This window comes from uncultured Endozoicomonas sp., from assembly GCF_947495845.1.
Classification (GTDB): Bacteria; Pseudomonadota; Gammaproteobacteria; order Pseudomonadales; family Endozoicomonadaceae; genus Endozoicomonas.
In genome coordinates this window covers 1-57,289 of the sequence record NZ_CANMAO010000022.1, presented here as the reverse complement: position 1 = coordinate 57,289, position 57,289 = coordinate 1, and the positions used below count along the sequence as shown (strand labels likewise).

General features: G+C 48.8%; 61 protein-coding genes, 1 tRNA gene, 1 other RNA gene and 1 pseudogene (1 of these 64 cut by a window edge). 48 read left to right on the top strand and 16 right to left on the bottom strand.

Annotated features, from left to right (window positions below):
- From Q1B11_RS14390 to Q1B11_RS14220, 35 genes are all read left to right on the top strand, one after another.
- On the top strand, positions 1-125 hold the 3' portion of the coding sequence (locus Q1B11_RS14390) for a Cro/CI family transcriptional regulator (RefSeq protein ID WP_299733890.1). The gene continues 73 nt to the left of window position 1, outside the view; only the last 125 of its 198 coding nucleotides appear in the window; its start codon lies off the left edge, out of view; it ends in the stop codon at positions 123-125.
- A 61-nt stretch (positions 126-186) separates the two neighbouring features.
- Complete coding sequence (locus Q1B11_RS14385) at positions 187-972, top strand: phage antirepressor KilAC domain-containing protein (RefSeq protein ID WP_299733888.1); 786 nt, start codon at positions 187-189, stop codon at positions 970-972.
- A complete protein-coding gene (locus Q1B11_RS14380) occupies positions 969-1,979 on the top strand; it encodes a DnaT-like ssDNA-binding domain-containing protein (protein ID WP_299733886.1) in 1,011 nt (336 codons plus the stop codon). Before Q1B11_RS14385 ends, Q1B11_RS14380 begins: the two co-directional genes overlap by 4 nt.
- Complete coding sequence (locus tag Q1B11_RS14375) at positions 1,882-2,643, top strand: replication protein P (protein ID WP_299733885.1); 762 nt, start codon at positions 1,882-1,884, stop codon at positions 2,641-2,643. The genes Q1B11_RS14380 and Q1B11_RS14375 overlap by 98 nt, the downstream gene beginning before the upstream one ends.
- A complete protein-coding gene (locus tag Q1B11_RS14370) occupies positions 2,643-3,047 on the top strand; it encodes a helix-turn-helix domain-containing protein (RefSeq protein WP_299733883.1) in 405 nt (134 codons plus the stop codon). Before Q1B11_RS14375 ends, Q1B11_RS14370 begins: the two co-directional genes overlap by 1 nt.
- The gene (locus Q1B11_RS14365) at positions 3,044-3,463 is read left to right on the top strand and encodes a VRR-NUC domain-containing protein (protein ID WP_299733881.1); all 420 of its coding nucleotides are present in this window, start codon (positions 3,044-3,046) and stop codon (positions 3,461-3,463) included. Before Q1B11_RS14370 ends, Q1B11_RS14365 begins: the two co-directional genes overlap by 4 nt.
- Complete coding sequence (locus Q1B11_RS14360) at positions 3,460-3,777, top strand: hypothetical protein (protein ID WP_299733879.1); 318 nt, start codon at positions 3,460-3,462, stop codon at positions 3,775-3,777. Before Q1B11_RS14365 ends, Q1B11_RS14360 begins: the two co-directional genes overlap by 4 nt.
- A 17-nt stretch (positions 3,778-3,794) precedes the next feature.
- Complete coding sequence (locus tag Q1B11_RS14355; protein ID WP_299733878.1) at positions 3,795-4,712, top strand: hypothetical protein; 918 nt, start codon at positions 3,795-3,797, stop codon at positions 4,710-4,712.
- Positions 4,709-4,870, top strand: a complete 162-nt coding sequence (locus tag Q1B11_RS14350) for a hypothetical protein (protein ID WP_299733876.1) — start codon at positions 4,709-4,711, stop codon at positions 4,868-4,870. Before Q1B11_RS14355 ends, Q1B11_RS14350 begins: the two co-directional genes overlap by 4 nt.
- A gap of 100 nt (positions 4,871-4,970) precedes the next feature.
- A tRNA-Met gene (locus Q1B11_RS14345) sits at positions 4,971-5,046 on the top strand.
- Positions 5,047-5,247: 201 nt separating this feature from the next.
- Positions 5,248-5,649 (top strand): M15 family metallopeptidase, encoded by a 402-nt coding sequence (locus Q1B11_RS14340; protein ID WP_299733874.1) that lies wholly within the window; start codon positions 5,248-5,250, stop codon positions 5,647-5,649.
- Entirely contained in the window at positions 5,649-6,119 is a 471-nt protein-coding gene (locus tag Q1B11_RS14335) for a hypothetical protein (protein WP_299733872.1), read from the top strand. The genes Q1B11_RS14340 and Q1B11_RS14335 overlap by 1 nt, the downstream gene beginning before the upstream one ends.
- Entirely contained in the window at positions 6,119-6,361 is a 243-nt protein-coding gene (locus Q1B11_RS14330; RefSeq protein WP_299733870.1) for a hypothetical protein, read from the top strand. The genes Q1B11_RS14335 and Q1B11_RS14330 overlap by 1 nt, the downstream gene beginning before the upstream one ends.
- A 5-nt stretch (positions 6,362-6,366) precedes the next feature.
- The gene (locus Q1B11_RS14325) at positions 6,367-6,765 is read left to right on the top strand and encodes an HNH endonuclease (protein WP_299733868.1); all 399 of its coding nucleotides are present in this window, start codon (positions 6,367-6,369) and stop codon (positions 6,763-6,765) included.
- A gap of 62 nt (positions 6,766-6,827) precedes the next feature.
- A complete protein-coding gene (locus Q1B11_RS14320) occupies positions 6,828-7,325 on the top strand; it encodes a phage terminase small subunit P27 family (RefSeq protein ID WP_299733867.1) in 498 nt (165 codons plus the stop codon).
- A gap of 9 nt (positions 7,326-7,334) precedes the next feature.
- The gene (locus Q1B11_RS14315) at positions 7,335-9,029 is read left to right on the top strand and encodes a terminase TerL endonuclease subunit (RefSeq protein WP_299733866.1); all 1,695 of its coding nucleotides are present in this window, start codon (positions 7,335-7,337) and stop codon (positions 9,027-9,029) included.
- A gap of 2 nt (positions 9,030-9,031) precedes the next feature.
- Complete coding sequence (locus tag Q1B11_RS14310) at positions 9,032-10,249, top strand: phage portal protein (protein ID WP_299733864.1); 1,218 nt, start codon at positions 9,032-9,034, stop codon at positions 10,247-10,249.
- Positions 10,224-10,883 (top strand): HK97 family phage prohead protease, encoded by a 660-nt coding sequence (locus Q1B11_RS14305; RefSeq protein ID WP_299733862.1) that lies wholly within the window; start codon positions 10,224-10,226, stop codon positions 10,881-10,883. The genes Q1B11_RS14310 and Q1B11_RS14305 overlap by 26 nt, the downstream gene beginning before the upstream one ends.
- Before the next feature lie 2 nt (positions 10,884-10,885).
- Entirely contained in the window at positions 10,886-12,097 is a 1,212-nt protein-coding gene (locus Q1B11_RS14300; RefSeq protein ID WP_299733860.1) for a phage major capsid protein, read from the top strand.
- Between the two features lie 84 nt (positions 12,098-12,181).
- A complete protein-coding gene (locus Q1B11_RS14295) occupies positions 12,182-12,571 on the top strand; it encodes a hypothetical protein (protein WP_299733858.1) in 390 nt (129 codons plus the stop codon).
- Positions 12,571-12,891: a head-tail connector protein gene (locus Q1B11_RS14290; protein WP_299733856.1), complete on the top strand. Its 321-nt coding sequence runs from the start codon at positions 12,571-12,573 to the stop codon at positions 12,889-12,891. Before Q1B11_RS14295 ends, Q1B11_RS14290 begins: the two co-directional genes overlap by 1 nt.
- A 16-nt stretch (positions 12,892-12,907) precedes the next feature.
- The gene (locus Q1B11_RS14285; RefSeq protein ID WP_299733854.1) at positions 12,908-13,285 is read left to right on the top strand and encodes a hypothetical protein; all 378 of its coding nucleotides are present in this window, start codon (positions 12,908-12,910) and stop codon (positions 13,283-13,285) included.
- Positions 13,286-13,328: 43 nt separating this feature from the next.
- Entirely contained in the window at positions 13,329-13,646 is a 318-nt protein-coding gene (locus tag Q1B11_RS14280) for a phage head closure protein (RefSeq protein WP_299733852.1), read from the top strand.
- Entirely contained in the window at positions 13,646-14,182 is a 537-nt protein-coding gene (locus Q1B11_RS14275; RefSeq protein ID WP_299733850.1) for an HK97 gp10 family phage protein, read from the top strand. Before Q1B11_RS14280 ends, Q1B11_RS14275 begins: the two co-directional genes overlap by 1 nt.
- 3 nt (positions 14,183-14,185) lie before the next feature.
- Positions 14,186-14,560 (top strand): DUF3168 domain-containing protein, encoded by a 375-nt coding sequence (locus Q1B11_RS14270; protein ID WP_299733848.1) that lies wholly within the window; start codon positions 14,186-14,188, stop codon positions 14,558-14,560.
- Positions 14,561-14,573: 13 nt separating this feature from the next.
- The gene (locus Q1B11_RS14265) at positions 14,574-15,017 is read left to right on the top strand and encodes a hypothetical protein (protein WP_299733846.1); all 444 of its coding nucleotides are present in this window, start codon (positions 14,574-14,576) and stop codon (positions 15,015-15,017) included.
- Positions 15,014-15,409, top strand: a complete 396-nt coding sequence (locus Q1B11_RS14260; RefSeq protein WP_299733844.1) for a hypothetical protein — start codon at positions 15,014-15,016, stop codon at positions 15,407-15,409. The genes Q1B11_RS14265 and Q1B11_RS14260 overlap by 4 nt, the downstream gene beginning before the upstream one ends.
- A gap of 23 nt (positions 15,410-15,432) precedes the next feature.
- On the top strand, positions 15,433-15,636 hold the full coding sequence (locus Q1B11_RS14255; protein ID WP_299733842.1) for a hypothetical protein: 204 nt from the start codon (positions 15,433-15,435) through the stop codon (positions 15,634-15,636).
- Between the two features lie 20 nt (positions 15,637-15,656).
- Positions 15,657-17,699 (top strand): hypothetical protein, encoded by a 2,043-nt coding sequence (locus Q1B11_RS14250; RefSeq protein ID WP_299733840.1) that lies wholly within the window; start codon positions 15,657-15,659, stop codon positions 17,697-17,699.
- An 11-nt stretch (positions 17,700-17,710) separates the two neighbouring features.
- On the top strand, positions 17,711-18,313 hold the full coding sequence (locus Q1B11_RS14245; protein ID WP_299733838.1) for a hypothetical protein: 603 nt from the start codon (positions 17,711-17,713) through the stop codon (positions 18,311-18,313).
- On the top strand, positions 18,310-18,885 hold the full coding sequence (locus Q1B11_RS14240; RefSeq protein WP_299733837.1) for a hypothetical protein: 576 nt from the start codon (positions 18,310-18,312) through the stop codon (positions 18,883-18,885). The genes Q1B11_RS14245 and Q1B11_RS14240 overlap by 4 nt, the downstream gene beginning before the upstream one ends.
- Before the next feature lie 20 nt (positions 18,886-18,905).
- A complete protein-coding gene (locus Q1B11_RS14235; protein WP_299733835.1) occupies positions 18,906-19,310 on the top strand; it encodes a hypothetical protein in 405 nt (134 codons plus the stop codon).
- Positions 19,310-22,831: a hypothetical protein gene (locus Q1B11_RS14230; protein WP_299733833.1), complete on the top strand. Its 3,522-nt coding sequence runs from the start codon at positions 19,310-19,312 to the stop codon at positions 22,829-22,831. The genes Q1B11_RS14235 and Q1B11_RS14230 overlap by 1 nt, the downstream gene beginning before the upstream one ends.
- Positions 22,824-24,056 (top strand): phage tail protein, encoded by a 1,233-nt coding sequence (locus Q1B11_RS14225; RefSeq protein ID WP_299733831.1) that lies wholly within the window; start codon positions 22,824-22,826, stop codon positions 24,054-24,056. The genes Q1B11_RS14230 and Q1B11_RS14225 overlap by 8 nt, the downstream gene beginning before the upstream one ends.
- Complete coding sequence (locus tag Q1B11_RS14220; RefSeq protein ID WP_299733829.1) at positions 24,057-24,626, top strand: hypothetical protein; 570 nt, start codon at positions 24,057-24,059, stop codon at positions 24,624-24,626.
- Positions 24,627-24,632: 6 nt separating this feature from the next.
- Here Q1B11_RS14220 and Q1B11_RS14215 read toward each other — a convergent pair whose 3' ends face one another.
- Positions 24,633-24,947 (bottom strand): helix-turn-helix transcriptional regulator, encoded by a 315-nt coding sequence (locus Q1B11_RS14215; protein ID WP_299733827.1) that lies wholly within the window; start codon positions 24,945-24,947, stop codon positions 24,633-24,635.
- A gap of 635 nt (positions 24,948-25,582) precedes the next feature.
- On the opposite strand from Q1B11_RS14215, the gene Q1B11_RS14210 reads away from it, so the two are divergent.
- Positions 25,583-25,858, top strand: coding sequence for a hypothetical protein (locus Q1B11_RS14210; RefSeq protein ID WP_299733825.1), 276 nt, complete (start codon positions 25,583-25,585; stop codon positions 25,856-25,858).
- Between the two features lie 164 nt (positions 25,859-26,022).
- On the opposite strand, the gene ssrA is transcribed toward Q1B11_RS14210, so the two are convergent.
- Positions 26,023-26,411: a transfer-messenger RNA gene (gene ssrA, locus Q1B11_RS14205) on the bottom strand.
- 168 nt (positions 26,412-26,579) lie between these two features.
- Between ssrA and Q1B11_RS14200 the strand changes: the two genes are divergently transcribed.
- The 3 genes from Q1B11_RS14200 (at position 26,580) to Q1B11_RS14190 (ending at position 29,558) form a co-directional block, all read left to right on the top strand.
- The gene (locus Q1B11_RS14200) at positions 26,580-27,638 is read left to right on the top strand and encodes an aldose epimerase family protein (protein ID WP_299733823.1); all 1,059 of its coding nucleotides are present in this window, start codon (positions 26,580-26,582) and stop codon (positions 27,636-27,638) included.
- Between the two features lie 33 nt (positions 27,639-27,671).
- Positions 27,672-28,043: a PH domain-containing protein gene (locus tag Q1B11_RS14195; RefSeq protein ID WP_067514942.1), complete on the top strand. Its 372-nt coding sequence runs from the start codon at positions 27,672-27,674 to the stop codon at positions 28,041-28,043.
- 240 nt (positions 28,044-28,283) lie between these two features.
- Entirely contained in the window at positions 28,284-29,558 is a 1,275-nt protein-coding gene (locus Q1B11_RS14190; RefSeq protein WP_299733820.1) for a hypothetical protein, read from the top strand.
- A gap of 28 nt (positions 29,559-29,586) precedes the next feature.
- Here Q1B11_RS14190 and Q1B11_RS14185 read toward each other — a convergent pair whose 3' ends face one another.
- Both Q1B11_RS14185 and rep read right to left on the bottom strand, forming a co-directional pair.
- Positions 29,587-29,997 carry an acyl-CoA thioesterase gene (locus Q1B11_RS14185; protein WP_299733818.1) on the bottom strand — a complete coding sequence of 137 codons (411 nt, stop codon included), beginning with the start codon at positions 29,995-29,997 and terminating at the stop codon, positions 29,587-29,589.
- A 3-nt stretch (positions 29,998-30,000) separates the two neighbouring features.
- Positions 30,001-32,013, bottom strand: a complete 2,013-nt coding sequence (gene rep, locus Q1B11_RS14180; RefSeq protein WP_299733816.1) for a DNA helicase Rep — start codon at positions 32,011-32,013, stop codon at positions 30,001-30,003.
- A gap of 420 nt (positions 32,014-32,433) precedes the next feature.
- Here rep and Q1B11_RS14175 point away from each other — a divergent pair, with 420 nt between their 5' ends.
- Positions 32,434-33,984 carry a hypothetical protein gene (locus Q1B11_RS14175; protein ID WP_299733814.1) on the top strand — a complete coding sequence of 517 codons (1,551 nt, stop codon included), beginning with the start codon at positions 32,434-32,436 and terminating at the stop codon, positions 33,982-33,984.
- A gap of 66 nt (positions 33,985-34,050) precedes the next feature.
- Here Q1B11_RS14175 and Q1B11_RS14170 read toward each other — a convergent pair whose 3' ends face one another.
- Positions 34,051-34,809 carry an SDR family oxidoreductase gene (locus Q1B11_RS14170; protein WP_299733812.1) on the bottom strand — a complete coding sequence of 253 codons (759 nt, stop codon included), beginning with the start codon at positions 34,807-34,809 and terminating at the stop codon, positions 34,051-34,053.
- Between the two features lie 159 nt (positions 34,810-34,968).
- Between Q1B11_RS14170 and Q1B11_RS14165 the strand changes: the two genes are divergently transcribed.
- The 5 genes from Q1B11_RS14165 (at position 34,969) to Q1B11_RS14145 (ending at position 41,064) form a co-directional block, all read left to right on the top strand.
- Complete coding sequence (locus Q1B11_RS14165; protein WP_299733810.1) at positions 34,969-35,679, top strand: DUF2470 domain-containing protein; 711 nt, start codon at positions 34,969-34,971, stop codon at positions 35,677-35,679.
- 131 nt (positions 35,680-35,810) lie between these two features.
- Complete coding sequence (locus Q1B11_RS14160) at positions 35,811-36,296, top strand: FxsA family protein (RefSeq protein ID WP_299733808.1); 486 nt, start codon at positions 35,811-35,813, stop codon at positions 36,294-36,296.
- Positions 36,297-36,715: 419 nt separating this feature from the next.
- Positions 36,716-37,009: a co-chaperone GroES gene (locus tag Q1B11_RS14155; RefSeq protein WP_067514951.1), complete on the top strand. Its 294-nt coding sequence runs from the start codon at positions 36,716-36,718 to the stop codon at positions 37,007-37,009.
- Positions 37,010-37,066: 57 nt separating this feature from the next.
- Positions 37,067-38,710, top strand: a complete 1,644-nt coding sequence (gene groL, locus Q1B11_RS14150; RefSeq protein ID WP_067514952.1) for a chaperonin GroEL — start codon at positions 37,067-37,069, stop codon at positions 38,708-38,710.
- 338 nt (positions 38,711-39,048) lie between these two features.
- Positions 39,049-41,064, top strand: coding sequence for a hypothetical protein (locus tag Q1B11_RS14145; RefSeq protein ID WP_299733802.1), 2,016 nt, complete (start codon positions 39,049-39,051; stop codon positions 41,062-41,064).
- A gap of 14 nt (positions 41,065-41,078) precedes the next feature.
- On the opposite strand, the gene Q1B11_RS14140 is transcribed toward Q1B11_RS14145, so the two are convergent.
- A complete protein-coding gene (locus Q1B11_RS14140; protein ID WP_299733800.1) occupies positions 41,079-42,215 on the bottom strand; it encodes a cupin domain-containing protein in 1,137 nt (378 codons plus the stop codon).
- Between the two features lie 73 nt (positions 42,216-42,288).
- Here Q1B11_RS14140 and Q1B11_RS14135 point away from each other — a divergent pair, with 73 nt between their 5' ends.
- Positions 42,289-42,930, top strand: a complete 642-nt coding sequence (locus Q1B11_RS14135) for a glutathione S-transferase family protein (RefSeq protein WP_299733798.1) — start codon at positions 42,289-42,291, stop codon at positions 42,928-42,930.
- Positions 42,931-42,977: 47 nt separating this feature from the next.
- On the opposite strand, the gene astB is transcribed toward Q1B11_RS14135, so the two are convergent.
- From astB to Q1B11_RS14115, 4 genes are all read right to left on the bottom strand, one after another.
- Complete coding sequence (gene astB / locus Q1B11_RS14130) at positions 42,978-44,318, bottom strand: N-succinylarginine dihydrolase (protein WP_299733796.1); 1,341 nt, start codon at positions 44,316-44,318, stop codon at positions 42,978-42,980.
- A gap of 78 nt (positions 44,319-44,396) precedes the next feature.
- Positions 44,397-45,878, bottom strand: coding sequence for a succinylglutamate-semialdehyde dehydrogenase (gene astD / locus Q1B11_RS14125; RefSeq protein WP_299733794.1), 1,482 nt, complete (start codon positions 45,876-45,878; stop codon positions 44,397-44,399).
- A 50-nt stretch (positions 45,879-45,928) separates the two neighbouring features.
- Positions 45,929-46,984: an arginine N-succinyltransferase gene (gene astA, locus Q1B11_RS14120; protein WP_299733792.1), complete on the bottom strand. Its 1,056-nt coding sequence runs from the start codon at positions 46,982-46,984 to the stop codon at positions 45,929-45,931.
- Positions 46,985-47,575: 591 nt separating this feature from the next.
- A complete protein-coding gene (locus Q1B11_RS14115) occupies positions 47,576-48,787 on the bottom strand; it encodes a restriction endonuclease (protein ID WP_299733790.1) in 1,212 nt (403 codons plus the stop codon).
- 397 nt (positions 48,788-49,184) lie between these two features.
- On the opposite strand from Q1B11_RS14115, the gene yiaY reads away from it, so the two are divergent.
- Positions 49,185-50,336 (top strand): L-threonine dehydrogenase, encoded by a 1,152-nt coding sequence (gene yiaY, locus Q1B11_RS14110; protein ID WP_299733789.1) that lies wholly within the window; start codon positions 49,185-49,187, stop codon positions 50,334-50,336.
- 212 nt (positions 50,337-50,548) lie between these two features.
- Here the strand turns inward: yiaY and Q1B11_RS14105 are convergent, their stop codons facing one another.
- Positions 50,549-50,794, bottom strand: coding sequence for a DUF2164 domain-containing protein (locus Q1B11_RS14105; RefSeq protein ID WP_299733787.1), 246 nt, complete (start codon positions 50,792-50,794; stop codon positions 50,549-50,551).
- Positions 50,795-50,982: 188 nt separating this feature from the next.
- On the opposite strand from Q1B11_RS14105, the gene Q1B11_RS14100 reads away from it, so the two are divergent.
- Positions 50,983-51,204 (top strand): hypothetical protein, encoded by a 222-nt coding sequence (locus tag Q1B11_RS14100; RefSeq protein WP_299733785.1) that lies wholly within the window; start codon positions 50,983-50,985, stop codon positions 51,202-51,204.
- Positions 51,205-51,485: 281 nt separating this feature from the next.
- On the opposite strand, the gene Q1B11_RS14095 is transcribed toward Q1B11_RS14100, so the two are convergent.
- The 5 genes and pseudogenes from Q1B11_RS14095 to Q1B11_RS14075 form a co-directional block, all read right to left on the bottom strand.
- Positions 51,486-54,557: a ShET2/EspL2 family type III secretion system effector toxin gene (locus tag Q1B11_RS14095; RefSeq protein WP_299733783.1), complete on the bottom strand. Its 3,072-nt coding sequence runs from the start codon at positions 54,555-54,557 to the stop codon at positions 51,486-51,488.
- Between the two features lie 257 nt (positions 54,558-54,814).
- A pseudogene (locus Q1B11_RS14090) lies at positions 54,815-55,105 on the bottom strand (transposase domain-containing protein); the annotation flags it as partial.
- Positions 55,106-55,257: 152 nt separating this feature from the next.
- The gene (locus Q1B11_RS14085; RefSeq protein ID WP_299733781.1) at positions 55,258-56,511 is read right to left on the bottom strand and encodes an IS66 family transposase; all 1,254 of its coding nucleotides are present in this window, start codon (positions 56,509-56,511) and stop codon (positions 55,258-55,260) included.
- A 69-nt stretch (positions 56,512-56,580) separates the two neighbouring features.
- A complete protein-coding gene (tnpB, locus tag Q1B11_RS14080; protein WP_299733779.1) occupies positions 56,581-56,940 on the bottom strand; it encodes an IS66 family insertion sequence element accessory protein TnpB in 360 nt (119 codons plus the stop codon).
- Positions 56,937-57,289, bottom strand: a 353-nt coding sequence (locus Q1B11_RS14075; protein ID WP_299733777.1) for a hypothetical protein, incomplete at its 5' end; no start/stop codon positions are given. The genes Q1B11_RS14075 and tnpB, both read right to left, overlap by 4 nt.

The following is a 57,289-nucleotide window of genomic DNA, read 5'->3' as shown; positions in this document are numbered from 1 at the left end:
CCCAGGCGGTAAGCAAATGGGAACGGATTCCTTCTGATCGTGTTATTCAGATCGAGCGTTTACTTGAAAGAAAAATAAACCGGCAGGAACTCCGGCCTGATCTGTATCCACCAGAGCCGGAATAAAAATACATAAGTTAAGCAAAACCAGTTTGTAGAAGAACACCTACACAGAGGGGGAAACTGTATGAAGGTGTCGGACTCGTGCACCATGCCGGTGATCGCCGGTGTGGAAATCAATATGGACGATCAGGGTCGTTTTAATCTGAATGCCCTGCACCGTGCCAGTCAACAGGGGATGGCAAAACAACCATCAAATTGGTTACGCCTTGAATCAACTCAGGATTTAAAGAACGAACTGATTGATTCATTTAACTCATCAGATGTGATGAGTATACCCATTGTTCAGAAAGAAGGGCGTGCTGGTGGCACGTTTGCCCATGAGCTTTTGGCAATCTCATACGCGGGTTGGATCAGCCCTGCTTTTCAGCTACAGGTGAACCAGACCTTTCTGGATTACCGTCAGGGTAAACTGCAACCGGCGTTTAATCCGGCGCAGCTCTCCCGTATGGATATTCTGCAGATGGCCATGGATGCCGAGCAGGAGAACAGCCAGTTAAAGCAGCAGATTGAGGACAGTCGCCCGAAAGTGGCTTTTCATGATCTGGTGACGGCTTCCGATCAGGAGGTGCCCGTCAGTGAAGCGGCCAAGATTCTGGGTAGTGGTGAACAACGCCTGTTCTATTTCCTGCGTGAGTATGGGTACCTGATGAGCCATGGTCGTGAACGCAACCTGCCCTATCAGCGTTATATCGATCAGAAACTGTTTACCGTCAAGCTGAAGTCTTACCACCATCCTGAAGATGGGCAAACCCCTTATCGTCAAACACTGGTGACCGGTAAAGGGTTGGTGCAGCTGGCTAAACACCTGCGGGAAATCGAGGTACGTGAACGACTGGGGATGACTGCATGAATGCCAGGGAATATGAAGCCCTGTCCGATGAGTACCTGACCCATGAAGCACGGTCGCTTTATGTGTTGTGTCTGCGTCAGCACATGGATTTTTCCACAGGGCTGGTGGGTACTGCACGACGACGGGTGAGTTATCAACAGTTTAAAGAACATTTGTCGGTGAGTCGCCCACGGCGCTCAACCAAACCGCCATTTATCCCCAGTCTGCAACAGCTTAGGGGCTTTGTGGATGAGTTAGTCAGAGTCGGGCTGGTGGAGCGTTTACCCATTCAGCACCGGCAAGACCCAATGGTGTTTCGTCTGCCCTTGGCGACAGCTGATGCTAATCCGTTGTTATTCCGCCCAAATGAAGAGCAACACCTGAGCAACAAAGAACAGCAACAGAAAGAACAACACCAAGAGCAACAAAGCGAAACCCCATTAAATCAAGGAATTAACCCGCAAGAGCAACAGGAAGAACAACACCAAGAGCAACACCTGAGCAACAAAGAAGAGCAACATACATCCGTTACTTCCGTTAATACATCACACACTAACGCGAACGCGCACGAGGATTTTGCAGAGCCCATCTCTACGGCGGATGAATTTGACGCCCGATTTGCTGAACCCGCATCTGACGACTGCTGCCCACCAGCCACTGATAACCGTGGTCGTAAGTTTTCCATGTTTGCCCAGTGGCAACCGGATCACACGTTTACCGATCAGGCGTTCACTCTGGGGCTGGATCTTCGCTCGCTGGATATGGATCAGGGGGAGCACATTGAACAGGCGCTGGAAGAGTTCAAGACCTGGTGGATTGAATCACGCCCCAGTGCAGCGAACACCCAGCGACTGTGGCAGCAGAAGTTTATCCAGACCAGCCTGAAGCGAGAGTTTGAAAAACATAACAACAATTCCTACGGAGCGAACCATGGAAACGGCCATTCAAAAAATACAGGTAAGTATCAACCATCGGCAGTTACCAAGCCCTTCACCGCTGAAGACTTCGACCTCGACGCTACGTGGTGATCAGCTCTCCCGTGAACAGCGCAATGCGGTGAACCTGTTTTATGCACGTATCAAGACGGTGTACGGCTCCAAGTTCAAGGTGACGTTTCCCAGTGCAGAGGATGAGCAATTGTCCAAGGCGGAATGGGCAGGCCAAGTGATGAACCTGAGTCAGGAGGATATTGAACGGGGTGTTGAGAAGCTGAAAGCAAAGATCGTGGAAGGCCATAAGGATTACCAGTGGCCAAATGTGCCATTGATTGCTGCACTCTGCCAGCCACAGCCAGAAGACTATGGTCTGCCATTGCAGGAACAGGCATGGCACGAAGTGCAGGGCAACAGCTACCAGGTAGACCGTCATCAGTGGAGTCATCCGGCAGTTCGGGAAGCAGGCAAGCGCACTGGCTGGTTCGACATCATGAGCTGTGTGGATGACCGCCGTCGTCGAACCCTGAAGGAGCAGTTTGACCGGCACTATGGGTATCTGTCCCGTCGGGTGATGAATGGGGAGTCATTGACTGGTGCACCGCTGTTGCTGGAAAGCGATCAGGATCAGAAAAAAAGCCTGACGGAGCAGCTGATGGAGCAACAGGCCAAAGCATTGGAAGACCAGATGCGCTCCATGGGGATTAATCCCGCTGGTGGTCGTGCGGAGTTTTTGAAGCGAATGAAGGGGGTGCTGTGATGGCGAAGGTGAATTATCGCTGCTCCGGTGAAAACCGCGAAAGGGTGATGGGCTTGCATGACAAAGGGCTCTCTACTGCGGAAATTGCTTCTGTGCTGGATCTTTCTGAAAGCTGCGTGTGCAAACACAAAAGGGCGCTGGGGATTCCTCCGCAGAAGAAACCGGTGTCTGAATCGATGTTGGATGAAATGCGGTTTCTGTTGTCGTCTGGTGAATCCGTGGCAGAGGTCGCCCGTCGTGTAGGGGTGACTGAAAAGACGGTGTATCAGTATTTCCCCACCAGCAAGAAGCAGGACAGCTGCATCAGTGAGGCGCTTTCACGTCCAGTTACTCGGTTTATGGCATTGAGATGGAGAAAAGGCGATGCCACTGCATCGGTGTTTGATGGAGTGAACAGAAAATGATTCCCGTTAAAACAAGTGCTGCCAAAAAACCAAGAAAGCCGAACATTGATCGCGAAGGCATACAGCAGAGCCATTTTTTTAACTGGCTGAAGTTTGCCTATCCGGAGGTGTACGACCATGCGTTTCATGTTCCCAATGGTGGGCGCAGGGATGGCAAAACCGGCGCAAAGCTGAAACGTGAAGGGGTTAAGGCCGGTGTACCTGACATTGTGGTTGCCACTTCCAAAGGCCACTGGCACGGATTGTTTATCGAGTTCAAGGCAGCAAGGCCGCACTCAGCATCGGTCAGCACAGAACAGAAACAATGGATTGAACGGTTAAGCCGTGCCGGATACCTGGCTGTGGTGTGTCGTGGGCTCGAAGAGGCAAAGAAAGCCATTGAAGATTACCTGATGGCTGATGAGGTGCCCCATTGAGCAAGCCCAGACCAAAACAAAAAAGCAAAGGGGCCAGCGGTACCGAAAAGCGGATGCTCATCAAATGCCCTTACCAGGACTGCACGGACGGAATGGTTAAAGGCATGTTTGGCAGCCGCTCTGAATGCGCTACCTGCAATGGTTCCGGGCTGGTGGATGCTGAAACCGGTGAACCACTGCCCGATCAGGAGATTATCAGACAGTTGCTGATTCGATATCAGGAACAGAAGTGGCAAATCTATGAGCTGAAGAAATGCCTGACTGAGCAAAGCGCACGTTTAGCGCAATACGAACAAGATGAGCGCGGTCGGTAACAGGGGGATTTGGGGGAATGAAATTTTATACAGCCAGGCAGGCAATACACGACGCCTACGCCATACACATGCGCAGTAAAGGGTTTGAAGTCAATCTCACTGCCGCCGTTTCTGAGCTTGATGTATTGAAAGAGCTCTCGGCCATGCGGCGCAAGCTGGATAAGTGGCAGAATGATGAGCAGCTGACACCGGCACAAAAACGACAGAAAGCCGAGTTACTGACCAAAATTGATCAGTATGCCCCTGTTGCCTTTGCCCATGGTGACCGCTCTAGCAAAGTGGACGCCGACCGTTTGATATGGGATAGCAAAGATGCAGCTAAGGTTATTTCGGTTGTGGAAGGCCTGCCGGTTCATTTGAAAGCTTGGTGTTACTGGTGCTATTCACCTCTGGGCGATACCAATCAGAGTTGGTTGAAGCTGGTGGATCTTCAGAACACGGTCAAGCGATACCAAAGTGAAGCGGACGAGCTTTCCAATATGGCTGCAGGGTTGCCTGATCGCATTGCCAAATGCAAAACCGATGAGCGCCGAGCTGAATTAGAGGCGATTGATACTGATGAGCTGAACTGCCGGGCTATGAAACTGGAGGCCGAGGCCAGTCGGTTTGAACGCAGCCTCCGACAGCCTAACCATTGCGCTCCTTTCTGGAACTGGCTTGATGAGCGGATTGTTGAACAGGCTCCCGCCAAGATCAGAAAGAAAACGCTGTTGCATGTACGGGATGTGTGTCGTGCATCTGTTTATAACTATCGGCATCAGGTGGTGACGGGGATTCAAAAACCTTTGATGAGCAGGAAAGTGGTTTGTGAAAAGTTTGATGTGCCTTCTTCCAACTTTGAAGGCTCTTATCGCCCGTGGGTATCGTGGGCTTCCGTCATGTGTGATGAGCTGGACAAAACCGCACTTCCCCAGATAGCAAGGAAAATGCGATGAGAAAAGCTACTCGGGAATGGCTGGAGCATTTGGCCAGGGTTAAGAATAATTCAAAGGCTCAGGAGATTTTGAAATACATTCTTGAGTTGGAACAGAAAGCGGATGGTACTTCAGCGGCAAAGCATCAGATTGAAATGCCAATGAGGTTCAGTAAGTAACTTTTGCTTAAAACATCGGTTTTGGAACATAATTCCCACTATCGAAAACCTCACCCCGCTTATATAACAAAAGCAGAGTGGGGTTTTTTATTGCCTTTTTAGCGGGGTGGAGAAGTGGTCATCTCGTCGGTCTCATAAGCCGAAGAACGCTGGTTCGAATCCAGCCTCCGCTACCAATCATTTCTTAGCGATATAAAGACGACTTACCTCGTATCTAACCTGTGATGCTTTATAGCGGAGGTAGAGGGTAGTTTGGTGTGGCAAGCCATTAACGTGTCAGCAAGCCTTTCTATACGACGATTTAACGATTTCCCCCTGTGAAACGGTGTCACCCGGTGTTCCCCTGCACCGGGTTGTACCCTTACGGACACATTCCCATGCCTGCATTCTCCCAGCGATCAAAAGACCGGCTCGCTACCTGTCATCCTGACCTGCAGCGTCTGATGAATAAGGTGGTGGAGCGTTACGACATTTCCATTATCTGCGGTCATCGTGGAGAGGAAGAGCAGGAGAAGGCCTTTCGGGAAGGCAAAAGCAAAGCCCGTTTTGGTCAGAGCAAACACAACAGTTATCCATCCAGAGCAGTGGATGTTATTCCATGGCCGTTTAATCAGGACGACTGGAAAGACTGCGACTACTTCAATCATATGGCCGGTTACATCATGGCCGTGGCTGATGAGCTGGGTATTCGTATTCGCTGGGGTGGTGACTGGAATATGAACCGGCGCACGTCCGATGAGACGTTTCTGGATATGCCGCACTTTGAGTTGATGGACTAATGATTCAAGCAATCGCAGGACTGATTACCAACGGCATTACAGCGTATACCGAACGCTCAAAGCAGAAAGCCCACCTGAAGAACCTGGAACTCTCAGGCGAGTATCGCTTAAAGCAGGCACAGATCGACAGCCAGATCAAACGGGTTGAAGACGGTGACAATGCAGCGATCAGTCTGGATCAGCTCAGCTTTCAACATCGAGGCTGGAAAGATGAATACCTGTTGTTGTTTACCACAGCGCCGGTATTGATTCTGTTTCTTGCACCGCTGGTGGATCTCATTCTGTTAGGCGATAGCTATCAGGCTGGTGCACTCTCTGCTGCTGTGATTGCTGGCTTTACCGCATTAAATCAGACGCCTGACTGGTATTTGGTGGCGTTGGGGTTGGTGTTTGTGGACACCCTCGGATTCCGTAGGTTATTGCGGGGCTTTATTGAGAATAAATTAGGGCAGTTGTCAGGTAAAAAGTAGTGACTGAACCACACACATCAACAGCTGTCGCAGGTGGTGCCGTTGCAACCGGTATCTCATTGAAGAATTCCGCTGTCGCCAGGAGCTTCAGCGATGCGACATGGACTCAGGTAATGGATGGATCTTTCGAGTTGTACATGTCCGACATTCTTGCAGTCGTCGGTGTGGTGGGTTTGGTGTTCAATATCTGGCTGGGATTCCGCAGGGATAGACGCCAGGAGAAGCAGGACCACGATAAGTAACGGTTATGCCTGCCCGATTAAAGAGAGCCTGCCGTAAGCCTGGTTGCCCGGGCACTACCACTGATCGTTCCGGTTATTGTGAGAAGCACCAGCCCACAGAGAGCAGCTGGACACAGTGGCAACAGCGCAAAGGCAACACGACACAGCGCGGTTACGGTTCGGATTGGCGCAAGATTCGCCAACGAATCCTGCAAAGAGATAAGGGATTGTGCCAGCAACACCTGAAACAAGGGCTGGTTGTTCCTGGTAATCATGTGGACCACATCAAACCTAAGGCACAGGGAGGCGATGACAGCAACGCCAACCTGCAGACACTCTGCACCCAATGCCACCAGCACAAGACCGCCATAGAGCGTAGCATGCAGGGGGAGGGGGGGAGCGAATCTCTACAGCCTATTTCCTAATGACCGCCGCCCCAGGAACATTTTTACGTGTCCAAAATTAAAAATTCTGGATTGGTGATTTTATGACTGCACCTCGCCGTCCGGGTCAGGGTCGCAAGCCCAAACCCAACGCCCAGAAAAAAGCATCGGGCAGTCGTCATGTAAAGGCGAATGAACCCACCTTCACAAACATCAGCAGCGCAGACGCTCCCGAATGGCTGGATGATCTTGCTATTGGAATGTGGAACACCGTCTGCCCTGAGTTGTGTAGTCAGCGAATTCTTTCAACCACTGACCTGCACAATCTGGAAATGTTCTGTACTGCCTACTCCAACTGGCGACAGGCTCAGGATGAAATTGCAGAAATGGGTGTCACCCTCGTAGATGTGATGACAGACCAGATGGGCAACGTGAAAGAAAAACGCTACAAAAACCCCGCCTGCACCGTGGCCAATGAAACTATGAAGCAGGTCAGCAGCTTTGGTGCATTACTGGGGCTCGATCCTGCCAGCCGCCAACGGTTGATCGGTGCAGGCCCAGAGAAAAAGGAAAACCCATTCAGCAAATTGCTGGGGAAATAAGCACATGCAATGGCGTACCCACATGTTAATGCAGCCAATAAGTATGCGCGGGACGTGGTTTCAGGTCGCATCCCAGCGTGTAAATGGGTAAAGCTGGCGTGTCAGCGTCACCTTGACGACCTGAAGAAAGGCGGTAAGGACTGGCCGTACCGGTTTGATAAAGACAAAGCCGAAACGGTTTGCCAGTTCATTGGTCTGCTTCCCCATGTAAAAGACGACTGGGGGAAACGTCGGGAGCTCATCAAGTTAGAGCCCTGGCAGACCTTCAACTTTTGCAGCATTTTCGGATGGGTAAAAAAGAAAAACGGCAAACGTCGTTTCAGAGATATTTACAACGAGATACCCAGAAAGAACGGTAAATCGGTCATGGCTGCTGGTACCGGCCTGCTCTGTTTTGTGGCTGATGGTGAGTACGGCGCCGAAGTCTACAGCGGTGCCACCACCGAAAAGCAGGCGTGGGAAGTGTTCAGCCCTGCAAAAAAGATGGTGCAGAAAACACCAGAGCTGAAAGAAGCCGTAGGCATTGAGATCAACGCCAAAAATCTTGCCATTCTGGAGGACGGCTCCAAGTTTGAACCCGTGATCGGTGATCCCGGTGACGGTAGCTCACCAAGCTGTGCCATCGTTGACGAATACCACGAACACAAAACCTCCGCACTGTACGACACCATGCGTACCGGAATGGGGGCACGAAGTCAGCCGCTGTTGTATATCATCACCACCGCTGGCTTCAATATCTCCGGTCCCTGCTACGAAAAACGGCGGGAAGTGGAAGCGATGCTGGAAGGCACACTGCCTAATGAACACCTGTTCGGCATCATCTACACCATTGACCCGGAAGACGACTGGACCGATCCGGCGGCATTAAGAAAAGCCAACCCGAATATGGGTGTGTCGGTGGGTGAAGAGTTTCTGCTCAGTGAGCAGCAGAACGCCATCAACATCACCAGCCGTCAGAATAAATTCAAAACCAAGCATCTGAACATCTGGTGTAACGCCAAAGATGCCTGGCTTAACCTGCAACAGTGGGAAAAATGCAAACGCACCCTGAACATTGAAGACTTCAGGGGCGTGGATTGCTGGGACGGGCTTGATCTGGCATCACGGCTAGACATTTGCTCTCACGTCAAACTGTTCAAAAAATCCGTTGACGGCAAAGACCATTACTACTGCTTTGGTCGGCACTACCTGCCAGAAAACACCATCAGTGCCAGCGACAATAACAAAAACCGCGATGCCTACGAAAGTTGGGTAAAACTGGGCGCACTCACCGCCACCGATGGCGATGAAATCGATTTCAACCAGATTCGTGATGAAGTGCTGGAACAGGCAGCCGATTGCCCACCCCACGAAATTGCATACGACCAGTGGCGTGCAACCCATCTGGCACAGCAGCTGGAAGCCGAAGGCGCATCAACGGTAGAAGTAAAACAGGGTTATGCCTTATCACCCGCCATGCGGGAACTGGAAGCCGCCATTCAGGCCGGGCGATTCCATCACGATGGTAATCCGGTGATGACGTGGATGGCATCCAACGTCGTTACCCGTGAGTTGAAAGGCAACCTTTGCCCGATGAAAGATTCCAACGACCGCAAAATAGACGGCATGGTTGCACTGTTAATGGCGTTGGATCGGGCCATGAGTAACGACGTTAAAGAAGATCTTTCCAACCACCTCGAATCCGTAGGCATCAGGTCACTCTAATAATGGGCTTTATTTCAAAATTATTCGGCCGCAAGAGTGCCGAGGTCGCTTCGACTCCGGAAGAACTGGCAGCCATGATCGGCGGCTGGTCTTTCGACGGTTACAGTGGCAGGAAGATTAACAGTCGTGTTGCCATGCAGTTAACCGCCGTATTCGGCTGTGTTCGTGTACTGTCTGAATCCGTGGGAATGCTGCCCTGCAGTCTGTTTGAGCTTAAGGGTGACCAACGGGAAAAAGCTTACGACCATACGCTTCATCAACTGCTGAGCATTGCCCCCAATGATTACATGACGCCCCAAGAGTTCTGGGAGTTGCTGGTGGCCTGCCTTTGTCTGCGTGGAAATTTCTACGCCTACAAAAATCGGGTAATGGGTAAGGTCAGCGAGTTATTACCGTTGGATCCGGACTGTGTGGTTCCCAAACTCGATAGCAAGTGGAATCCGGTTTATGAAGTCACCTTTAAAGATGGCACTCGGGATGTGCTGACACAGGATGAAGTCTGGCATGTTCGCATTCTTACCCTGGATGGTTTGAACGGTCTTAACCCTATTGCCTACGCACGTCAGGCCATTAGTCTGGGGTTGGATACCGAACAGTTCGGCGGCCAGCTGTTCAAGAATGGTGCTGTGGGTTCCGGCTCTCTGGAAACCGAACAGCAACTGTCCGATACCGCATTCAAACGACTGAAGGCTGATTTTCAGGATCGGCATCAGGGCATGGAGAACATGCACAAGCCCTTCATTCTGGAAATGGGTTTGAAGTGGAAGCAGATCACCATGAAAGCGGAGGACACACAGTTTCTGGAAACCCGCAAATTCCAGAAAGATGAAATCTGCGCCATCTTCCGTGTACCTCCCCATATGATCGCCAATTTGGAAAAGGCCACCTTCAGCAATATCGAACACCAGGCGCAGAGCTTTGTTAATTACAGCCTGATGCCCTACCTGACCCGAATTGAACAACGGATTAATGCCGGGCTGCTCAACAAGGAAGACCGTGGACGTTTTTACGCCAAATTCAATGCCGGTGCGCTGCTTCGGGGTGACATGAAAAGCCGGTTTGAAGCTTACAGCCGCGCAATCCAGTGGGGCATTTATAGCCCGAATGATTGCCGGGATCTGGAAGACCTCAATCCAAGAGACGGCGGCAACCTCTATCTGACCCCTATGAATATGACGACCAACCCGGAGAGTAATGATGCTGACAAAACAACGGCTTGATACTCCGCTGAAAATTAAGTCGGTCAGCGAATCCGGCGAATTCAGCGGTTACGGTTCTGTCTTTGGTGTGAAAGACAGCTATTCCGACATTGTCTTACCGGGTGCTTTTAACGCATCCCTTGCCAGCTGGCGGGAGAAAAACAAACTGCCAGCCATGCTCTGGCAGCATCGCATGGATGAGCCCATCGGCATATATACAAAAATGGAAGAAGACGACGAAGGCTTGTATGTCGAAGGTCGTCTGCTAATTGATGCCGATCCACTGGCCAAACGAGCCCATGCTCATATGCAAGCCGGTTCCCTCTCCGGTCTTTCCATTGGTTATAGCCTGAAAGACTACGAGTGGGACAAAGACAAAGGTGCATGGATGCTGAAAGAGATTGATCTCTGGGAAGTCTCACTGGTCACCTTTCCCGCTAACGACGAAGCCCGCATTTCTGAAGTAAAGAATGCCCTGAAACGGGGTGAATCCGTTTCACCCAAACAAATTGAGAGAGTCCTGCGCGACGTAGGTCTGTCCCGCTCTCAGGCAAAAGCCTTTATGTCTGAGGGATACACCGCACTGAAACAGCGCGACGCTGACGACGAAGCGGCACTGGAAACCCTGAAATCCATTAAAAACATCTGGAGCTGATTATGGCCGTTGATATTAAGGACATTGAAAACGTCGCGACTGAACTCAAGAGTTCCTTCGACGAATTCAAACAGAAAAACGACAAACGCCTCGAAGCGGTTGAACAGGAAAAAGGCAAGCTGGCTGAACAGGTTGAAAGCCTGAACGGAAAGCTCTCTGCACTGGATGAATTGAAGTCCGGTCTGGAAGCCGAGCTGAAAGAAATCAAACGCCCTGGTACCACCGAAGGTGCCAAGTCCAAGGAAGCCAAGGAGCACAAAGAAGCGTTTAATCGTTTCCTCCGTAAAGGTGACGACAAAGGGCTGGCAGAGCTGGAGCGCAAAGCACTGAGCACCGGCTCTGAGGCTGACGGTGGTTATGCCGTGCCTGAAGAACTGGATCGCAGCCTGATTGAACTTCAGCGCGATGCCGTCGTTATGCGTCAGGAGTCCAACGTCATCAGCGTAGGTACCAGTGATTACAAAAAACTGGTTAACCTCCATGGTGCCTCCTCCGGATGGGTTGGCGAGGAAGATGAGCGGCTTGAAACCAATACGCCGAAACTCTCCCAGATCGTGCCGTTTATGGGCGAAATCTACGGCAACCCGCAAGCAACTCAGACCATGCTGGATGATGCTTTCTTCAATGTTGAGCAGTGGCTTAACAGTGAACTGCAGATCGAATTCGCAGAGAAAGAAGAATCTGCCTTTACTGCCGGGGACGGTAGCAAAAAGCCAAAAGGTTTTCTGGCTTACGCCATGACCGAAGAAGCAGACAAGATTCGGGCCTTTGGCAAACTGCAATACATCCGCTCTGGCAATGTGGGTGATATCACTGCTGATGCTGTACTTCAGCTGGTCTACACCCTGAGAAAAGTGCATCGTATGGGTGCCAAGTTCATGATGAACAACAGCAGCTTGTTCAAAGTGCGCACCCTGAAGAACTCCGAGGGAGATTACCTCTGGCGTCCGGGTCTTGATGCTGGCCAGCCTTCTACCCTGGCAGGTTATGGCATTGCCGAAAATGAAGAGATGCCAGACGTAGCGGCTGATGCTCTGCCTATCGCCTTCGGTAACTTCAAGCGCGGTTACACCATTGTTGACCGTATCGGAACCCGTGTTCTGCGTGATCCGTACACCAATAAGCCGTTTGTTGGCTTCTACACCACCAAGCGTGTGGGCGGTATGGTGTCTGATTCTCAGGCCATCAAACTGATGAAGATTCAGTCCAGCTGATTCTGAAACAGTAACGTCTGATGCAGTCTGAGTGGGCGGGATACTCTCCCGCTCATCCTTTCCACACCCGAAACGGAAACCGTTATGATCACGATCAGGAAAAAATTCAACTGGTCACCCAACGGCTATGAAGTAGAAACTGTGCCTGCCGGTGCGTATGAAACCTTACCCGAAAGAGCGGTAGCCATTGCCGAAGCCATGGGATTGGTAGAAGATACCGACGGCGAAGACGCCCGTCTCAAAGCTGAAGAAGAGGCAAAAGCCCAGGCTGAAGAAGAGGCACGTCTGAAAGCGGAAGCCGGGCAAAAGGCCGAAGAGGAAGCCAAGGCGCAAGCCGAAGCTGAACAGAAAGCCAAAGAAGAAGCTCAGGCAAAAGCTGAAGCTGAGCAGGCTGAGAAAGAAGCAAACAAGCCTGAAGACACTGCCACAGCCGAACCCAAAAAGAAAAGCAGCAAGAAAGCCCAGGATAAATAATGCAGTTCCTCACCACCGATCAGATCAAACAACAGTGTCGTCTTGATCTTGATGACAGCACCGACGATGCCTACCTTGAACTGATCGGTGAAGCGTCGGAGCAGGCGGTTGAAGCCCATCTTAACCGCAAACTCTATGCTGATGCCGTGCCCGATGAGGATTCTAACGGCCTGGTGATTAACAATCCGGTACGTATGGCCATGTTACTGATGGTTGGCCAACTCTACGAAAACCGTGAAGCCACCAGTGAGCTCACCATGAAAGAAGTACCGCTGGCCTATAGCTATCTGTTAGAGAGTTACCGCATAATTCCCGTATAAATAGAAAGGGGGAATTATGAAGCGCAAACTCAAACTGGTTTTCTGGCTGTTTGTGATCGGGTTTTCATTGAAGATCCTGTTAGAAAGCAGCGTCAACACATCACCACCCGTTAGCACAGCACCTGCTAAAGAGGTTAAAGCTGACCCGGTGAACACTGCCCGAGTCGTTTGTCGAATGCTGGTGAAAGATGCTGCTGAATATCGGGACACCGTTAAATTCCAGAACATCATTCCTGAGCAAACACCGGAAGGTGATGTGATTATCAAACTGAACTGGTCTGCTGAAAACCGGTTTGGTACATCGGTTCGCCATGAATCCCTCTGTATTTATGATGATGAGGTGACCTTCTTCACGGTGAATGACAAAGTGCTGATAGAAAAATCGAAAACCTAAGCACGACCCAACATCAAAATAACCCGCTCCGGCGGGTTTTTTATTGGCTGAAATTATGCGCGCTGGCTCTCTCCGAGAAAAAATCACCCTGATGACGCCTACCGAGAACGACTGGGGCGAGTCTACCGAATGGCAGGAAACCAACACCATCAGCGCCGAGATTGTTGATAAGTCGGGCGATTTATCCGACACCGCCGGAGCCGAAACCCATAAGCGCACCATTACCGCAAAGATTCGCTTTCGCCATGGGATAAAAGGCAATGAGCGTATTATCTGGCTGGGTAACTCTTATGCACTGGCCCATATTGAGCGCGACCCGAAACGGCGCTTTCTGATTCTAACCTGCCGGAGTGAACAGTAATGCAGTCCAGTATGGAGGTGGACGGGCTTGCCGAGTTGGAGAAGCAACTGAAACAGCTGGATCTGGTGGCACAAAAGAAGGTGCTGCGAAAAGCAACACGGGAATCTGCCAAACCGATTCAAAAGAAAATTGAACAGAACGTCTCTGCTATGGGTCATGTGGATACCGGCCTGTTAGCTGAATCCATAAAGACCCGAGTCAGTTTTCCAAAGCGCCGCACCTGGGCTGATGTGGTGGCAAGTGTCGGCGTGTTCAAACTGAATTCACTGATGCGCCAGTTCGGGCTGGATCCCAAAAAGGATATGCCACCCACGGTGTATGGCTGGTGGCTGGAACACGGTACCCAACCCCATAGAACCGGCAGCGGTGCCAAAGCGTCCACTGGAAAGAACCAGGATAAAGGCTTAATGCACCCGGGCATTCTTGCCAAACCCTTTATACGTCCAGCGTTCGACAGTCAGCTCACCAGCACCGTTGGTATTCAAAAGAATGTGCTGGCGAAAGAGATCGACAAAGCCCTGAAAAAAGGTCGGTAGTTTATGTTCCCCGTTATTAAAGCAATGCTCCTGAAATCATCGGTGCTGGTGGCTCTGGTGGGTAACCGTATCTATCCCGATGTGGTCCCGAACGACGAGAAGAAACCGGCGCTCTCGCTGTTTCTGGTCAGTACCGTTTACGACGATGCGGTGGACGGTACACGACTGATCACCGCCAGTAACTGGCAGATCAACTGCATGGCTAACAGTCGCATGAATGCCAGTGCGGTTGCCGATGCGGTGTTTAAAGCCCTGCATGGGCAATCACACGACACCATCAAATTAGCCAGAGTCACCAACCGCAACGACGAGTTGCCCGATAGCGGTGTTCCCCTGAGGCGCACCATCATTGATGTAGAACTCAAGCACTTCACGTAAAAGGAGCCACACCATGGCAGGCGATAATGTAGAAAGTGAACTGGCCAAAGGCATTAAGTTCTTTCTGGCCGACACTGACGGAACCACCTTTAACCAGATTCCGGGCATCCAGAGTCCTGGCACCGTGGGTGATAAAGGTGCATTTAAAGATGCGACCACCATCGATCTGGATGGTTATAAGTCCAAGGCAGCACTAGCTGAACCGGAAGACAAAGAACTTCCGTTCAAATACTTCAAAGACAACACTGCTCAGGACAGCCTGAGAACGGCTGCGAAAAACATGGAAACCCGCAAGGTGAAAGTGCAGTTTACCCCGCTGGGTAAAGAGTACATTTTTGAAATGGTGTTCGCTGGCTGGCACATCAACGAGCCTGAGTTTAACGAAGACATTGTGATGACCGTCTTCGCCCGTAAAAACACCAATGTTCCCACCGTTGAACAGGACATCAGCGCATGAGTAAGCCGTTAAGTGCTTCCGATATCCGCAAGGCGTTTATGAAGCCCACCCTGAAAACCGAAATCGTCAAATTACAGCGGCTGGGTATTGAGGTGACGGTGATGGAGATGGACGCCGGTCGTCTGGAAACCTATGAATCACTGCTGGTAAAAGTGGACGACGATGGAAAGGCAGAACGAGCCCTCGATAACATCAACGCCAAAATCGCGGTGATGAGCATTGTGGATGACAAAGGCCAGCTGGTCTTTACGCCGGACGATGTCGAGATGCTTGCCCATAGCTACGGTAAAGACGTAAAAGCCGTAGCCAATAAAGCCGCTGTACTCTCTGGCCTGTATGCAGCAGAGGACGTTGAAAAAAAATCCGAGCCCGACCGAACCTCAGATACCTGATTCGGTTGGGGCGTGAGCTGGGCATGCCGTTGTATATGGTGCGTGAGTTCCCGGCAGAAGAGATTCTTTATCAGCGCAGTTACGATCAGATTGAGCAGAAAGAGTTGGAAGACGCCCAGCTGATCGCCAAAGGCAAGCCCCCCAAACACTACCCGCTCCCCGAAGCCAATGCAGAGCATGAAGCCCGCAAGCAGTACGCAGCGTGGGCGAATGCTTTTGACATCTGACCACAGGCTAACAAAAGACGATGGCCGTATTACGATCACTGGTAACGACACTGGGCATGAACTCAGCCCAGTATCGAGCCGACCTGAAAAAAGCCCAGAAAAGCACCGGTGATTTCAGTGCACAGGTGAAAAAGGTTGCCGGGGTTTCCGCCACAGCCTTTGCCGCTGTTGCGACTGCTGCCGCTGCAGCGGCTACGGTGCTGGTGAAAGAGTCGCTGGCCAGTAACGATGCCCTGGCAAAGTTTGCCGACAAAATCGGCATTGCTACCGATGCGTTGGGCGGCCTGCAACATGCCGGTGAGCTGACTGGCGTTTCTACCCAGACCATGAACATGGGTTTACAGCGGATGACCCGCCGTGTTGCCGATGCCGCCAGTGGTACCGGTGAAGCGGTCAAAGCGCTGGAAGAGTTGGGTATCTCAGCGGTGGAACTGAATCGGCTGAGCCCTGATGAACAGTTCAAACAAATCGCTGAAGCCATGGGCGATGTGGACGGCCGAGCCAATCAGGTACGGCTGGCGTTTAAGTTGTTCGACTCCGAAGGGGTTGGCCTGCTGAATACGCTGGATGCCGGTGCAGAAGGCATTAACGCCATGATGCAGGAAGCTGATGCATTGGGCGCCACCATGAACCGTGTGGACGCAGCCAAACTGGAAGCGGCCAACGATGCCATGTACAAAGCCGGTCTGGGTAGCAAGGCATTGGGCAATACACTGGCCGTGGCGGTCTCTCCTTATATTGTCGCCATTTCTGACCAGTTCACTGCCGCCTCCAAAGCCAGCAACGGTTTTAAAGATGAAGTCACCAGTGGTATGGAGTTTGTTGCACAGGCCATTGGTTACACGGCCAATGTTGTGCATGGGCTCAATGTGGTCTGGGAGATTGTTGAACAGGGTGTGCGGGAATTTGTCGGCACTGCGGTGTATAACCTGGCAGAACTGGACAAAGCCGTTACCGATCTGTTGAACAAACTGCCCGGAGTACAGGCCGAAACCAACCAGGCACTTCAGCTGATGGCTGATGTGATGGTAGACGACATTCAGCGTGGACGTGATGAGCTCTCGGCGCTGTTGAATGAACCATTGCCTCATCAGGCGGTTCAGGAATGGTTTGCCAATGTTCGGGCAGAATCTGACAAAGCGGCTCAGGCAGTGGCAGAAAATCGCAAAGCCCTGTTTGCACCGCCAGCGGCGAATGACCCAGCCGGTGATGATTCTGGCGACACCGGCGGCAGTGGTTCGGACCGTTTAGGTAATAGCCTGGATCAGCTCCGGACAAAGTACGCTGACGAAAATCAGCTGTTGCTGGATAAGACACTGGCAGAACAGGAAATCCTGATAGCGTCCGAAGCGGCCCTGCTGCTCAGTGAGCAGGAATCACAACTGCTACGGCAACAGAGTTGGCAGGCGTATTACGATGTCGTTAATCAGGCTGCAACTGACTCTGCCCAGAAGCAGGTCGACGCCCAGCATCAAGCCAAAATTGCAGCCCTGAAGCAGCAAAGTGAAATGTACCAAAATAGCAGTCAGCTGTTTGGTAATATGGCTGACCTGAGTAAAACCTTTGCCGGTGAGCAATCCGGTATTTATAAAGCCATGTTTGCTGTGAGCAAAGCTTTTGCCATTGCTGATTCTATTGTCAGCATTCAAGCTGGTATTGCAGAGGCGGCAAGACTCCCTTTCCCTGCCAACCTTGGCGCTATGGCAACCGTTGCAGCTTCCACTGCCAATATTGTCAGCACCATTCAGGGCACCAATATGCAGGGCATGGCACACGACGGTATTGATTCAATCCCGAAAGAAGGTACCTGGTTACTGGATAAGGGCGAACGTGTTGTTGACTCTCGCACTAACGCCGACCTGAAAAGCTACCTTGCCAATAATCAGCAGTCAGCCAGCAATAATGTGAACTGGACCATCATTGTGAATGAAGCGGAACCAGGCACAGAGGTTCATGTCGACGAACAGCGTCAAACCATCGAAATCACCAAAGCCGAAATCATGAGCGAACTGCACAATGATTTCACTGGCCCCGGTCCCCTGCGTCGGGCACTCGGCGTATAAAAGGAGTTTTAATGGCAATCCTAAAGTGGCCGGCTGACCTCAAACCGAAACAGCAACAGTTCTACGCCATCTACACCACCCGGCAATTCAAAAGCCCGTTTACCGGCACCAGCCAGACCAGTCCTTTTCCTGCCTGTCACTGGAATGCGTCTTTGACGTTAAACAATCTTGATCGGGATGAACTGCGGGATCTGGAAGTGTTCCTGCTCCAACTGCGCGGCGCGGCTGGTCGTTTCCGAATTGGTGATCAGGCCAATGCAGAACCGAGAGGGTTAGCACAAGGTACGCCGGTGATTGATGGTGCGGGTCAGTATGGTGGTGTGCTCAACATTCGTGGCTGCACACCGAACCAGAACTTTTTAATGGTGGGCGATTACATCACCATCAACGATGAGCTTAAACGGCTGGTGGCGGATGCCAATGCGGATTCAGAAGGAAAAACCACACTCCGCTTTGAGCCCAACCTGAGAAAATCCCCCGCCGATGGTGACACCGTCATCACCCGTAACACCTATGCCGTGATGCGACTGGCCGACGACAAACAGGTGCAGACCAAACGGGTACCGCTTTATGGCTCCATCACCATCAAGCTGGTGGAGGATATTTATAGATGATGGATTCAGCTCTACGACTCGCCCTGACACAAGACAGTGTCACCCCGCTGATGCTGCTGGAAATCGCTTTTAAAAACGGGACTACCCGTGTGCATTCCGGTTTGGGTGAAATCATCTTTGAAGGTCAGAAGTTTTTAGGACTGGGCGACATTGGCAAAGTATCCGTGATCCGACAGGAAAGCGGCGACCGTCCCGACCGGTTAAACCTGACGCTTTCCTCCTTTGATGATTCAGTCAGAGGTGAAGCACTGGAAGCCCGCTATGTTGGTCAACCGGTAAAACTCTGGCTGGCGGTGCTGGATGATGACTGGCGCATCAAAGCCAGTCAGATGATTTGGCGTGGCTCGATTTCCGATGGTGGTGTGACCGTGGGTGAAAACAACCAGATCACCTTGACCGTTTCCAACCGTTTGGAAGACTGGGACAAAGCAAGACCAGACCGTTACACCGACGAAAGCCAGAACAGCCGACACCCGGGCGATCGTATCTTTATCTACATGCCGGCTATGGCTGAATACCCAATTTATTGGGGTTCTGAAAAGTCCTCCATTCCCCTCAAAGACTCTGTCTGATCTTTCAGTAAAAGCATTCTATGAAAAAGAACAACTGGCCGACGTTGCTGGCGCATTTTATCGAGTCAAGAAAAGCCGAGCCCTTTGAATGGGGAAAGAACGACTGCTGTCTGTTTGTAGCCGATGCGGTGGAGTGTATTACCGGCACTGATTACGCCAGCGCCTACCGTGGCAGTTACAAAACCGAACTCGGCGCGTATCGGGCGTTAAAAAAACAGGCTGATGGAACCGTTGCCGGTGCCTGGTCACAACACTTTGATGAAATCCCCGTGAACGACATGGGGCGTGGTGATGTGGCTCTGGTACTGGTGGAGAATGAACCGGCGGTGTCTATCTGCTTTGGTGCAAAGCTGTGGATTGTCTCTAAAGAAGGCCTGATTACCCTGCCACGGTCGCAAGCTGTGCAAGCGTGGAGGGTTGCCTGATGCCTCCTGCTATTGCTGTCGTTGCTGCGGTGGGTGCAGGTGTCGCTGCTGCTGCGGGTGTGATGGCGGTGACGACGGCACTGGCAATCTCTGCCGTTGCCCTTGCTGCTACCGCCTTGCTCAATAAACCGAAAATGCCCGGTACTGGCACCTCACCTTCTGACCGTAAACAGGTGATTCGTTCCGCTGCGTCCCCCATGGTAGGCATTCAGGGCAGAACTCAGGTGTCGGGTGTGCTGTCGTTTGCTGAAGAGCGCAAAAACAAAAGTTCTGATGATGGTAAAGGGGATGAACTCCATTTAGCCCTGACACTGGCAGGCCATACCCAGCCCGCTGGTGTGCCGGTGGTGAAGTCTGTCAAAAAAGTCTTTATGGACGACAAAGAAATACCATTGGGCAGCAGTCACAGTGGGAAAGTCTATGTACGGGTATACGATGGCTCTCAAACCAAAATCAGTGATCTGGGCAGCGAGCTTACCGGCCTGAAAAGCTGGCGCAACGATATGATCGGCAAAGGCATCTGCTTTGCTCATATCCGCTTGAAGTACGATAACAAGCTGTTCCCCTCCGGGGTGCCGAACTTTGTCTTTGAGTTGGACTCTAATGATGATGAGTCCCTGTCCTCCGATGCGGTATTGAATTACCTGCAACACCATTTCGGTGCAGCCGATGACGAGATTGATTTGGACTCTTTCAATATCGCCCGCCCGATCTGTGCTGAGACCGTAGCCACTGGCAACGGCGGCACCGAACCCCGCTACACCGCCAACGGTGCGTTTAACTTCGATGAACCCCATAAACAGGTCATCGATAAAATGAAGGTTTCTGCTGCGGGAAAGCTGACGTATCTCTACGGTAAGTTCGGCTTTCAGGTAGGCGCTTACAATGGCCCCGCCGATTTTGTGCTGACTGAAGACGACATCATCGGCAATGTCACCGTCAAGCCTCAGCCGGATAGACGTTCACTGATTAACACCTGCAAGGGCAAACACGTTTGGCCTGATGGCAAGTTTCAGGAAGTGGATTTTCCACAGGTCTATTCCGAATCCATGATTGCCGACGATGGCGAAGAGCTGATCAAGGATTTAGACCTTGAATTTGTGCATTCGCCTTACCAGTGCCAGCGGTTGGCAGCTAACGATTTGGCGCGGGCACGGTTGCCGGTGATTACCGTTCCCTGCAACTGGCGGGCGTTTGAGTGTCACTTAGGCAGAAATATTAAACTGCACATGCCGACCATTGGCTACGATCATCGGGAATGTGTGGTGGAAGGCTGGGAGTTAGACCCTGAGCGCGGTGTTACTCTGACCCTTCGTGCTGATGCGCCTGAAGTGTGGACCGATGTTTTAGGCCGTGTGCCAGTGTTACCCCCTGATGTGAATCTGCCAGACCCGAGCTTTGTGGATCCGGTATTCAATGTTCGCTTTAATGAATTGGAAGTCGATGGAGAGTGGCAGGTTAACGTGACCTGGGAACATTCCAACCCGGGCAGCATCTTCCAATATGAAGTGGTCACTGAGAAAGAAGTCGATGGTCAGTGGATTGAAAAATATTCAGGAACCACCATCGGCCCACAACTGAGCGTGATTCGTCAGAACTCCGGTAACTATCGAATCACCATCATTGCTATTAACCGGTTTGATGTGAAATCCGAAGCGGTGATTCAGCCCTTTAACCTGAATACACCGGAAGTCAGCCTGGTTGGCATTGCCGCCAACGTAGATAACTCCGTATACCCGGCTTCTGCTTTGATTGTTGCCGAAGTGTTAGGTGCTGGCAGCTTCCCCGCTGAATCGGTGGTCTATGAGACAGAAACCAAAACCACAGGCACCGATTGGTTAGCGGCTGGCCGTGGCACTACTCCGAGCTGCCGGTTATCGTCACTCAATGCCGGTGTCCATCAGGCGCGCATGAGGGCGATTCCACCCTTTGGCGATAAATCCGCATGGTTGCAAACAGAGTTTGAAGTATTCGCAGCAGACCAACCCACCAACCTGACCTTTACCATTGACCCATCGTTTGATCGTTGGGGCTTTATCACCTGGGGCGGTGCTGGGCAGAGTTGGGAGATTTCCGTATCCGACAACAGCCGTTCAACGGTTTTATGGAACAGCACCACCACCGAGCGGTTAATCTGGCTGGATTGGTTAAAGCCCGGTCTCTATAACATTGCCGTGCGTGCCCGTGCCGGTGGTATTGTGTCGGACTGGTCGAACACCTCACAGCTGATCAGCAGTATTCCCACGCCCACCAAACTGCAGTTTGACACCAGCAATGCCAGCCCGGGCAGTACTGGCACATTGACGTGGGCAACCTCCGACGGAAGGCCGCAAACCTTTGATGTAGAAGTTCTGTCGGATGGTGTGCGAATCTACGCATCACCCAGCTATTCCACCAGTGAGCCGTTGCCGCTGTTATTACCGGGCACCTATCAATTCAGGGTAAGAGCTCGCTGGAATAATCAGCTCAGTGATTGGGCGTCCATCAGCTTCGGTTATGAACTGGCACCCGGTGATATTGCCGACTTCCAGCTCCGGGCTCTGGATAAACAGGCCATCCTGAGTTGGTCAAAACCCGCTGATGATATTTATGGTGCCGGTTTTGTGCAGGTGCGTTTCACCGAAAGAGTTGGCATCACCGCTACATGGGAAAACGCTTCACCCATCACTGACCGTTTGACCGGTAACACCACATCGGTGCAGGTGCAGTTAATGAACGGCACCTACCTGGTAAAAGCGGTCAATAGTCAGGGCTTATGGTCTGAAAATGCGGCGGCAGTGGTCAGCAATATGGCGGCCTCCATTGGCTATAACCGGATTTTGACCAGAGAAGAGCCCACCACATGGCTCGGCGATAAAAACAAAGCCACCATTACCGGCTCTGTGCTGAACCTGCAGAACAACAGCAGCAATACACAGCCACCTTCGTACACCATGGAGCAACCGCTGGATCTCGGCGGCGTCTTTACCATCCGGCTGCAAATGGACGCCTATGGTTCGGTGTATGAGCAGGACTTTATCGATGATCGTCTTGACCCTATCGATACCTGGGCACAGTTCGACGGTGCCAAGCCCGGTGATACCACCCTGCAGTACTTTGTCAGCCGAACCGATGACGATCCTTCCAGCAGTTCTGCCCAGTGGAGCGAGTGGACACAGTTTGTGTTGGGTGAGTTCCGGGCAAGGGCATTCCGGTTACAGGTACGACTGCTGTCCAACAGTGATATTGCCGTCGGCACTATCTCACGGCTGAAACTGCTGGCCGATGTGCCGGATCGACAGGAGCAGCAGAAGAACGTTCCCATCCCTGCAGCGGGTGGTCGGATCACTTACGCCACAGCCTTTATGGATGAAGCTGAGCTATTTATCACCGGTTTGGATATGGAGCCCGGCGATACCTACCGCATTACCAATTCAACCCACGACGGTTTCAATATTCGCTGGTTCAACAGTAGCAATGCAGGGGTAGCCCGTTCCTGTAACTGGTTGGCGATCAGCTACGGAGAGAGACAGAATGGCTGACAATTATGATTATCATCTGGATAACTTGCCCGGTGCACCGACCCGGGCAAAGTTGAATGATAACTTTGAGAACATCAAAAACAACAAATCCAACAAAGCGGAAACCGATCAGGCCATTGCTGATTTGCAATCGGGCAAGCTGGGTAAGACGGAAGAAGCTGCAGACTCTGCCAAGTTGGGCGGTTTGCCACCTTCTGGCTATGCCTCAAATGTGCACAGCCACGGTGCGGATGATTTGCCCGTTGCTACGTTGAATGCGCCGGGTGTTGTCCAGATTCTGGATAGTGTCACCAGTGCCAGTACTGTAATGGCAGCAGCGCCTAATTCGGTAAAAACGGCCATGGATCGGGCTGACTCGGCTTATGGGTTGGCTGGCAGTGCCAAGAATATTGCCGATGATGCGTTTCCTGCTGCGGGTGGTAATCTGGCTGGCGGTATTAATTACACGCCGAATACGGGCAATATCATCACGCTGGATAACAAGACGGTGCTTTATCGGCATACGGCTAATGGTGCTATCAGCTTTGGTGCTGATGAAGCGGTGGTGATTGGTTCGGGTGAAGCTCGCAACCTGACGGTTCAGAATGTCACTATGACGTCTGAAGTTTTGCATTTGTCGTCTGATAATGAAGTGGTTATCAGGTCGAATTTGCAGGGTGGTTGGTCAGGGCGGAAGGAGTTTGTTTTTGAGGATGATGGTGGTTTAAAAGTTCCGAATAATTTGAAGACTCTTCGAAATTTGGGGCTGCGTCCTATTTATGTCGGGGAGCTATGTCGATTCTCTTTCGAAATGCCTGCCGACGGCTTACCGGGTTTCTTTGCTCTGGATGGTTCAAGAATTGTTGGTGGGGCTGTTGAACCAGCCTATAAGCCTTTGATTGATTCAGGGTGTAGATTTATCACTATAGATGGGAATGATTTGATTCTTGCTGATGCTGCGTATTTTGGGCGTGGTAAAGGTTCGTCGAGCAGAGCTGTTGGTAGTTTTCAAGAGGATGCAATTCGAAATATAAAAGCTAGAATTGATAATTATTACAACTCTATTTATGCAGGCTCTGCAACTGGGGCAATTACTGGAATAGAAGGAAGTAATCGTGTTGGTAGTGGATCCGGCGCAGGTGGTAGAGGTTTTGTTTTTGATGCATCAAGGGTGGTTCCAACAGCATCAGAAAACCGCCCGAAATCATTAACAGAATTAGTTTGTGTCTACCACGGAGTCTTTTAAATGGAACATTATCACTACGACCCTGAAACCTTTGAATATCTTCACCCAGTCCCCTGCCAGAAAAACCCGGCACGACCTGGCGAATATCTGATTCCACCAAACAGCACAGCCCGAAAACCACTATCCGCGGATGATTGCATGGTGGCAGTGTATCAACCCGATATCGACAACTGGACACTGGAAGAAGACCACCGAAACAAAACCGTCTATTCAAAGGCTGATAAGTCAGAACTGAAAATAGAAACCATCGGCCCTATTCCAGACACCCATACCGAACTGAAACCGGAAGATGAATTCTGCAACTGGGATGAAGCCAGCAATCAATGGATTCACGATGCAGAAGCAGAACACACTTTCAAAGTAGAAATCGAACGCCAATGGGCCATGAGTGAACTGGCCAGATCCGACCGAGCATTAACACCTGACTTCCCAGTGACGGATGAAGGCAGGATAAAAATCATGGAGTATCGGGAAAAGCTCAGAAACCCAGCCCGAAGCCTGTCGGCAAACTTCCCCGATCCATCATGGCGCCCACAATGGCCGGAAGGGGTTAAACGCCCAGCGGTGTAAACCGCTTTACGTCCTCCGATAATCGTCCACCAGCTTCTGAAGCCTGGACAACTCAACCTGCCGCAAATCCTCCGGTAACTGCCGGAGCAATTCCACTATCTGGCTGATCTCATGACCGGCCAGCCCCAGAAGTTCATCCGTTGTCACCTGCAGGGCTTCTGCAATATCCACCAGCTCCTGCAGGTTTCTCGGTTCCTGTTTGCCATTGAGCCAACGGGAAATGGTTGATCTGGACACACCCACCTCTTCAGCGATTCGTCGATCCTGCCATTGATTGCGTCTGAGTATAGCCCGCAGCGCAGCGGCAAACGGATGATACATTCATGACTCCACCCCCATATTGTTCTTATTCATAAAACCAACTGGCTGTAATTGATCTGTGTCACCCTTTTTTCCATAGTTGCGAACCTCGCAACTATTTTTTGCCCATTGATTCAGGTCAGGTTTTTCTTTTCCCGTTCGTAGAAAACTGTTGCGACACTCAGCACGGAAACAAGTGTCGTATGTTTCAGACAGAAAAAAACCGCAGCTTTCTGCAAAGTGCGGTTCAGAACTCCGTTTCATATTGGAGCCATGCCCCAGGCGCAGGCCTGAGCCATAGGTGTTTTGGTGCCGGGACGCTGATAAGAGTTGCTAGCACTCCCCACTGCTTCCCGCCTTCTGGCAATACCCGAAGGCACAACCCAAAGGCACGGCTTGACCCACCGATTACGGTTTTTTATCCATGGACGCCCGACAATGAGTGCCGTTTGTCCTGATGGGTGGCTCCCACCTAACAACTGTTATCAGCAGCGCAGGTGATGGGAGCCAGTCTGGCTCAAAGGTCAGACACCCGTCAAGGTAGACCATAAAAAAGTCCCAAAACACCCAAAAAAGTTTCTATTTCCGGGGTTGCAATATTTGTGGTTCTGGCAGAATGGCCAAAAAGGGTTGATTTGATTCAGGGGAATGAACGGATGCAGCATCCAGTTTATGAACAGTACCTGGTAACAGGAAGTATGGGGAACAACCATCAGACACCATTCATCGTGCTGGTGGATTCAGGCAAGCCTGTCAAAAGTGGTTCGACGGTTGTGCTGGTGGTTAATGACCTGCCTATGATCGGCACATATCACCATCGCAATGGACAGCATAGTTTTGTACCAGAAGGACAAATTCAGTGTGAACTATTGCTACCTGATGCTCAGTTAATCAGAGGTCAGGTAACGCACCGATGTGTGCCGGAAGAGTGAAGCTGAAACGGGGGAGAAATCCCCCCAAAGAAAAACAGCATTCCTGAAAACCTCGTTAGAAAAGGCTGTCAAAAATGCTGTCATATCGGGTCAGAATGCGGGCAAATTAATGCCAACCTTGTACAATCGTGCTTTCGTAACCTCTTGATTTATCTATGTTTGATTGGTGGAGACGGCGGGATTTGAACCCGCGTCCGCCAGCTCTCAGCCTTCGGCTCTACATGCTTAGATCCACCTTTAATTTAACACTGCAATGACCCAGTGGTCGGGGTGCTGCAGCGCGATCCTCACAAGTTTTAACCCGTCAGCCAGAGACCTGCTGAACGTGGCGATTCTGCTTGCGATGACAGTCTGGAAACCAGCCAGCAGACGAGCCGGACAGACTGGATAGCTCGTAGGGTTTAGCTACGATTTACGCTGCGAGAGCGTAAGAACTATCGTTAGCTGCAGTTTTGGCAACTATAAGGTTTGTAGTGTTTTGATTAACGAGAACCACTACGTCCTCGGCATGCACCTAAGGGTTCGATACCGTCGTCGAATCCGAATCGTCCCCAGAACTAATAGTTATAGAGCAGAAGACTCCATGCCGCAACGTATTCAGCAAATTGGCGTGACAATTTACCGTTTTTTATTGTTTTTCATCTTTCTATTCACCCCTTATATAGAATGTGAAAAGATCCCGGCCATGATTCCCGACTATCAGTAACGAGTAATTGTATTGATGAACGTTGTTAAAGAGCGGTTTGGTGCACTCCACTCCGGTGAAGCAGTTTATGCCTACAAACTCTGTAATCAACAGAATATGGAAGTCACCATCCTGACCATGGGCGGCATAATCCAGAGTATTCTGGTGCCTGATCGTGATGGACAGGTCGCCGAAGTCACACTGGGTTGTGACTCCGTTGCTGACTATGAACGATCCGGAGCATACTTTGGTGCCATCGTCGGACGCTACGCCAATCGCATTGCCCGCGGTCAATTCGAACTGAACGGTGAATCTTTTCAGTTGGCTTGCAATAATGAGCCAAACCATCTTCACGGTGGCCATTCAGGCTTTAACCTTCAGCTCTGGCAAGCTGAACCATCAATAGAAGACAATCACTGCTCTCTGGCACTTTACTACGAATCCGAAGATGGGGAAGAAGGTTATCCGGGCAAGCTGAATATAAAAGTCACCTATACACTGAATAATCAGAATGAGCTGATTATCGATTACCACGCTCAGTGTGATACAACCACTGTCGTCAATTTAACAAATCATACCTACTTCAATCTCAATGGCAGTGATGATTGCCTGCATCACAATCTGATAATCCATAGCGCTCAATACACACCTTCCGATGAAACAGCCATCCCGTATGGTGATCTGGAGTCTGTCACCAATACACCGATGGATTTCCAGGCCATGAAGCCCATCGGTCAAGATATTGAAGCAAGCACTGTTCAGCTGAAGCAGGGCAGAGGTTATGATCACAACTGGGTTATCTGGACTGAACGAGACAAAGGCTATTCCTTGAACTCTGTTGCCCGGGCAGAAGAACCAGACAGTGGTCGAACATTGGAAGTGCTGTCGACACAACCCAGCGTTCAGTTTTATACCGGCAACTATCTGGAAGGCGAACCGGCAAGAGGCGGCAGGCAGTACGGTATGCGAGCAGGCTTTTGTCTAGAAACTCAGCACTTTCCTGACTCACCTAATCACCCGGAGTTTCCATCAACCACGCTTAACCCGGGCGAAACCTATCATGAACAAACCGTTTTCCGCTTTGGCACCGACTAATTGACTAATTGATTAACTACCGAGGGATTGAAAATGACATTTGAAGATAAAACCATTGTCGCCTTACAGGAAGAAGACGTTGGCTCAGGCTCTGAACGCTATGATTTTTTACTCACGCCCAGCGAAGAAGTGTTAATTGAATACAAGTCTGTGAGAGACCGTTTGATTTTCACCGACAAGCGTATCATCTCCATTGACATTCAGGGTCTGCGCGGTAAGAAAGCCGAGTTTTTTATTCTTCCCTACTCTAAGGTTTCAGCGTTCTCTGTAGAAACAGCGGGCACTTTTGATATCGATTCTGAGTTCAAAGTCTGGGCTTCCGGTTTAGGCATGCTGCAGTTTGAGTTTCTGAAAGGCACGGATGTAAAGAAACTCGCGCAAATTCTCAGCTCGAAGCTGCTCTAAAGGCTGACATACCAAAGGATAGTGATTCCCCATGAAAAAGCTGTTTCTCAACGGATCACCCAGAGAGAGCTTATTCATGGTGTGTGAGATGCACAAAGATTCAAGTCGCCGATCTCAATCGGCAACGGCAGCTATCTTGTACACGACATTCAACTTCTTTTTATGATCTGCAAACCCATGAACTAAACCGCAATAACGCGGTCTGAGACAGAGCGGGCAATCAATAAAGGAGAAACCTCCATGTCAAGCGTTTCTACTGAAGCACTAGCAACAGCACAAAAACAACCATATACAACTGACTACAATTCAGAAGAGCTCCAAGCACAAGGAAGAAAGGGGCAAGTGACAATCACTCCAGTTAACGTCAATAATGCTCTGAACCCGGCAGGAGATGATCACACTGACTCAACACCTGATGATAGACCTGTAAATTCATACACTTTGAGTGAGACAAACAATGCACCCTTACAAAGTACTCAGGGTGCGATGACTGGCGGTGACGTCTTAGGTATGTTTTCGACCGAAGGTGAGCAGTGTCACTCCAGCGTGATATCGGGTATATCAGAAGCCGAAGAAGATAAAATACGTTTGGTTATGGAACGGTTTGCCCAGCAAAGACTCGTTTCGCCGGAAACAGGAAATAGAGACGACAGTATCCCACTTCAATCACCAAACATGGATGAATTCAATGGCATAAAACTAAACAGTATTGCAGGTACCAATGGTAATTTGGGCCATAGGGTTGATTTGCAAAATGGGGCGAAGCTCTCATTTGTCACCCATACACACCTTGAAAATGAGAGTGAGCCAAACTTAATGGGTGTCAGACAATCCTCCTTTTCAACTCAACCCGATTTTGACACATCGGACTTGGATAAGTCAGAGTCTCAACATATTAGCTTGACGGAAAACATTGGTAACGCCTTTGCCATTGCCAGAGATGCTGGGTTGCACATTGAAACTGAGGCTAACGTTATTAATTTGGAAGCTTACTTCCTTGGCGCAACAAATTTTATCGCTGGCGTTGCTCCTGATAAAGCACCTGACCTGACAGGCGATGGATACACCCCCGCTGAGGACGAATACGTAGTGGTTACTGTAAAAACTCCAAATAAAGGCACTTATAGCCAAGTCTGGCTTTTACAAGCGGATGAATGTGCTCGTTTTGGTAGCACTAGTGATAAAGAGTTAAAAGTTTTTAGCTTCAATCCTCCCAACGAAAAAGAAGAAGGCGATTGCAAATCGACAACAGAGGGCTCAATTTATGATAGCCCTGAGAATGTTATCACTTTAAAAATCACCCGATTACATGGGATCACTTTACCTGCCAGAAAGGATGATGTTGTAGACGGTATTTCCTTCTCCGATGAGCCATCCATATCACGTGGAGTGGCAGAGGCAGGTAGTGCCTCGTTTGGCACAAGCCATGAGAGAAGCACAGAAGTAGATCTGATCATTCCCGGACGAAGTAGCTATATTCAAATCACTTCATTTCAAATAGCCCCAAATAGTTAACTCTGAATCAACACTGGGCGGCTCTGATTTATTCGACCTGGAACAGTGGTTCGATGCAGTCCGGCATAAAAGGTCGCCCTTTGCCATTCACCGAGGTTACGGTAGCAAAAGCATCAATCATCAACTGGTTATCCACCTTGCGATGAATACGTTGACGGAAGCCAATTTTCAATCGGGAAATCCGCTCAGGTTCAACACTGACCGTAAACACATCGCCAGGCCGCAGGGAGGATTTATAATCAATCTCGCAGCGAATCAGCACAAGGTTTATTTGCTGTGCGGCCAGCTGGGCAAAATCCAAGTTACGAGTCTTCAGAAACTGGTGCCGGGCATGCTCCAGATAGTTGAAATACACGCTATTATTGACGATTCCCTGCAGGTCGCACTCATAGTCACGCACCTGCATTTCAACAGTAAAAGGCGTATCGCTATCAGACATAGCTTAAGCTCCGATGGACTTATAAAGAGCATCCAATCCCATTTTACCGGCCATCTTTTTGGTTTCCTGAGTGGATGACTCATCAAAGCCGGAGTACACCAAATCTTCCTGAGGTAATTCATCCAGAAAGCGGCTGGGCAAGGTATCAATCACTTCACCAAACTGTTTTCGCTGGCCTGCCAGTGTCATGGTCAGTGATTTTCTTGCCCGAGTGATGCCCACATAAGTTAAACGACGCTCTTCTTCAATATTGTCTTCTTCAATACTGGTGCGATGAGGGAGCAGCTCTTCTTCCATACCCATCATATAAACATGAGGATATTCCAGACCTTTGGAGGCGTGCAGGGTTAACAGCTGAACACGGTCCACATCTTCCTCTTCCTCATTGCGCTCCAGCATATCCCGAAGGATAAGGCGGGAAATCGCGTCTTCAACCGTGCGATCTTCGTCACCACGCTCCAGTGTTTGCTGCAGGGCATCCACCAGAAACCAAACGTTCGCCATGCGCTTTTCTGCCTGCACCGGTGTGGATGAATGCTGCATCAACCAACTTTCATAATCGGTATCGGCGATCATTTCCCGCAATACCTGAATCGGATCATCGCTGGTTTGAATACGCCGCGAAACACCGTCCATCCAACGGGTAAAACGACGAAGTCTTTCTACGTACTGCGGCGCAAGATCTTCTTCCAACGCCGCCTCTTCACAAGCCTTATAGAGGCTGATGTGATGCTTGTTGGCATAGTTTCCCAACTTCTCTAACGTCGAAGGGCCAATTTCCCGCTTCGGTGTATTAATTACTCGCAGGAAGGCGTTGTCATCGTCCTGATTAATGAGCAGACGCAGGTAAGACATGATGTCTTTCACTTCTGCCCGGGCGAAGAACGATGTGCCTCCGTTGATGTGATAAGGAATACCATGGTGTTGAAGCTTTAATTCCAACAAACGGGATTGGAAGTTACCACGATACAGAACCGCATAGTCTTTATAGCCATTTTGATAGCGAATACGGTGGGCAAGAATCTCCGTGGCAATACGCTCGCATTCCATCTCATCGTTGCGGCATTTAATCACTCGGATTTCATCGCCCATGCCTAACTCACTCCACAGGGTTTTCTCAAACACATGGGGGTTGTTGGCGATCAGGGTATTCGCTGCTTTCAGAATACGACTGGTAGAGCGGTAATTCTGTTCCAGCTTAATGACTTTCAGGCTGGGGTAATCTTCATTCAGCAGTGCAAGGTTTTCTGGCTTGGCACCACGCCAGGCATAGATGGACTGATCATCGTCCCCCACCACCGTTAATTTACGACGATCGCCCACCAACCTTTTCACCAATTCGTATTGGGCGCCGTTGGTGTCCTGATACTCATCCACCAGCATGTAGTGCACTTTATCTTGCCAGCGTTGCAATGCTTCAGGGTTGTTCCTGAATAGCTCTACCGGCTTCATGATCAAGTCATCAAAGTCGACGGAGTTGTAGGCTTTGAGCATTCGATTGTAATGCTCATAAACGATGGCTGCCGTTTGCTCCCAGGGTTGTCTTGCACTGTCCAATGCCTGTTTTGGAGAGATAAGATCATTCTTCCAATTGGATATACAGTTCTGAATTTGATCCACGCCGCTGTCATCGGCAGAGGCATCCCGCTGCATCAAATCAGTGATGAGTGAGCGGGCATCCTGCTGATCAAAAATAGAGAAGCCCGCTTTATAACCCAGCAGCTTGCATTCTTTGCGGATGATATTCAGACCAAGGTTGTGAAAAGTGGACACGGTTAAGCCGGAAGCGGCCTTCCCCTTCACCAGTTTGCCAACACGTTCTTTCATCTCACGGGCTGCTTTGTTGGTAAAAGTGACCGCCACAATATTGCGCGCACTGATACCACACTGCTGAATCAGGTAGGCAATTTTGGTGGTAATCACACTGGTTTTACCACTGCCCGCCCCCGCCAGAACCAGCAGGGGCGTATCGATGTATTTTACGGCTTGTGCCTGTCGGTCATTGAGATGTTGCACGATGGTATTTCAGCAGGTTCGTCAATTGATGGAAGATTACCATTATCAAGCCTTTCAACTTCCAGAGTAAGAACTTTTTCATCAAACTGGCAAGTCACTCTTCCCAATCATCCAGACCAACATAAGTACCCAACCATATGAAATCATATTTTCTAACTCAGAAATATTCGATTCCATATGGACGGGTACTTAACGAACAGTTGTGTATGAGTAGAAAACCTCAGTTCTCAAGGGTTCTCCTTTAAGCACCCAACATTTGAAAACCTACTTTTTGAAATGTTGGGTAGCGTCATCGAAAAAAAATAATAACGATAATGATTCTCATTTGATAAATGGGAATTATCATCTATTACTTATTAGCACAGGATGAATAACTCGAATAATACAAGACTCCTTTCTCACTAAATAAGGATACAGAATATGCTGCCATATCGCTCAGAAGGAACACTTGGTTCTCCAGGTATTTCAGAAAAAGTGGAGCCAAGAAAGCCTCTACGTGACGACAGCCGCACATATAAAGGGCATGATGTTTCTAAAATTCGAAGTGGAACAAAAAGAAACAGTGCCGCATTAAAAGACAGTGCCACTGACTCTCTTAAAAAAGAATATTTGCCGGTTACAAAGCGCAGAGCTCTGCACCAAGAATCACCGGTCACTTCAATATCATCGTCTTCGAAGGCACTAAGTAGTGATACAAAATTATTGCAAGCTCTTTTAGCAGCGGGAATCCCTTGCACTGTCAACGCGCAAACCACCACCACCACCGCTACAACGACTACAGAGAGTTTAAATCAGGTTATTGGTTTTAATAGTGCAGTGTTCGGGCAGGCATTAAAAGAAAGTACAGAATGCGTGGCATTTCTCAAAGTAGCGTTCAATGACGCATTAACTGACGCTCAGAAAACCCTTAAAAACAAGGCATTGATTGGTGGTGCAGCTGCGGCCACCTTTTTAACCGCTTGGGTAGCAACATCAACTATTGTTGCAGGCATTCTGGGAAGTCAACTTTCAGGAAGCAATTCAGAGTTACTAATTAAGTCAATCGAGGGTATAACCAAACTATGGGCAGCTTATAAACTACACCAGCTCATCCAGCTCGGGGCTGATTTAAAGCAGTTACCTGATAGTCAAGATCCAGCGAGGCCGTCAGGAAACGAAGCATTCGCAGCCTCTTCAGATGACGTTGAAGAAGGTCGTAACATTAATGAACAACCTTCTAGCTCAAACGCAACAAACAACCCAGGAAACGGGAGAACCGCTCTCGAACAAAAATACAATGAAAGACTTCAAAGTAAGTCTGAAGATTTATACGGCAATTTATCAAACATCATAAAGTACGTATGTGTTCAGACCGCAAGGGAAGGAGGTGAACTTGGTGTACTAAGCGGAGTCACCTTAACGCCATACTTTTTGGCAGGCACCCATATTGCCGGGGGCATAGGTACGATAGCCCTGAGTGGGCTCTCAGGCATTGCGGCCCCCATTGCTGGCTACCATTTATTAAAAGGCACTGTTATGTTGGTAGCCGAACTTGAGAAAAAATTTGGCCATACTGACTGGGTAGCAAAAAAATGCGATGGTTTTATCGGTTCATCAGGTGATTGGATTAAAGATATGCTGGTTTTGACCCTACTATCCGTTGGTGTTCATGAAATAGAAGAAGTACTGGGAATTGATGTAAAACTGTGGGATCTGAAAACGATAAGCCCACTATTCTCGGAGAAGCTTGCCCCACTTGCCATAGTTGCAGCCTTGTTACCTTACGATGCAGACCCAACATTTTGGCAGGCGATGGTTATCTTTTACGCATGGACTAAAAACGCGATTATACCCGGTGTGAAATTTGCTTATCACAAATTTCAAGAGATATATCAAAACTGTAAAAGTGATACCGTAGAAAATAACAGTGCCGGGAACACTACTTCGTTATCAACACACACTAATGAAGCTTACGATACAAGCCCGGTGTAACCATTGGTACGGATAATGACAAAAAACCAAAAGTGCCTTTAGCTTGTACTTTGGTTTTTTCGTCCTTTACAACTTTAACCCACCATCCAGCTCCAGAGTTCTGCCATTGTAATAATCATTTTCGAAAATAAACCCTACCGTTTCTGCAATTTCGTCCGGAGTTCCCATCCGGCCAACAGGAATCCCTGAGCAGAGTCTGGCTTTGGCTTCTGGCTTCATGCCACCTGTCATTTCCGTTTCAATTACACCGGGTGCCACTGCTGCACAACGGATGCCGTATTTTGCCAGCTCTTTAGACCAGGTCACGGTCATGGCAGAAACGCCCGCTTTTGCAGAGGAATAATTGCTTTGCCCGTAATTACCTTCCCGCGCGATGCTGGCGATATTCACAATCACCCCCTGAGAGCCGCTCTCAACCATACTGGCAGCGACTTCCCGGCCACAGAGAAAAACACCGGTAAGATTCACATTGATGACCGACTGCCATTTTTCCAGAGGGAGTTTTTCGATCTTGCCATCTTTTACTTTCAGCAAAAGCCCATCTCGCAAAATGCCGGCATTGTTCACCAAGCCATTCAAAGGCCCAAGTTCACTGGTCGCTTTTTTTACCGCACTCACAACCTGCTCTTCTTCTGAAACATTGGCAACATAGGCAAACGCCTTCGCACCTTTTGCACGACAGATTTCCACCGCTTGAGAAAGTTCTGGTGATTCCAGATCGATCAAACCAAGATTGGCACCACGTTCAGCAAACCAGCTTGCCATTGCCAGCCCCAAACCTCTGGCGCCACCGGTAATCAGGATGTTTTTATTGTTCAGATCCATAACTGCACTTCTTTCTATTATTTGTTTTTCAGTACTCCGCCATCCTGAAACGGCCGATGTAAAAACACAACCACTTTATATGCTATTGATAATTAATCTCATTCCCATATAATCTCAGCCACACATATAATCTATAAAATTGCAGAGGATTCCGCCTAAATGGATACGAAAGAAACTGCCGCTTTTGAAGCCAGAAAATTATTGACGGGCGAGTACCACGGCATACTTTCAACCCATTCTAAAGATGTGCCTGGCTATCCATTCGGTTCTGTTATGCCTTATTGTCTGGATGCCAATGGCTGCCCCATTATCCAGATCAGCACCATTGCTCAGCACACCAGGAACATTGAAGAGAACCCTCGGGTTTCTTTGATCGTCAGCGAAACGGATACCGATGATGTACACACCGCTGGTCGTCTAACCTGGATGGGCGATGCACAGAAAATAGAAGACAGTGAAGAGATAGCCGAGCACTACTTTAACTTCTTCCCTCAAGCCAGAAACTACAGCAACACGCACAACTTTGATTTTTATCGAATCAATCTGGTGAAAGCACGCTTTATTGGTGGATTTGGTAAAATCTTCTGGGTTAAAAACGAACTACTCTGCCAGGAAAACCCATTTTTCGGCGAGGCGGGCAAAGGCATGATCGATCACATGAACGAAGACCATGTGGATGCCATGGTGAAATATTGTCTGGCTGCTAATGTTGTGATTCCGGAAGGCGTATCACCTAAAATGGCTGGCGTGGATGCAGAAGGCATGCATATTTTGCTGGGTAAAAAGGTGATTCGTATTCAATTCCCGGAAAACGCCTCTACACCAATGGAAGTGCGTCAACAGATGGTAGCGATGGCGAAGGCCGCCTGACTATCTTTATAGTGTATATAAATCAAGGCTACCCGGTTGACCGAGACAAAAGCCAAACTCATCAACCCAAGTCTTGAAATAACACGACACCGCCTCTATATAGGAAGCTCACCTAATAAATGGAGCCTCTAATGCGCTTCCTGTTTTTATCGTTTATTCTGCTGCCCATTCTGGAAATGGTCGTCCTTATCAAAGTGGGCAGTGTCATCGGGGCATGGAATGCCGTTGCACTGGTGATTATCTCTGCGTTTGTCGGCATCAATATCATTCGCAGCCAGGGGTTCAGCAATGCGCTGAAGACTCGTCAAAAGCTGGCCGCTGGCGAATCGCCTGCGGTGGAAATGCTGGAAAGCCTGTTTATTGCGGTGGGTGGCCTGCTGATGATTATCCCCGGCTTTATCACAGATTTTGCCGGCATCCTGATGCTGATACCACCGCTGAGAAGGTGGATGATCAAAAGCTGGTTCCGGAAAATCGGTATGAAAGCCCAGCAAAGCAATATCTACGAAGCGGAATATCGACGGGAGTCCGATGGGTTCCATACGCAAACACACATTAGTCACACGATTGATGGCGACTTCACCCGAGAGTCTGATGATCAGAGGCCTAAGCAGTAAATAATCACTAAGTAGTTGGCCATTTGGAATCGAATATTTCTGGCTTGTTGACCAGGTTCTCTGCAAGGCGCAACGGCGGGAGCATAGCGAGCTATGTGACCAGAGTTGCAACGCAGTCAGAGAGCCTGACCAATGAGTCAGAAAATATGTTTTCAGGTGGTTAACTACTTATGTTTACTGATCAAATTTCCCTGACTGGTGAACATTCTTCTTGTTTCCCGGTCTATTCTTTTGTGCCATCAGGTATATCGAGCAAAAAAATCATTTTTTTTTCTTCCGGCTCTTGAAAACGCAAGTATGTACCCATACTAAGTGAACACCTGATAAAGCTTCGCTGATTGGCAGGTCTGGGCTTATCTGAACAGTACCTTTCTACCTCGAAGCGGAATAAACCAAGCAAACTGTTGGAGAAATAATCGATGAAAATCCGTCCGTTGCGTGATCGCGTGGTCGTTCGTCGTGTCGAAGAAGAAACTACCTCTGCTGGCGGTATCGTTCTGCCAGGTTCTGCAACTGAAAAGCCTAATCAGGGCGTTGTAGTTGCAGTTGGCGATGGCGTATACCTGGACAACGGCGAAGTACGTCCAGTAGGCGTCAAGGTAGAAGACAAAGTTATCTTCGGTAAGTACGCAGATTCCAACACCGTGAAGATTGACGGTGAAGAGCTGATCATTCTGTCTGAAAGCGACCTGTACGCCATTCTGGAAAGCTGAAACTCCCGGCAACCGTCGTATCAGATTGCAGATTAATAGTTATTAGGATTACCGATCATGGCAGCTAAACAAGTAAAATTCGGCGACGAAGCTCGCAAAGAAATGCTCAAAGGCGTCAACATTCTTGCTGACGCAGTAAAAGCGACCCTCGGCCCTAAAGGTCGTAACGTTCTGCTGGAAAAATCCTTCGGCGCGCCAACCATCACTAAAGATGGTGTTTCCGTAGCCAAGGAAATCGAACTGAAAGACAAGTTCCAGAACATGGGCGCCCAGCTGGTTAAAGAAGTGGCTTCCCAGGCTAACGATCAAGCAGGTGACGGTACCACTACCGCGACTGTACTGGCTCAGTCCATCCTGAACGAAGGTCTGAAGTACGTTGCCGCTGGCATGAACCCAATGGACCTGAAGCGCGGTATCGACAAAGCAGTTGCTGCAGTTGTTACTGAACTGAAGAACATGTCCACACCTTGCACCGACAGCAAGTCCATCGCTCAGGTAGGTACTATCTCTGCAAACTCCGACGAAGTGGTTGGTCAGATCATCGCTGAAGCCATGGAAAAAGTAGGCAAAGAAGGCGTTATCACTGTTGAAGAAGGCAGCGGTCTGGAAAACGAACTGGAAGTTGTAGAAGGCATGCAGTTCGACCGTGGTTACCTGTCTCCATACTTCATCAACAATCAGGAAAGAATGTCTGCGGATCTGGAAAGCCCATTCATCCTGCTGGTTGACAAGAAAATCTCCAACATCCGCGAGCTGCTGCCAGCTCTGGAAGCCGTTGCCAAAGCCGGCAAGCCTCTGCTGATCATTGCTGAAGACGTTGAAGGCGAAGCCCTGGCGACTCTGGTTGTGAACAACATGCGCGGTATCGTTAAGGTAACTGCCGTTAAAGCGCCAGGCTTTGGCGACCGTCGCAAAGCCATGCTGCAGGACATCGCTATCCTGACTGGCGCTACCGTTATCTCTGAAGAAGTTGGCCTGTCTCTGGAAACAACGACTCTGGACGACCTGGGTACTGCCAAGCGCGTACAGATTACTAAAGAAGAAACCGTTATCGTTGATGGTGCTGGCGTACAAGCTGACATCGTTGCTCGTGTTGAGCAGATCCGTGCTGAGATCGAGAACTCTTCTTCCGACTACGACAAAGAAAAACTGCAAGAGCGCGTAGCCAAGCTGGCTGGCGGTGTTGCGGTTGTTAAGGTTGGCGCTGCTTCTGAAGTAGAAATGAAAGAGAAGAAAGCCCGCGTTGAAGACGCCCTGCACGCTACCCGTGCTGCGGTTGAAGAAGGTGTGGTTGCCGGTGGTGGTGTTGCCCTGGTTCGTGCTCTGACTGCGATCAACGTTGACGCGATCAATGTTGAGCAACAGGCGGGTGTTGATCTGATCCTCCGCGCTCTGGAAGGCCCGATCCGTCAAATCGCCAACAACTCCGGTGACGAAGCTTCCGTGGTAGTTGATAAGGTGAAAGCCGGCTCCGGTAACTTCGGTTACAACGCAGCGACTGGCGAATACGGCGACATGATCGAAATGGGTATCCTGGACCCAGCCAAAGTAACCCGTTCTGCTCTGCAGGCGGCGGCTTCTGTTGCTGGTCTGATGATCACCACTGCGGCTATGGTTGCTGATGAGCCACAAGAAGATGCACCTGCTATGCCTGATATGGGCGGCATGGGCGGAATGGGTGGTATGGGCGGCATGATGTAATGCCTTCCGGCTGGTAGCTGTTTTCTGATATCTACCAGCCAAGCCCTTTATGATGAGCATTCGTCATAGAATCTACAAAAAACCGACGCATTTTAGCGTCGGTTTTTTTATGCTTGATCGCTTAGGCTTAATACCGGAAAAATCAATAAAATCATAGAGTTAAACCAAATCAATCGATTTTTCCAACCAATGTCCAATTTTCTACCCATGCACACCCTGTCAAAATACACTCTCTAATACTCTGCTCATACGGCGTTCATTAACAATATCCCGTTATTAATCGAGGGTTAACTATCATTAAAACAAGTATTAATGAGATGAATTGAAAGGGATTTAACATGGCAGGCACGCGCGTAGATAAAAGCATTCCCACCAAAAATCTGGAGCCCTCACTTCCAAAAGACCCTATACAAGCAGGGCAAAAACAAGGAAAAGCAGTCACTCCTGTCAACCCGAAAAATCAGATCCCAAGCCCACCGGCTCCAGAGCATACCCAGGACAACCAAAGGGATGTAAAGTCTGTTGAACAAGAATCAGCGGATAATAACCCAATCCAAAAACAATCATCTCCTGAAGCGATCTCCAAGATTCAGGAAATTCTCAAAGAAGACGGAACATTGGCTCAGAGCTACAAAAAACTGGTTAAGAAAAACTCTGTTCAGCGTACCAGTGATATTCTAGAAGCGTTATTACATGACAACAGTTTGTGGAAAAAGAAGCCTGATAAAGCACTAACATCGTTTATCAAAAAATTGAACCCACTTATAAAAGACATCTCGAGCCTGAAGATAGCCATTGATATAGCGCCCTATGGAAAAGTACAGTTGATTCCAGCAGGCGATCAGCTAAAAGCACTGTCGACTGATCAGCTGAGAGAACTGGTGGAGGTTTCGCTGCAATTGGCAAAAGGCATGTTGCCACTGGTAGAGCTGGATCAATCAGACAATCAAAACTCACGCCAGAATATAGAAACCCTTGAGCATGAAGTTCAAGCAAACATTTCAGAGCTCAGTGAAGAGCATCAACAACAGGTTAGAGAAAAACTGAAAAGTGTTCAAAACCCTACATTACATATCAGCATTCGCGGGATTGATCTCTGGCCTGATATTCAGCCAGCGCTGGATACTACAAACCAAACTATATTAAGCCAAAATGACCAACCAGAATTACCAAAGGGCAAAACGCCAGAGGAAGCGGCTTTAATTGCAACTAGAATCGAGAAGTTCAGCCAAGCTGCAGCGGGCGATGGTCTTAAGCCTGAGGACATCAAAGCTAACAATCAGAGAAAAAAACTAGTTAATGATGAGATTGCAAAGCATTTTCAAAAGACACAAAGAAAGCTTAATGAAGAATCAGAAACCCCAAGAATACCAAAACCACCTAAAGTACCAACACCACTAAAAACACCTGAAACAGAAAAAGCGCCCCTTCCCCCTAAATCACCAACAGCACCAGTACCAGCAGTTACTGCTAACTCAAAACAGCCCGTTATCAATCAGCAGAAAACAGAGGCAACCCAACTACTAGACCTTAATGAGCAGCAAATTCAGTTCTTTGAAAATGAGCAACTGTGGCAGTTCTTTGAAAGCAGCAAACAATATGATGAGGTCGCGGATATATTTCCACAGTTATTACGCAACCAAGAGTTCAATGAGATAAAAGCCGCTAAGGCTAGCCTCCAGCGCAACACTCTTGAAAAGCTGCCATCACTTGAAGAACTGATACAAAAGCGCCGCACTCTAAAATTAAAAGAACTGTATTTTACTGAAACACCCACGTCTGACCATGAAGAATTAAGTAATCGAGAAGTATGTAGTGATGATGTGGATTTTTTTCGTGCGTTCTATGCATACCCCATGGCGAATGAAAAGCCGCTTGACAATACCTATGGCGCTCAATACTTCTCAAATATGTTAAATACCATCAACGAGGATATGAATGCACCTGAGGAAACAAAGACAGCCATCATAAATGGGATAAAGAAATTCAATATACTGCTTAAAGAAGAAGCACCGGTGAATAGCACGTTAGGCAAAAAAGTGATTCAAGCACTCAATAAGCACTCTAATAAAACTCTGGCCGAAGCAATATTTACTCACTGTTTTACAACACCAGTATTCAACCATCGGAATTATGATGGGCTGATAAAAGCACTGGCTCTATCACAGCCGCTTAATTCTCATGATCTATTTGATCTTAAAAGTTTGACCGATTGCATTGCTTCTCAGTTAATGACAGATTTTGATATCCCTCTCTCTGACGGTAAAAGTGAAGGTATTCTCATCAAAGATGATCGATATATGTTGAGAGTTGCAGGTGATTTTTTTGATGCTGTTGATAAGGATGAAGAGTGATTGAGGCCTGCGCCTCAATCAAAATACAATCCCCCTTTTTGTACTAACTCCAAGAGCCATTGCTGCGTTCTCTGATCCTCAATACAAGACCATTCTGCGGCCAATAGTGCACCCTTCTTACATAGCACTTCTACCCATTCCAAAGCATTCAGCGGCAAATCATACTTTTCACCATCAACAAAAGCATAACAACAATTCCCTTTATAAAAAGCCAGTCGTGAGCCTTCACTGACCATTAGATCCGCACCTTCCAACTCTTCCAGAATAAGCGACCAATCAGTAATATCATCAGCCTGTTCCTGCTGATGTTTTGGCTCAGTCATAAAAGCACCAAACCACTGCGCAACCAGGGCTTTGTCATTGATGTATTGCTGCAGCACATCCTGAACCCGTTGTATCGAGTGTTCATCAATCAAGCCTGTATTCGATAAAACCCTCTGATCCGGATCCGAATACCTCAAACTTTCGCCCAGTTGATCTGACACATAATCGGTAAAGCCCATTAGAATTTCACGATGGCTTGGCGCACGAAAGCCTATAGAGATAGTCATACATTCTCCTTCCGCTACACCATGATGACCAAACCCCGGCGGTAAATAGAGAATATCACCCGGCCCCATCACATATTCAGCCTCGGAAGAAAACTCTGACAGAATATGCAATGGCGTATCAGCAACCACCGGTGCCGAGTCATCATAAACCGGACCAACCTGCCAGCGTCGTTTACCTTCCGCCTGAATCAGAAAAACGTCAAAGTTGTCATAATGTGGCCCCACATTACCGCCATCAACTGCATAGCTAATCATAATATCTTCCAGCCGCCATCGAGGCAGAAACTGGAAATACTCCAACAACGCATTCACTTCAGGCACCCAGTGTTCCACAGATTGAACCAGCATTGTCCAGTGAGATTCTGGCAATGTTGAGAACACCTCTTCATCAAAGGGCCCGTGACGCAAGGTCCAGGGCGTATCTCCATGCTCAATAATGAGGCGGGATTCCACCTCATCTTCCAGTGACAACCCCGCCAGCTCATCCGCTGAAATGGGCGAGACAAAGTTGGAAATCCCCTGACGAATCACCGTTGGTTTTTTCTGCCAGCACTCCCGAAGGAACTCAGCAGCGACAAAATTTTCTAGTTTTTTTCCCACAATACGGTTCGCTGAAATGATTGCTATTAAGGTACGATAGTCATCGTCAAATGTAACAACAAGGATTATAAAAATGAGCAAGCTCTATGGCGTGCCTGTCTCTCCCATGGCGCGCAAGGTTCTGGTCAGCCTTGAACTTAAAGGCATTAACTATGAAATCGTGCCTGTTACGCCATTCAATAAGCCGGATGATTTTTTAAACATCAGCCCTTTAGGAAAAATTCCAGCCTGGCAGGATCAAGACGTCACACTGGCAGATTCCACAGTGATCTGTGAGTATCTGGAAGACCGCTACCCAGACCACTCGCTTTACCCACCAGGTGCTGCCGATAAAGCAAAGGCTCGATGGATCGAAGAGTACGCAGATACGATCATGCTGCCAGCCCTTGGCTCTATTTTCTTTGAGCGCGTTGCTAAAAAAATGATCAACCAGCCTGCCGATGAGAGCAAAGTGCAGGATCATCTTGAAAAAAAATTACCGCCAATTTTCAACTATCTTGAAACATTGCTTCCTGATGCTGACTTCCTCTTCGGCGCAGACCTTCAGCTGGCAGACATTGCCCTGATAACCCATTTCATTAACCTTGCCCATGCCGGCGTTCACGTTGATAGCACGTTATATCCGACACTGGCCGCTTATGTTGAAAGAGTATTTCAGCACCCTGCTATCTCGCACAGGATCAGTGAAGATCAAAAGATGTTTGGTTTGAAGTAAAGAATAGCCCGGGCAACATGCATTATGCATTGCTGCCCGGACTATTCTTATCTCTGAAACGGATACACAGAACCCAGGTTCAGAATCTCCGTTAGTTCATCTAAAGCCGCTCTCGATTCATTCACCAATGCCGAATCCGCCAAATCCTGCTCCGTTAATCGATCACGATAATGCTTGTTCACCCAGTCACTGAGTTTATTGAAAGAGCCATCGTTAATCAGGCAGTTCTGGTTCGTTGCCAGCTGTTCTTGTTCTGTGAGAACCACCCGTAAACGCAGACAGGCCGGGCCGCCGCCATTATTCATACTCTGTCGTAAATCAAAAACTCTTACTTCGTCGATGGGGCTTGTACTGTCAGCAACCTGTTCCTGAAGATAACTCCACACTGCAGGCGTTTTTTGACATTCAGAAGGCACCACTATCAGGGTTCTACCATCCTCTAACGACAATAGCTGACTGTTAAATAGATAGCTTTTTACCGCATCGGAAACCGGTACTTTCCCGTCAGGCACTTCAACAATGTGAAAAGGCGTTGAACCGTATGCCTGTTGTAGCGACTGATACACCGCAGCCTGATTCAAAAAAGCCTGTTCATGACAGAACAGCAGATTTCGATTACCCACTGCGATCACATCATTATGGAAAACGCCCTGATCAATCACATCCGGGTTCTGCTGTGCATAAACCACTTTGTTCGGGTTCAACTGATGCAAACGAACAACAGACTGACTGGCCTCAAGGCTTTGTCTCGCAGGGTATTTCTGTGGAATCAGTGCATCAGGATTAAAAGCTTCTTTACCATAAACAAAGAACTCTACTCCCTGATCCCCATAGTCCTGACAGAAACGGGTATGGTTTGCCGCACCTTCGTCACCAAAATAGTCGGTGGATGGCAATGCAGGATGATGAACAAAGTGCTCAGAATGGTTAAATGTTGCCTGAAGGATTCTGCCAGTGACATCATGCTCAATTGAACGATGAAACTTATTGATCAAGTTGGCCGGAGTGAAATGCACTTTGCCATCGGCGGTATCCGCACTGGGAGAGACCGTTGCCGCATTAGCCGTCCACATGCTTGAGGCCGAGCTGCAGGCAGCCAGTACCGCAGGCATTTGACGAGCAGCGTCTTCTATCACACGGGCATCACTGCCAGCAAAACCTAGCCTGCGCAGCATGTTGACGTCAGGCCTTTCCTGAGGCGCCAGAATGCCCTGAACAAAACCCAGCTGGCTCAACGCCCGCATTTTCTCCAGGCCTTGCAACGCCGCCTGCTTAGGGTTGGCAGCACTGCCACCATGATTAATAGAGGCCTTATTGCCACGGGACAATCCAGCGTAATTGTGGGTTGGCCCTACAAGACCGTCAAAATTGGCTTCTACTGTCATCACTTTACTTCTTTTTATCTTGTCAAAAGCTGCACCCACAGCGTTAACCGAAGCCAACACTATGGTTAAGTATCAAGGTAGTTAAAGATCCAATCCCGGTGATAGCTTCTCCGGCATGATCAAGGATTCAGACTCCACACTGGCCACCGGAAACGCACAATAGTCCGCAGCAAAATAAGCACTGGGGCGGTGGTTTCCACTGTCACCCGGGCCACCAAAAGGCGCTGCACTGCTGGCGCCGGTAATAGGCCGGTTCCAATTCACGATACCCGCACGGATACGTTGTAGAAAACGTTGGTAGTCGTCTTCCGATTCACTGAATAAACCGGCCGAAAGACCAAAGCGGGTATTGTTTGCTATCGCAATGGCATCATCAAAACGGTCATATCGAATCAGCTGTAATAAAGGCCCGAAATATTCTTCATCCGGCAGATTCTCAATGGCAGAAACATCAATAATGCCTGGAGATACCAGACCAGTGCCTTCTTGAAGATGATTCACAGGAATAAGGCTTGTACCACCTTGAGCAACCAGACTTTCCTGTGCCGCAACAATCTGTTTTGCAGCCTGCTCAGAAATCAATGCCCCCATAAACGGTGCATCTTCATCATCCCACTGACCCACTTTGATTTTGCCAGTGGCCGTTGTCAGTGCAGCAACAAACTGATCACCCCACTCAGTGGAAGGCACAAACAAACGACGAGCACATGTGCATCGTTGGCCTGCCGTGATAAAAGCCGATTGAATGGTGTCGTGAACAGCAGCACGCAGATCGGACATCTCAGTCACAATCAGCGGGTTATTTCCACCCATTTCGAGGGCAAGAATCTTACCGGGCTGTCCACCATATTGCTGGTGAATCAGCTTGCCAGTATTTGAGCTACCGGTGAAGAAGAGCCCGTCAATGCCCGGATGGCCTGCCAGAGCAATGCCGGTGTCTTTTTCCCCCTGAACAAGGTTGATAACACCGTTTGGGATGCCAGCCTGTTCCCATAGTTCAATGGTTAACCCGGCAACGCCCGGTGTCAGTTCGCTGGGTTTAAATACAACCGTGTTGCCCGCCAGAAGCGCAGGCACAATATGACCATTCGGTAAGTGTCCGGGGAAGTTGTAAGGCCCAAATACCGCGACAACACCATGAGGCTTATGCCGAATCACGGCCTTCCCGACAGGCATCGGGTTTTCAACCGTACCTGTGCGCTCATGATAAGCCTTGATGGAAATGGCAATTTTACCCACCATAGCACCCGCTTCTGTTTTGGCTTCCCAAAGCGGCTTACCGGTTTCACGGGCGATCATCGTCGCCATGTCTTCTTTGTTTTCTTCCAGAAGGCGGGCAAATTCTTTAATAACGATTTCTCGTTCTGAAAACGGTTTAAAAGCCCAGCTTTCTGCTGCTTCACGGGCAGCGCTGATGGCCTGATCCACTTGGGAGATACTGGCACTGCTACCTTGCCATACCGCATCACCAGTGCCGGGGTTCAGGGATGAAAAGGGCTTTCCTTCTGCCTTTACCCACTCTCCGTTAATAAACAGACAATTTTCTTCACGCTTGTTTGACATTGTATGACCCTGTTTCTTTTACTTCTTACAATAGGGGTTAATGAATCAATTTATGAATCTTTTGATAAAGGAACAGCCCTTAACAGGTCACCCTCTTTAACGTTGAGCACATCTGCCTGATCTGGCGTTATGTTGACAGCATCCAAGCCTTGGAACGACAGGCTGCCCATTATGCAACGGAAGTCTGTTAGCTCTTTGTTAGCCATCAACCAACGACGCTGATCGGTTATATTGTTTTCGACAATGGCGACTTTGTATTCTCTGGAGTCAGCAATCGTCCGAATATCCTTCACCCTTGCATCCAACAACGGGCCGCCATCAAAAATATCCACATAGTTAGTATAGTGAAAACCTTCAGACTCGAGCAGACGTCTTGCTGGTGTCGTGCTTTCGTGGGTAACGCCAATGGCTTCACGGGCTTCATCCGGAAGCAGGTTGGTATAGATCGGGTGGCGGGGCATTAATTCGGCAATAAAGGCTTTGTCCACCGATGTCTGGCGATCGGCTTCCACAAAATCAACAGCAAAGAAATGTCGACCTAACGCTTCCCATACCGGGGATACTTCATCTTCATCACTATACCCGCGCATTTCTGCAAAAAGATCACTTGAGAATAGCTCTGGAAAATTAGCAATAAACATCAACCGGCATTTGGAGAGGAAGGCACCATTCTTTGAGTGACGATAGTCTGGCCTTAAAAACAGAGTACACAGTTCAGAAAGACCCGTATGATCACTGCAGAGCATCAAGGTCTCAACCATGGTGTAAACATCCAGCTGTTGAGACGCATGAACCTGCTTATTTACTTTATAGTTATACCAAGGCGCATCAAGACCCACGGCCGATTCGATGCCAGCGGTACCCACCACCTCGCCCGTGTCGGTATCTTCCATCACAAACAGGTAAAGTGAGTTCTCCTGATTTCTGTCAGCATCATCAAGACTTTTCCTTTCAGGCGCCAGAGAAAATGAGCCTACGGCCCAATCCAGTTTACCGTCCACCATGGGACGATTAGGTTGCAAAGAGGTAAAGCCGTTGCCTGTCTGGTTGGCAATTTTCCAGAGCGCCTCACGGTCTTTTTCTTGAATAGGGCGGATAACGATCATAGCAGGAAAGACCTTTCTTCTAATAATAAATCAGCGGCATACCGGTTAGACCGAATAGCCACACTACTGCACATGAAGATCTATTTAGAATCGCGATTATAACGATTAGTACGGTAACTGACACCGTTTCGGGAATTTCCTCTTATTTTTGATCAAAACATTAGGGTCTGTTGACGTTTCGTTACGTGCTCAGCGGATCTGGGCGCTCCTATGGCTAGGCGCAGTGCCGCAGGAATGCTCATTGCCTTTCAAGGTGCTGGAACAACGACATAGGGGCACCCTGATCCGCCCTTCGGGTGACTCAGAAAAACGCCCCCGCTTTGTCAGGCTTGCTCGGCGTAGAATGACTACGCACTTCACAAGCCTTTCGCGCGGTTGACGTTTTTCTGAGTCACTGAGCCTCGCAACGAAACGTCAACAGACCCTAGCAAATCTTCTGACTCAAAATATCGTAGAAAATTGAGGGGAATGCAAACTGCAGTCTCTTCCTATATGAGACTCCATTGCAGTTTTACTCGAAGCAAAATAACGTCTTATTGGCGTTCACACCTAGGGGAATAAGGTATACAAGGGTGTATCTGTAATATGCCATCAGCCTCTTGAACCGGTGAATCTTCCTTCGGCCCAAAGTTTTTCAAAGCGCAACCGTGCTTTTTTACGATGATTGACGCACTCCACCATATGCTCCCCGGAGCGCCACTCACCACATCCCCAAGGGGCTTCGGCTTCGTACCACTTAGTCCAGGCCTGACCTTTTACTTTTGCTGCAGCCTGATCCGCTGGATGATTGGTCAATTTCTCCCAGACAAACCCATCGTCTTCAGAAGCGTTTCTCTCTAACGCAGGTTCTGATGTAAGAGCCACACTAACGGCTGCTTCAAGCTGTTCATCTTCTGGAAGGATGGGAGCAGGGTCAACAGTGTCTATTTTTTTGATTTGAGCAACAGAGGGTTGAGCACTTGATATTTGAACACTTGATGCTTGAACAATGACGTCTTTCTTAACCGGCGGCTTTGGCGGTGCTATAACCACAGGCTGCGCTTCCGGTTTATTCAGCCAATCCAAGCCAACAAAACCACCCTTAACAGCAAGCCCTGCCACTAGCACGCAAAACAAAGCACCTGCCAGTATTGAACTCCGCCTATTTGGAACAGATGATGCCGCATCAAGATCAACGGTGCTTTCCTGCAGCTCCATGCTGCCTTCCGGAAAACCAGCCGAAGCAGTGGTTCCTTCCTTCACAATACGTCCCTTTATTCGAACTTTTTCCTCACAGCAGGGAAAGCTCTGACATCGCCAGAACGATCCCCCTGTGACTATTCCTTTAGATGCGGCTTTAAAAACCATTTTCAAACCGCAGGCAGGGCACGTCGGTATTGAGTAATTCTCCTCTAACGCGTCCTGCGCCAATCGCTCCTGATCATCTTCCGACAGCTGCGCCAGTAGTGGTAAAAACTGCGCTTCCGAAATCAGCCGGATATTTCTGCCATGGGCATAGGCTTTAGCACCCGCAGAGAAACCGTTGACGGATAAAATCATACCAAAAAGTACATCGTCCGTGTCCATAGCCTTGAACAGGGACTGTACATTTTTCATACCCGCTCTCGGCTGTGGCCAAATATTGCAGTTGACGTAAACCCGTTGTTTTTTCTCATCGGACAACGCTTTTTCCAGCACGATATCCACGCCGCCATCACGGGCATTGGTCAACCGGGTTTCATACCCCTGGCACTGAAAGTACTGCTGGCACAGCCTTTCAAAGCGCTTCCAGTCCATGTCCTGAAGATTTTCTATTGTTAACATCGGTACAATCAAGATCGGATACAGAGATCAACTGAGAGTAAGAAGGCCGCCTATAAATGCAATAAACGACAGTCATTATTAAATCCCAATTATGTCGACTGAATCACATTTGTAAACCTCTCTTTTGCACTTTCGTAGTAATTAACCATTATCTGACATCGTATTATTGCCATGATGGAAAGACTACCGGGGACTTGTTTAATAACCAGCGCGAAAACCGTTACACAGCCACCTAAACTACTGCTACCCGTTAACAGTACACTTTGTATACTCACCTCAGTTTCGCCATCCATTGACTCAAATCAAAATGAATATTCCCGATGGCATCTAGTATGTTTGTGTCTTTTTAATGCTCGTTTTTGAACGTGACACCATTTTCTGACGAAAGGACTTAACCATGACTGCAATGAAATTCTTCATGCCTGCTGTTAACCAAATGGGCAGTGGCTGCCTTGAAGCATCCATCAGCGATATCGCTGGGCTGGGCTTTAAAAAAGCACTGATCGTCACCGACAAAGTGCTGAACGACGTTGGCATGGTTGGTGCTGTTGTCGAAAAACTGGGTGCTGATGGCATAACCTCTGTCGTCTTTGACGGTACTCAACCAAACCCTACTTGCGGCAACGTTGAAGCTGGCCTGGCTCTGCTGCAGGAAAACGACTGTGACTTCGTCATTTCTCTGGGGGGTGGCTCTCCTCACGATTGCGCTAAAGGTATTGCGCTGGTCGCTTCTAATGGTGGTCATATTCGTGACTACGAAGGTGTCGACGTTTCTGCCAAACCACAGTTCCCTCTGGTTGCCATCAACACAACGGCAGGCACAGCGTCTGAAATCACTCGTTTCTGCATCATCACTGATGAAGTCCGTCATGTGAAAATGGCTATCGTGGATAAAAACACCACACCACTGATGTCAGTAAACGACCCTGCTCTGATGACTGGCATGCCCAAGTCTCTGACTGCCGCTACGGGTATGGATGCACTGACCCACGCGGTTGAAGCTTACGTTTCCACCATCGCTACACCCGTGACTGACTGCTGCGCCATCAAAGCCATCGAATTGATTCGTGATCATCTGGAAAACGCAGTAAACGACGGTGAGAACATGGAAGCCCGTGAAGCCATGGCTTACGCCCAGCTTCTGGCCGGCATGGCATTCAACAACGCCAGCCTCGGTTATGTACACGCCATGGCACACCAGCTGGGTGGTTTCTACGACCTGCCACACGGTGTCTGCAACGCGGTTCTGCTGCCACACGTACAAAGCTACAACGCACAGGTTTGCCCAGAGCGCCTGACCGATGTTGCCAAAGCACTGGGTGCTGATGTGACTGACATGAGTGCGGAAGAAGGTGCTGCGAAAGCCATAGAACTGATCAAGGCACTGTCTGCACGAATTGAAATCCCTGCAGGTCTTACAGTACTGGGCGTCAAAGAAGAAGACTTCCCAACCCTGACCGAAAATGCCCTGAAAGATGCTTGCGGTTTCACAAACCCTAAACAGGCAACGGCTGAAGAAATTACTGCCATCTTTGCGGCGGCTATGTAATTGTGCTTTAAAATAAGGTTATTTAAGACCTAACCGCTTGGCCAGTCGGTGCAGATTACCTGCATCGACTGACAACTCTCGTATAAATATTCCTCAACAATCTCTTCATATCGCCCGACGCTTTCTATCTACAGATTGCATTCACACATTATTAATAAGGACAAAAAGATCACATTTCATCATAAAGTTCTACACCATTATTGGCAGCTCTTTCACCGGGTAGGCTTTTCCAGCTCCTGCATCAGATATCCCATCTCTTCTGTTTTTTCCAAAAACAGCGTATGAGCATCCGTCAGCCCCTGATTATAAAAATGTGGGCCGATCTCTCTGGCAAAAAAATCGATCAGAAACTCTGCCTCAAAGCCACCAATCTCCTGCTCTAACTCAGTATCAAAGTACTCTTTGATTTTACTGATCAGCAGGTCTTTATCTTGTTTGGAGAGTTTTATTTTTTCCATTTTGTGGCCTCGTAATACTGCGTTTTTTCTATTATCTAACTTGTTGTTATAAATACCCAACCATAAGTAGTTAGCCGCATCAATCTGACAACATTCAAAACAACATAGGAGGGAATTCAATCAACCGGTAGATATTTGTAGGTGGCCTAAACTTTCTTCTATCCTTAAGTCTACCAATCCGTGCTCCCATGAAAATAGTCACCGTTGATCGCAACAATATGCCAGTGCATATGAATCTGGTGCAGGTATACGGCGCAGAGTTTTCAAAAATCATTCAAGACAAGCCTGATCAAAACGGCCTGTTCTCAGTAGACCCAAAAATCGAAGGCAATTTTATGGGTTACCTGCTTTATACCTGCCGCATTGACCGCCATCGAGAGAAAGTCTCCAGACACCTTCGAAGTATGTGATTTTTATGTCGTTCCCTATTTCAGAAAGAACAAGGTCGGCAAACGATTTATCTCCAGTATTTTCAGAGAACTGGGTAGCAGCTGGGAAATTAAACAAGTTGCAGGAGCTGATAATGCTGTCAAATTTTGGCGGGACGTTATCAATGATTACACGTCAGGTGACTATAAGGAGGATCAATACCAAGATGATAAATGGGGGCTGGTCACACGGCAACGCTTTAGTCATGCCAGCACTGAGCAGGCATGATCCGGCCGGAGTGTTTCGCCTTTAGTCATTACTTTTACTCCAATAGCCGCTGCTTTCTGCTTTCTTTCAACTCGCTGCTCTCTATTGCAGAGCTGTAACGACGGTATGCTGGAGAGCTATAGAGGCTCTGATCGTCTTGCAGGTGATCAGTGATCGATAGCAGCCGTTCTTTCGTATGCTGGCTCCGCTCACTGCCGAGTACCTGTCGTACAAAGGCATCGACACTATCTATGTTATCTTGCTGTATTGCCAAAACTAGGCCGGACTCTTTTTCAAACGCTCTTGGCGTCAGTAATCTGATGACGGCCTTACCATCCAACTGTTTGCTGCTCAATATGGCGTTTGTGTAGGCGTTTATACTCTCGGGGTTATCATCTCTAAACGCTGCATACAGCCCTGACTTAGTGGATCCATTCCCCGCTACCAACCTCTCTTTTGCATTTATGGGGAGATTGCTCTCCAGAATCACGCGAATGTAGACCCCAATAGGTTCTTCTTTACCATGCCTTAAACCAGAAAATAAACTTGGTGTATTCGTTACATTCTTTGCCTCTAACAAGTCAATTTTTTCACCTACACTCAGATTGCTTTCAAGTATACCTTCAGTTAATGCTCTGGTTACGTCTGCACCCCATCGCTCCATAGCGTCTCGTAAAAACTGATTACCTAACACTTGCTGTTTATCCGCAAATGAAAGGCTACTTGCCAGAACCACATCCAAATAGGATCGAACACTTAAGCAATGACCATGTTCACATGCTTTTCCAAGACCACGTTCATCTGGTGAAATACTTGCCGAGAGCAGTGCTATGGCCCCTTTTCTATCAAGGTGGTTGATGTGGTCTTTTAACCTTTCGGCAATATTTCCAATACCAAGATGTCCAAAGCTGAGTAGATTATTCAGTAATCCCGGCGTGAATTTGGTATCTACATAAGCAATAGCATTCTCAGACTCTTTGCCTGCAAACGGTGCTAATAGTGCCCCAGAAAAACCATCTTCCTCAAAATAAATATCAATAGATCTATCATCAAGTAAATCATTGAGAGAAACATTACCCAAAGCTTCTAACGACGGAACAATAAGATGCTGAACACGTAACGTGTCGTTAGGATCATAAAAAGATAGTTTAATCTCGGGGCGATCAGGGTAGCGCTTCACCCCTAAGCCCATTGCATGGCTATTGCTCACCAATACGTATCGAGCTTTTTCTGAATCCTCTTGATTATTTATCAATGCTTTCTTTATCGATTCACCTAAACGCTGAGTATCAAAATAATAACCTTCTTTGGGCTGCCTATGTTCAAACGATGAAAGATACTTTGCATCATTTGGAATTCCAGAGTGCCTGGCTATTTTATCCAGTGTATTAATGTCATAATATTTATTACTTTCTTTGGTTCCAAATACACCTCTGGCAAAGGCTAGCGCCAGGTGCCTGCACCATATTTTCTCGCCACTGTCTTCACGAACCGCTTTACCATTTAAGTTTCTTCGCCTCCCCCGTGACATATAGCTCAGAATTTTGGGTTCACTTTCATTCTCTTCATCATCCACAAAACCTGAATCAATACTTCCAGCATCGTCGTTAAACAATGTATTTTGCTCATACTCACGGCGCTCACTTTGGAGTTGCTCAAGTTTCTGCGCAATCAATGAGACATTCTTTGCTGACTGTTCATTAGGGAATGAATCGACGTCCAAAAATTCACTAGACGACGCCTGCAAAAGATCATCTTGAATATCTTCATCAAGATCACTGCTACGAATGCATTCAGTGAAAAGCTTAGCGACACCACTATGATGCTGATTCATCGCATGATACAACCCGGAAGTACCATCGCCACTTTCTGCAGACAACAGTTTACCTTTATCTTCGTCAGTGAGAGCATCATCCTTCAATACCCTTTCAACGAAGCACTGAGTCACTTTTTCATTGCCCTTAGCCATCGCCCAAAACAGCCCTGAATCCGCCGCTTCATTCTCCGACTTCAGCAGTAACACTTTCGCATCATTGCTCAACGGGCTGCCCAGTATTTGCTTTATATAAAGGTCAACAACTTCATCATTACCATCCCGCAAGGCGCGATTAAGGCCAGGCGTTCCTCCACGGCTTTGAGCAGAAAATAGAGACTGCTTTGCGCCTTCCGTGAGAGCAGGGCTAGCCAAAACCCGCTGCATATACTGTTGAACACAATCCACCTGTTCATTTAGCATGGCAACAAACAACCCTGACGGCCCTTCATCATTGTATTTGGCAGCAAGCAGATTGTGCTTTGAACCTCGTGTTAAAGAGCTGTTCAGGATGCCATCGACAAATGCATCAACACTGTCTAAACAACCAGCGTCTAATGCAACAAACAACGCGGGAGCACCTTCTGAATTTCTGGCAGACAACAGTTCGAGTTTCTCTGCCTTTGTTGCATGACTTTGCAATATAAGATCAATAACCAATTGGGCGGTATTGCCTTTATTTCCAACCAACGCTGCAAATAAGATGGACTCCCCTTTACTATTTTTAGATCCCAGCAGTGAGAAGGCATCATCATCATTTAATGTGTCGAGCGTTTTACGGAGTCCATCAATACCCTTCTTGGTTTCGAATGCCCCCGAACTCAGTAAATCATGCATCATTTCCGGGCTTGGCCTATTGCCAGGCCTAATCCCTAAAGGGTTATCTTCTTCAATATCTTCACAACCCTCATCCTTAAAGATTGATGATTCTGGAGCGACCTCGGCTGTCGGTGTCGATTGAATGCTGCACCTCTTCCCGTGCATGGCCGCAATATGGTCTTCAACAGTAAGGCTGTTTTTCTGTTGGTGGGAAACCCCATGCATCTTTGGTGTTTGAAGCGTTTTATTAGCAACAGTCGATGTAGCAGCCTTAACCGATAAGGAGGGTTCATGCCGGGTGATTTTTCGGGATGCTATTTGCTTTCCAATACTCTTTACCATTCGAGGTATCAAGCGAACGCAGGACTTAAGCACCGAAGCAAATCGACCTTTCCAGCTCTTGGATGACTTCTCATTCTGTACACTGCCGCCTTGATGCAGTGGCGTATTACGCTGGCCATGCACAATTAAACCAGACCGATTGCTTCCATCCATGGATAACGTTCCTGAAAGACCTCACTCCCTGAGTAAATCCAGGGATAAAGAAAGATTGGGACCATGCCAGATAGTCGGCGGCAAGCGATGTGGCTTAAGATCAAGCCCTGTTTCTCTGCCACCTTCAGCAAAGAAAGCCCAAAAAGAAAAAGCTGTCTTTCAGGTAGTTTTGATGAACCTTGCGACACTGTAAGTCAACTGCATGACTTGCTGTTGAGAAAGTAGCTTGGTAAACGACCGGGCAACAGCACCTTCCACTACTGGAAGTAATCCACTACCTTAATGTCATCTGGTGCAAGGCTGATTGGCAACAGGTGCTCGACGCAAGTTCCTTTTTCCAGTTGCGGCAACCTGGTCAATGCATAGCGAAACCAGGCATAGGGCTCCAGCCCGTTGGCCTTGGCGGTTTCTATCAGACTGTACAGTACCGCACTGGCGTTGGCTCCGTTCACTGAATTTGCAAACATCCAGTTCTTTCGGCCTATGACGAAAGGTTTGATGGCGCGCTCGGCAGCATTGTTATCCATTTCCACCAGACCACTGTCTAGGAGACTGACCGAGAATAGCGCCCGTAGCGAGGATGGTAGAAAATTGAGGATAAAAACTCTGTTTTGTGAAGTGAATAGTGGTGCTATTTGCTGAACAAAACAGAGTTTTTAGATCAATTTACTGCCACCACAGTAGGGCAACCTATTCTCGGTCAGGCTCCTAGGTAACGCGACAGATACGGCCACTGGTTCAGGGCATAGGTGATGGCTTTGCCCAGTTTGCTTTCTGGCAGGATTCTCGGTTTCTGCTTTTCCAGCCATCGTCGGAACTTGTCCATAATAGGACGGCTCTCGGTCTGGCGAACCTGATACCGTTCTTCTGTCGTTTTGTACTTGATCCGACGCTCGATAGCGTAGAGTTGCCGGATCATGTTGAGTGCTTGAGCCGGACGACTGATTTTCTGGCCGCTGTCGCCTTTCTTTTTTGGATGAGCATCCAGCGCTTCTTTGAACTTTCGGCGTGCGTGAGCCATGCAGCCTACCAATTCAATGTCTGGTTGCTTGCTGCTCAGGGTTTTATAAGCCGAGTGTCCATCGCACTGCAGGAAGCCTTTGAATCCTTCCAGAAAGGCCAGCGGGCATTGATGGTCGCGCCCTGTCTGATAGTCGTATAACACAATAGGCGATTCGAGCTGTTCACCCGTTCGGTACAGCCACATGTAGGATTTGCTCTGCGGGTGTCGGTCTTTCTCCTTGAGCACCTGCAGGGTGGTTTCGTCAGCCTGTATATAAGGTTGCCGGACCAGGTGGCGACACAGAGCTTCATACAGAGGCAGAAGCAGATTGGATGCACGGATCATCCATTCAGCCATGGTCGTACGGGAAATCTCAGCCCCCATGCGCTTGAGAATGAATTCCTGACGATACAGCGGCAGAGCATCGCAGTATTTGCTGGTAATGATCCAGGCCAGCAGTCCCGGTGTCGAAATACTTTTTGGAATCGGCATTTTGGGGACTGGCGCTGTCTTAACGCCCGATTCACAGGCACAGGCGTATTTCAAACGACGGATTTCCAGTACCTTAACCTGCGCAGGCACGATATCCAGCTTACAGCTGCTTTCATGACCAAACGCCTTGAGTTCGCCTCCGCAGCAGTCGCACTGTTTTTCTTCGTCAGGGATATCAACTTCTACCACGTCCCGTGGTAATTCGTCAGACAGCGTTTTCCTGACGGGCTTCTTGCGTTCGTGCGCGGGCACTTGCTGAACTTCTGGTTCATCCGCAGCTTCTTCCACCAGAGTCTCGGCTTCATTAAACAGAACGCCCTGGCCTTCGAAACGCTCACTGGATGCGCCGAATTGCTGATGCTTGCTCAGCCGGAACTGTTCTTCGTACCACGCCAGTTTCGCTTCAAGCTGGGTCACTTTCAGCTGAAGGTCTTCAAGGGTCTGGGTAGTTACGGTCACAGTATTCATGCCCGTTATTATCGCAGAACTTCATCACCATTTTATTGAGCCAGATTATGGCAATGATGATCAGGCCACCGCTTGGTAAAGCATCGGACGATGGGCGCTTTTCTGATGAAGAGGTAATCCATCCAGTAACCAGTTCAGCTCCCTGCGGGTAATGCTCACAGCGTCGTATGATGAATCAGCGGCAGGCCATTTGAATCGACCTTTCTCAAGGCGGCGGTAATAGAGCCAGAAGCCATTGGTTTGCCAGTGCAGAATTTTGAGTTTGTTCCGTCCACGGTTGCAGAATACAAACAAACTCTCTGAAAACGGATCAAGTTCCAGCACTTCACTAACAATCAAGGCAAGACCATCGATGGACTTGCGCATGTCAGTGACACCCGGTGCCAGATAGACGTTAAGAGACGTCGCATCGCCGATCATGCGGCCTCCAGAATGTTGAGAACGGACTGTAAAGCCACAGGATCAAAATCGGAAGAAAGCTCAATGCGAAAGCCACTGGAACTTATCAGGGTAATGCCGGAACCGCGGGTCTTTACCGATTGCGCTACTGATTGCTCTACTGATTTGTCGGTTGCCACATTGACGGGCAACAAAGAAACAGCGGGACTCACAGGCAAAGACTGCTTACTGTTGTAGCGTCGACGGTAATAACCAAATGACTTTATGGACAGCCCTTGTTGACGAGCGTATTCGGTTTGAGAAAGTCCAGATTGTTCCCACTGTTCAATATGCTGGAACCAGAATTGACGTTTATCGGACATGTTGCCTC

Coding starts and splice junctions, on each gene's coding strand:
- Q1B11_RS14155 (WP_067514951.1), top strand. CDS start 36,716: ATGAAAATCCGTCCGTTGCGTGATCGCGTGGTCGTTCGTCGTGTCGAA.
- Q1B11_RS14230 (WP_299733833.1), top strand. CDS start 19,310: ATGCCTCCTGCTATTGCTGTCGTTGCTGCGGTGGGTGCAGGTGTCGCT.
- astD (WP_299733794.1), bottom strand. CDS start 45,878: ATGTCAAACAAGCGTGAAGAAAATTGTCTGTTTATTAACGGAGAGTGG.
- Q1B11_RS14270 (WP_299733848.1), top strand. CDS start 14,186: ATGTTCCCCGTTATTAAAGCAATGCTCCTGAAATCATCGGTGCTGGTG.
- Q1B11_RS14295 (WP_299733858.1), top strand. CDS start 12,182: ATGATCACGATCAGGAAAAAATTCAACTGGTCACCCAACGGCTATGAA.
- Q1B11_RS14235 (WP_299733835.1), top strand. CDS start 18,906: ATGAAAAAGAACAACTGGCCGACGTTGCTGGCGCATTTTATCGAGTCA.
- Q1B11_RS14260 (WP_299733844.1), top strand. CDS start 15,014: ATGAGTAAGCCGTTAAGTGCTTCCGATATCCGCAAGGCGTTTATGAAG.
- Q1B11_RS14165 (WP_299733810.1), top strand. CDS start 34,969: ATGGATACGAAAGAAACTGCCGCTTTTGAAGCCAGAAAATTATTGACG.
- Q1B11_RS14305 (WP_299733862.1), top strand. CDS start 10,224: ATGATGCTGACAAAACAACGGCTTGATACTCCGCTGAAAATTAAGTCG.
- astA (WP_299733792.1), bottom strand. CDS start 46,984: ATGATCGTTATCCGCCCTATTCAAGAAAAAGACCGTGAGGCGCTCTGG.
- Q1B11_RS14200 (WP_299733823.1), top strand. CDS start 26,580: ATGAACGTTGTTAAAGAGCGGTTTGGTGCACTCCACTCCGGTGAAGCA.
- Q1B11_RS14365 (WP_299733881.1), top strand. CDS start 3,044: ATGATTCCCGTTAAAACAAGTGCTGCCAAAAAACCAAGAAAGCCGAAC.
- Q1B11_RS14340 (WP_299733874.1), top strand. CDS start 5,248: ATGCCTGCATTCTCCCAGCGATCAAAAGACCGGCTCGCTACCTGTCAT.
- tnpB (WP_299733779.1), bottom strand. CDS start 56,940: ATGATCGGCGATGCGACGTCTCTTAACGTCTATCTGGCACCGGGTGTC.
- Q1B11_RS14290 (WP_299733856.1), top strand. CDS start 12,571: ATGCAGTTCCTCACCACCGATCAGATCAAACAACAGTGTCGTCTTGAT.
- Q1B11_RS14105 (WP_299733787.1), bottom strand. CDS start 50,794: ATGGAAAAAATAAAACTCTCCAAACAAGATAAAGACCTGCTGATCAGT.
- Q1B11_RS14100 (WP_299733785.1), top strand. CDS start 50,983: ATGAAAATAGTCACCGTTGATCGCAACAATATGCCAGTGCATATGAAT.
- Q1B11_RS14190 (WP_299733820.1), top strand. CDS start 28,284: ATGTCAAGCGTTTCTACTGAAGCACTAGCAACAGCACAAAAACAACCA.
- Q1B11_RS14245 (WP_299733838.1), top strand. CDS start 17,711: ATGGCAATCCTAAAGTGGCCGGCTGACCTCAAACCGAAACAGCAACAG.
- Q1B11_RS14225 (WP_299733831.1), top strand. CDS start 22,824: ATGGCTGACAATTATGATTATCATCTGGATAACTTGCCCGGTGCACCG.
- Q1B11_RS14185 (WP_299733818.1), bottom strand. CDS start 29,997: ATGTCTGATAGCGATACGCCTTTTACTGTTGAAATGCAGGTGCGTGAC.
- Q1B11_RS14195 (WP_067514942.1), top strand. CDS start 27,672: ATGACATTTGAAGATAAAACCATTGTCGCCTTACAGGAAGAAGACGTT.
- Q1B11_RS14135 (WP_299733798.1), top strand. CDS start 42,289: ATGAGCAAGCTCTATGGCGTGCCTGTCTCTCCCATGGCGCGCAAGGTT.
- Q1B11_RS14145 (WP_299733802.1), top strand. CDS start 39,049: ATGGCAGGCACGCGCGTAGATAAAAGCATTCCCACCAAAAATCTGGAG.
- Q1B11_RS14220 (WP_299733829.1), top strand. CDS start 24,057: ATGGAACATTATCACTACGACCCTGAAACCTTTGAATATCTTCACCCA.
- Q1B11_RS14175 (WP_299733814.1), top strand. CDS start 32,434: ATGCTGCCATATCGCTCAGAAGGAACACTTGGTTCTCCAGGTATTTCA.
- Q1B11_RS14335 (WP_299733872.1), top strand. CDS start 5,649: ATGATTCAAGCAATCGCAGGACTGATTACCAACGGCATTACAGCGTAT.
- Q1B11_RS14160 (WP_299733808.1), top strand. CDS start 35,811: ATGCGCTTCCTGTTTTTATCGTTTATTCTGCTGCCCATTCTGGAAATG.
- Q1B11_RS14310 (WP_299733864.1), top strand. CDS start 9,032: ATGGGCTTTATTTCAAAATTATTCGGCCGCAAGAGTGCCGAGGTCGCT.
- Q1B11_RS14380 (WP_299733886.1), top strand. CDS start 969: ATGAATGCCAGGGAATATGAAGCCCTGTCCGATGAGTACCTGACCCAT.
- Q1B11_RS14385 (WP_299733888.1), top strand. CDS start 187: ATGAAGGTGTCGGACTCGTGCACCATGCCGGTGATCGCCGGTGTGGAA.
- Q1B11_RS14170 (WP_299733812.1), bottom strand. CDS start 34,809: ATGGATCTGAACAATAAAAACATCCTGATTACCGGTGGCGCCAGAGGT.
- Q1B11_RS14255 (WP_299733842.1), top strand. CDS start 15,433: ATGCCGTTGTATATGGTGCGTGAGTTCCCGGCAGAAGAGATTCTTTAT.
- Q1B11_RS14265 (WP_299733846.1), top strand. CDS start 14,574: ATGGCAGGCGATAATGTAGAAAGTGAACTGGCCAAAGGCATTAAGTTC.
- Q1B11_RS14095 (WP_299733783.1), bottom strand. CDS start 54,557: ATGGATGGAAGCAATCGGTCTGGTTTAATTGTGCATGGCCAGCGTAAT.
- Q1B11_RS14275 (WP_299733850.1), top strand. CDS start 13,646: ATGCAGTCCAGTATGGAGGTGGACGGGCTTGCCGAGTTGGAGAAGCAA.
- Q1B11_RS14355 (WP_299733878.1), top strand. CDS start 3,795: ATGAAATTTTATACAGCCAGGCAGGCAATACACGACGCCTACGCCATA.
- Q1B11_RS14315 (WP_299733866.1), top strand. CDS start 7,335: ATGGCGTACCCACATGTTAATGCAGCCAATAAGTATGCGCGGGACGTG.
- Q1B11_RS14320 (WP_299733867.1), top strand. CDS start 6,828: ATGACTGCACCTCGCCGTCCGGGTCAGGGTCGCAAGCCCAAACCCAAC.
- Q1B11_RS14285 (WP_299733854.1), top strand. CDS start 12,908: ATGAAGCGCAAACTCAAACTGGTTTTCTGGCTGTTTGTGATCGGGTTT.
- Q1B11_RS14370 (WP_299733883.1), top strand. CDS start 2,643: ATGGCGAAGGTGAATTATCGCTGCTCCGGTGAAAACCGCGAAAGGGTG.
- groL (WP_067514952.1), top strand. CDS start 37,067: ATGGCAGCTAAACAAGTAAAATTCGGCGACGAAGCTCGCAAAGAAATG.
- Q1B11_RS14300 (WP_299733860.1), top strand. CDS start 10,886: ATGGCCGTTGATATTAAGGACATTGAAAACGTCGCGACTGAACTCAAG.
- Q1B11_RS14115 (WP_299733790.1), bottom strand. CDS start 48,787: ATGTTAACAATAGAAAATCTTCAGGACATGGACTGGAAGCGCTTTGAA.
- yiaY (WP_299733789.1), top strand. CDS start 49,185: ATGACTGCAATGAAATTCTTCATGCCTGCTGTTAACCAAATGGGCAGT.
- Q1B11_RS14250 (WP_299733840.1), top strand. CDS start 15,657: ATGGCCGTATTACGATCACTGGTAACGACACTGGGCATGAACTCAGCC.
- Q1B11_RS14325 (WP_299733868.1), top strand. CDS start 6,367: ATGCCTGCCCGATTAAAGAGAGCCTGCCGTAAGCCTGGTTGCCCGGGC.
- Q1B11_RS14210 (WP_299733825.1), top strand. CDS start 25,583: ATGCAGCATCCAGTTTATGAACAGTACCTGGTAACAGGAAGTATGGGG.
- Q1B11_RS14350 (WP_299733876.1), top strand. CDS start 4,709: ATGAGAAAAGCTACTCGGGAATGGCTGGAGCATTTGGCCAGGGTTAAG.
- Q1B11_RS14240 (WP_299733837.1), top strand. CDS start 18,310: ATGATGGATTCAGCTCTACGACTCGCCCTGACACAAGACAGTGTCACC.
- Q1B11_RS14215 (WP_299733827.1), bottom strand. CDS start 24,947: ATGTATCATCCGTTTGCCGCTGCGCTGCGGGCTATACTCAGACGCAAT.
- Q1B11_RS14375 (WP_299733885.1), top strand. CDS start 1,882: ATGGAAACGGCCATTCAAAAAATACAGGTAAGTATCAACCATCGGCAG.